The sequence below is a fragment of the Microbacterium sp. NPDC089186 genome, assembly GCF_040685115.1.
GTDB lineage: Bacteria > Actinomycetota > Actinomycetes > Actinomycetales > Microbacteriaceae > Microbacterium > Microbacterium galbum.
The window spans coordinates 341015-395239 of sequence record NZ_JBFBHJ010000002.1; the positions used below are offsets into that span (position 1 = coordinate 341015).

Sequence of the window (54225 nt, forward strand, 5' to 3'; positions counted from 1 at the left end):
CGCAGGAGGCATCGGCGACCGCGAAGACGGCGGGGCACGCCGCCCAGGAGGTCGCGCAGTCCGGCGCCCACGAAGCGGCCGCCGTCGCCGGCGAGGCAAAGGCGCGCATCGGCGACCTCGTGTCGCAGTCGGGCCGTGAGCTGTCGGACCAGGCCGCGACCCAGCAGAAACGCCTCGCGGACGGGCTCGGCTCCCTGGGCGAGGATTTCACCCGCATGGCCGACGCCGACGAGGGCGGCGGGATCGCGGGTGAGGTGGTGCGCCGCGCAGCGGAGCACGCGTCGACCGTGGGCTCGTGGCTCGCGGATCGCGACCCTCAGCAGCTCGTGAAAGACGTCACCGCGTTCGCACGTCGTCGCCCCGGCACCTTCATCGCCGTCGCGGCCATCGCGGGGGTCGTGGTCGGCCGGCTCAGTCGCGCGATCGCCGCCGGAGCCGCGTCGGACGACTCGGGTGCGTCCGCTCCCGCGACGCTCGGCGGTCCGCGCTATGCGGATGCGGACGCCGCGGTCCGGGCCAGCGACGACGGCGCGGACCGGCTCGAGGGGAACGTCCCCCCGGTCGGCGTCGTCGACGCGACGCCCATCGTCCCGGTCGTGGACGGCACGCGGCCGACAGAGCCTGTCGGCGACGGCACGGGCCTGACGGCCGACGTCGACGACCCGCCGCTGTACACCGAGTCGGCGGCACGCCTCGACGGCGCACGCGAGGGAGGTTCTGATGACCGACCCGACACCCTCTGAGCAGAAGGCTGCGACGACGTCGCTGGGCGAACTCGTCGGCGAGGTCACTCGCGACATGTCGACGCTCATGCGGCAGGAACTGGCTCTCGCCAAGGCCGAGGTGAAGGAGTCGGCGACGAAGTCGGCGAAGGGCGCCGGGCTGCTCGGTGGCGCGGGATACGCGGCCGGCATGGTCGTGCTCTTCCTCTCGATCGCGCTCTGGGAGGCGCTCGCGCTGCTGATCGGGCACGCCTGGTCGGCCGTGGTGGTGGCCGTGATCTGGGCGGTGGTCGCGGGGATCCTCTTCGCCATCGGCCGGAGCCGCCTCAAGACCGTGGAAGGGATGCCGCAGACCGCGGCCACCCTTCAGGAGATACCGGAAGCATTCGCAAGGAATGAGGAGAACCGATGACCGATTCACCGGAAGCCATCCGCGCCGAGATCGAGCGCACCCGTGCCGACCTGGGCTCCGACGTCGATGCCCTCGCCGACAAGGTGACGCCCTCGAAGATCGTCGATCGGCAGAAGAGCAAGCTGCACGGCGCCGTCCGCAGCGTCCGCGATCGCGTGATGGGGGTCGCCGACGATGCCGGGAGCACGGCATCCGGCCTCGCCCACCGGGCGGGGGACGCCGCGCACGACGCAGGCCACGCGGTGAAGGGGAACCCGCTCGCCGTCGGGCTCGTCGCCTTCGGCGCGGGCCTCGTGCTCGCCTCGCTCATCCCGCCCTCGCGCGCCGAACGCGACGCGGCCGCGAAGGCGAAGGACAAGGCGGCTCCGCTGATCGACGAGGCGAAGGACGTCGCGCACGACATCGTCGCCGACCTGAAGGAACCCGCGGGCGAGGCCGTCGACGCCGTCAAGGATCGTGCCGCCGAAGCGGTGCAGCACGTCAAGGACGACTCCGCCGACGCGGTCTCCACCGTGCGGGACCGCGCGCAGGATGCCGGAGAGACCGTTCGCGGCGCGTGAGGACACCGCGGGGTGGGGCACCGGGCTCGCTCCACCCCGCGGCCGGCGGCGCCGCCGGGATGCGCATCATGTCACCGTTGTCAAGCGGGCACCGCCGCGACCCGCGTCGGGTTATGACGGAGGTCGAGACGCCCGTCGGGAGACGGGGCATCCCGTCGGGAGACGGGAGTGAGGAGCACATCATGATCTACGGACAGCAGAGCGGACAGCAGGCGGGCTCGGTGTGGAGCATCGCCATGTCGACCGCCATGGGCAACGGCATCGTGCCGCGATCGACCGACGAACCGCGCGAGCGCACGGCGCCGCGCTGGCCTTGGTCGCGCACACGCGACGCCGGCGAGGCGATGGTGGTCGCGCCCCGCGCCTGACCCACCGCCCCTTCACCCGACGCGTCGGTCCCTCCCCCGGGGGCCGGCGCGTCGGCTCGTGTCCGGGCGTTCACACGATGGTCTCCCGGGCGTAACCCAGCCCACGGGGTCCACGCCTCAGCATGGGACGACCGCATCCGCGGTGCCTCTCCCCGGCTGAAACGAGACCCCGATGACGCGATCCATCCGTGTGCTCTCCCTCTACGAGGGCTTCTTCGCCGGTGGAGCCCGCATCCTGCATTCCGACGTCGTCGCGGGACTCGCGCGCGACGGCTCGCAGGAGCACCGGGTGCTCTCGCTCACCGCGTCCGCGCGCCGCGACGCGTCGCTGCAGCTCGCGCGCGATGACACGCGCTACCGGCGCCTTCGCGAGGCGGGCGTGGAGATCACGGCGTTCGACCGCATCGCCGGCGACCGCCCGATCGCCCCGGAGGATTACACCGCGGCCGAGCTCGACCACGCCGCCGCTCTCTTCTCCGACGCCGACGTCGTGCTCTCGCTGAAGGAGCAGCCGCTGAGCCTCGTCGTCGCGCTGGACCGGGCAGGTCTGCTCCCCGACGTCCCCGTCGCGGCGTGCCTGCACCGGTCCGACCCGACACACTCGGGCCCCGCCCTGGGATGGCTGACGGATGCCGCCGCCTCCGGCGCCGTGACGGCCACCATCTCGTGCGCCCTGTCGACCTCCGACGCCTATGCGCGGGCCGGGGTGGCGGCGCACGAGGCGTGGGTCATCGACAACGGCATCGACACACGCCGCTTCCGCCCGGGCACGCGGGCGGAGCGCCGTCGCATCCGCTCGGCCCTCGGCATCCCGGAGTCGGCACCCGTGGTGCTGCTGGCCGCTCGCTTCGACGCGATGAAGGATCCGGGGCTCTTCCTCCGCGCCGTCGCCGCGCACGCGCGCCGCGCGCCCGCCACGCACTACCTCATGTGCGGCTCCGGGATGACGGCCGACAACCCCGCGTTCCGCGCGCTGCGCGCCGAGAGCGGGGTCGGTGTCGAGGTCGCCCTGCACGCGTTGGGCCTGCGCGAGGACATGCCCGAGCTGTACCGCATCGCCGACGTCGTGGCCCTCACGAGCGCCTTCGGCGAGGCGTCTCCGCTTTGCCTGGTCGAGGGCGCGGCCTCCGGGGCCGTACCCGTGACGACCGACGTCGGCGACGCCGCGCGCATGGTGGAGGGGTTCGGTCTCGTCACCGCGCGCGACGTCGCCGCCATCGCCGAGGCGTGGGGCGACGCCCTCGCCCTGCGTCCGGCCCTGCGCGGGGCCGCTCTCGCGGCCCGCGGACGATTGGACCGCCGCCGCATGATCGACGAGTACCGGGGCGCCATCGCCGGACTGCTGCTGCGCGACGCGATCGCGGCCTGAGCGCAGGGCGCGGGCGCGCGGCCCGAGCACACCGGAAGTCCCTGAGCCCAACAGAGGGACCGCGCGGTTGCCCGAGCCCGTCAGCGGTACCGGGCGCAGAACCCCCGGGTCGCCGAGCCCGTCGGCGGTAACGGGCGCAGAACCCCCAGGTCGCCGAGCCCGTCGACGGGGCCGGGCGCACGGCCCCGCAGGCGTCGACGGGCTCAGCCGCCTCGGCATCCCCTCCCCGACGACACCGGAGCACTGTCAACCCTCGTGCGCGATCGCCGTGCGGCGCGTGAGGTGGGTCCTCCGATCCCCAGGAGGCAGACATGTCGCAACCCGCCCAGCAGCAGAGCGTCCCCGGCACCGACCGGGCGATGGATCCGACCCCCGACTACGGCGAGGACAGCTACCGCGGCTCCGGCCGACTCGAGGGCAAGGTGGCCCTCATCACCGGAGGCGACAGCGGCATCGGCAAGGCCGTCGCCCTCGCCTTCGCCCGCGAGGGGGCCGACGTCGCGATCGCCTATCTGAACGAGCACGAGGATGCCGAGCAGGCCCGCCGCTTCGTCGAAGACGCCGGCCGTCGCGCCGTCCTCCTCCCGGGAGACGTCTCCGACCCGCAGCACTGCCGCGACCTCGTCGCCCGCACGGTGGAGCACCTCGGCAAACTCGACGTCCTGGTGATCAACGCCGCGTTCCAGATGAGCCACGACACGCTTGAGGAGATCGACGACAGCGAGTGGGACCACACCTGGGCGACGAACGTCAGCGCGTACTTCCACACCGTAAAGGCCGCTCTGCCGCACCTGACGGAGGGGGCGTCGATCATCGCGTCGAGTTCGGTCAACTCCGACATGCCGTCGCCGCAGCTGCTCCCCTACGCCGCGACGAAGGCCGCGATCGCCAACATGACCGCCTCTCTCGCCCAGCTGCTCGGCGAGCGCGGCATCCGGGCGAACAGCGTGGCGCCGGGACCGGTGTGGACACCGCTCATCCCGGCGACGATGCCCGCGGAGAAGGTCGAGAGCTTCGGCGAGCAGGTTCCGCTCGGACGCCCGGGGCAACCCGCCGAGCTCGCACCGGTGTACGTCCTGCTCGCCTCAGACGAGGCCAGCTACGTCTCCGGCGCCCGCGTCGCGGTGACCGGCGGCAAGCCCATTCTGTGACCGCACCCCCACGAAGAAGGAGAGCACCATGGCGGATCTGCCCGATGCGATCGAGATGCAGAAATACCTCGCCGGAGTCGACTACCCCGTCGGCCGGCACGAGCTGATCGGGATCGCCGAAGACAACGGCGCCCCCGAGGAGCTGCTGGAGAGACTGCGATCCGTCGACGTCGACGAGTTCGACAGCCCGACCGACGTGAGCAGCGTCCTCGGCGGCTGACTGCACGACGACGCCCCGTCCGGCATCCCCGGACGGGGCGTCGTCGTGCGAGCGGGGGCAGGTCCCTGAGCCCGTCGGAGGGACGGTGACGCACGGGCTCCGACGAGCGCGACACAGGCCCTCGACCCCGTCGTCGGCACCCGGAGTCACGCGCCCCGGTGGCTTCGACCGGCTCGGCCGCCTCGCGCCACCCGCGCGCATGGGCCGACACGAGCGGAGCGTCAGACCGGCGGCATCCACGCGGCGATCGCGACGATGACGATCACGAGCAGCGCCACCGCCGCCTGCACGCACATCAGCACCGCGAAGATGTAGCCCTGATAGGCGGTGCGGCGTCCGCCGAGGCCGTTCGCGAGCAGGGCGGCGAAGATCGCGACCTGGAAGGCGATGCCGATCCACGCCCACGCGGCGACGATCGGGATCGAGAAGGCGAACAACACGATCGCGATGACGGCGAGGACGCCGGATGCCACGAGCCACACGCGGACGTTCGGTTCGCGCACCGCCTTCTGGGCGGTCACGCGGGTGGGGTCGAGCGGGCGGGGACCGGTCATGGCGCACTCCTTGATCGTGAACGAGGGGCCACGGTAGGTCGGGGTCGGCAGATCGCCGCGGGGATTGACAGGGTCGCGGACGTCTCCGGCGGTGCCCGCACCATAGACGCCGTGCGACACCCGCACCATCCCCGCGCCGGGGCCCGCGAAGCGTGTCTACAGTGAGGCATGACCGCCCGAATCGTGTCGATCGGCACGGCCCTGCCCGACACCCGCGTCACCCAGTCGACGCTGCGCGACCTCTTCGCCGCGCAGCCGGGCTTCGACCGCAAGGCCCAGCGCCTGGTCGGGGCCGCCTTCGACGCCGCCGCGATCGACACCCGTCACGTCGTGCTGCCGCAGCTCGCGGGTGCCGCCGGAGACGGCCTCCCCGTGCGCGACGGCGACACCCTGCTCATGCCGCCGACGGGGGCCCGCAACGACGAATACCGCCGCACCGCCCCGGGGCTCTTCGCCGCGGCCTCGCGCGCCGCGATCGACGGGTCCGGATACGGCACGGATGCCGTGACGCACGTCGTCACGGTCTCGTGCACGGGGATGTTCGCCCCCGGGCCCGACTACCACCTCGTGCGCGACCTCGGGCTCTCGCCCACCGTCGAGCGGTACCACCTCGGATTCATCGGCTGCGCGGCCGCGATCCCGGCGCTGCGCCTCGCGGCGCGGATCGTCGGCGACGACCCCGCCGCGGTCGTGCTCGTCGCCTGCACCGAGCTGTGCTCGCTGCACTGGCAGACCTCGTCGCACCCCGACCAGATCGTCGCCGCCTCGGTGTTCGCCGACGGCGCGGGCGCCGCGGTCGTGGCATCCGGGGATGCCTCGCGCGACGGACTCGACCTCGACGGCTTCGCCACCCACGTCACTGACGACGGCGAGAAGGACATGGCGTGGACCGTCGGCGACTCGGGCTTCGAGATGACGCTCACGCCCGAAGTTCCGCGAATCATCGGTCGCGAGATCTCGGCGATCGCCGCCGACGTGCTCGGCGACCTCGCCGACGTCGACGCATGGGCGGTGCATCCGGGCGGGCGCAGCATCCTCGACCGCGTCGAGAGCGCCCTCGGACTGGATGCCACTGCCCTGGCTGCCTCGCGCGAGGTGCTGCGCCGGCACGGCAACATGTCGAGCGCCACGCTGCTGTTCATCCTGCGCGACCTGCTCGCCGACTCCGCCCTGAAGGACGGCGACCGGGTGGCGGCGATGGCCTTCGGTCCGGGACTGACCGTGGAGGCGGCGACCATCACCGCGCGCCGCGCCTCGGCGTGAGCGCGCTCTCCGGTCTCGCGCGGCGCGACACCGCGCTGACCGAGCTGATGGACGATCCCGATTGCGATCCGCGGGCGCTCTCGGCGACCTACCGCCGGTTCGACGTCGTGAACCGCCTCGTCTCGGCCTGGGGCCGGGTGTACCGCACGCGCGTGCGGCCCGAGCTCTCGGCTCTCGGTCGCCCCGCCCGCGTGCTCGACCTCGGGTCGGGCGGCGGCGACGTGGTCGCGCGTCTGGCCGCCCTCGCTGCGCGCGACGGCCTCGAGGTCGAGTGGGTGGGGGCCGATCCCGACCCCCGCGCGCACGAGGCCGCCCGGCTGCGGGAGCGTCCCGGGGTGCGGTTCGTCTCCCAGGGCTCGCGAGAGCTGATCGCGGCCGGCGAGACGTTCGACCTCGTGCTGTCGAACCACGTGCTGCACCATCTCGACGACGCGTCGCTCGCGGCCTTCGCCGACGACAGCCTCGCCCTCTCGCGCGGTGCGGTGCTGCACGCCGACATCGCGCGCGGGCGCCTCGCCTACGGCCTGTACGCGGTGGGCATCGCGCCACTCTCGGTCGGCACCTTCCTGCGCGTGGACGGGCTGCGCTCGATCCGGCGCAGCTACCGCGCGCCGGAGCTGGCCGCCGCCTTGGGCGCCCCGTGGGCCGTCGAGACGCCGGCGCCGTTCCGTGTCCTCGCGACGGCGAGAGGACGCGCGTGACCGATGTGCTCGTGGTGGGCGCCGGTCCCGTCGGGCTCGCCCTCGCGGCGGATCTGCGCACGCGCGGTGTCGAGGTCGACGTCGTCGAGCGGCGCACCGACCCCGGTGCGGGCACGCGGGCGATCGGCATCCACTCCCCCGCCCTGGCCCTGCTCGAGGCCTCGGGGGCGACGGACGGCATCCGGGAACGGGCGGTGCGCATCGCGCGCGGCGAGGCTCGCGCCGACGGTCGCGTGCTGGCCGAGATCCGATTCGACCGGCTGCGGGCCCGGCATCCGTACGTGGCAGCCCTGCCGCAGTCCGACACGATCGAGGTGCTCACGGCGCTCGCCCCGACGGTGCGGCGGGGCGTGGGGGTGACCTCGCTGCGCCAGGAGAGCGGTGGCGTGCGCGCACAGCTCGACGACGGAGGCGAGATCCGCGCGCGGGTGGTCGTCGTCGCCACCGGGTGGTCGGGGCGCGACCTCGTCTACCGCCCGGGAGCGGTGCGCACGCACCACTACCCCGACCGGTACGTCATGGCGGACGTCGTGGCATCCGGCGGGCCGGTCGCACGCGTGCACCTCGAGCGCGACGGTGTGGTGGAGTCGTTCCCGCTGCCGGACGGACGACGCCGTCTCGTCGCGTGGGCGGGGACGGGCGAGGTGACGGATGCCGATGGCTTCCTCCGCGACGCCGTCGCCGCTCGCACGGCGACCGACGTGGAGATCACGGGAGCGTCGACGTTCGGGGTGCGGCGGGCCGTGGCTCCGGCCCTGCGGCGCGGACGGGTGATCGTCGTGGGCGACGCGGCGCACGAGGTGAGCCCGATCGGCGGTCAGGGGATGAACCTGGGCCTGCTCGACGCGCTAACGCTCGCGCCCCTGTTGGAACCGTGGGTACGGCGCGGGGACGACACGGATCTCGCTCGGTGGGAGCGCGACCGCCTGGCCTCGGCGCGGCACGCGGCGCGTCTCGCCTTCCTGAACACGCTGCTCGGGCGCGCGGCCGGCGCCCCCGCGCACGCGGCACGAACGGCCGCGCTGCGCACCGTGCTGCGCGGGCCGGGCGGCGCCGTGTTCACTCGGGCGTACGCGATGCGGTTCGACCGGGCGGCGCGGGGCTGACGCGCGGCGTCGCGGCGGGCGTGCGGCGGACCGGGAGTGCGCCGGGGCGTGCACGACCGCGCATGCCGAGGGCGACACGCCGACGCCGGGGCCTCGCCAGGCGGCGTGTCGGCGCGGGCACCCGCCGTTGTGCGCACCGACCCGCGAGACGCGCCGAGCGCGACCTCAGGTCGCGACGAGCTGGGCGGCGAGCAGCAGAGCGGCGAGCATCGTGAGCTGGAACACCGCCCGCCCCGGTGTCCGCACGAACACCAGCACCGCGGCGGCGAGCGCGACCACCAGCACGGCGACGAAGAAGATGACGCCGACCGGGGTGGCATCCGTGCCGAGGAGCACCGCGACCGCGCCGACGACGATCCCGAACGCGGCGAGCACGACCGAGGCGCGCGCGCCGAGACGGTGCGGCAGGCCGCGCACCCCCGTGCGGCGATCGTCGTCGAGGTCGCGGACGACGTTGGTGAGGTGCACGGCGGCGCCGAGGGCGGCGCCGGCGAGGGAGGCCCACGGGGCGGCGAGGCCCGGATCGGACTGCGACAGCGTCGCGAACGAGGGGAAGAGCCCGAAGCTCAGCAGGAACGGGACGATCGAGAACGGCGTGGACTTGAGCCCGGCGTTGTAGGCCCACGCCGAGGCGAGGGCGATCGCGTGTGCGGCGAGCAGCCCCGGCCCGAGCGGTACCGACAGCGCGACCGCGACGACGAGGGCTGCCACGGCCACCGCGAGCGCGCGCTCCGGGGTAACCGCTCCCCCGGCGATGGGCTTGTCGGTGCGGCCGACCGCCGCGTCGCGGGCGCCGTCGATCGCGTCGTTGGACAGGCCGACCGAGACCTGCCCGGCGAAGACGGCCGCGACCAGCAGCACGAGACGCGCGGGCTCCACTCCGGCCGCGATGCCCAGCGCGAGCGACAGGGCCGTGACCACGAGCGTCGGCCCGGGGTGAGTGGCGCCCCACAGCGCCCGCACGAGGGGCGGCTTCGCCGCGGCATCCGTCACCTCGACGACGCTACCGTGGCGAGGCGCGTTCGCGGCACCGCGCGATGACGAGCGCGCGAGGTCGTCCCGCGGGGCGACACCGGCCGCACGAAAGGCCATGTGGGGGGGCTCGGGGCGATCAGTGGGCCCCGGTGGCGTGCGCGTCCCGCACCGCGTGTTCGGCCCCGGCCGTCCACGGGTCGCCGTGGCCCGGGAGCATCGTGCCGGCCCGGGTCTCGGCGAGGGCGCCGAGCACCGCGAGCGCCGCGGTGCTGTCGGCGGTCGCCGCGCGGGCGACGATCTGCGGCCCCACCCGCCCGGTGTACGGATCGAGGGTGACCAGCGCGTCGCCGGTGAACAGCAGGTCGCGGTCGGGGAGGTGAAACGCTGTGTGACCGTAGGTATGACCCGGGGTCGCGATCGGGACGAGGCCGCCCAGCAGCGGCTCGCCCGGGCGGATGTCGCCGAGCGCGGCCGCACCGCGGACGGAGAGTGCCCCGGCTCGGGCCATCTTCGCGAGAGCCGGGATGCCTCCGGGGTGACGGAGCGGATACAGGGCGCGAGACGCCTCGCGGTCGTAGCGGTAGGGATGCCGCACGAGCGGCACGTCGGCTTCGTGCACGTGGATCGGGACGTGGTGTTCGCGCTGCAGGCGGTCGACGGTGCCGACGTGGTCGAAGTGGCCGTGTGTGAGGGCGACCGACACCACGTCGTCGGGACCGGAGCGATGCGCGGCCAGGGCGGCGACGAGGTACGGCCACGACCGTGGCAATCCCGTGTCGACGAGGATCAGGCCGTCATCGGTGGCGATGAGGTAGCTGTTGGTGAGGGCGCGCGTGATCATCAGCACGCCGTCGGCGACCTCTCTTACCCCGTCGGGCGTGCGCCCGGGTCCTGCGTGTTCTTTCGACATGTCGCACACCCTCGTGCAGGGACGGGCGGACCGCACACGGGGTTGCGGGTGCGCCGAGGCGCTGTTAGCGCGTCGGGCCGGCGTCAACCCCCTCGGGGTGCCCGGTCCCGCCGCTTAGCGTCGCCCCGCGAGGAGCCGCCGAGGCCTCACGCGGAGGGGACAGCATGGGTCAGGTCGTCGTCGTCACCGGCGGTTCGCGCGGAATCGGACGGGCGGCGGCCCTGCGCTTCGCCCGCCGGGGTGCCCGGCTCGCGCTCGTCGCGCGCGACGAGATCGCCCTCGCCGCGGCCGCCGAGGAATGCCGCCGCCGCGGGGCCGAGGTGCTCACCCTCTCGATCGACCTCGCCACCCCCGACGGACCGGCACGGGCGGCGGATGCCACGGTCGCCCGCTTCGGACGGATCGACGTGTGGGTGGGGTCGGCGTCGGTCTTCTCCTACGGTTCGGTCGAGGACACCCCCGACGAGGTGCGCGATCGGGTGATCGAGACGAACCTCCTCGGACACATGCGCGCCGCCCGCGCCGTGCTGCCGTACTTGCGCGCGGGCGGGGGCGGCACGATCGTCTTCGTCGGCTCGCTCTACTCGCAGGTGGCCGGGCCCTACGTCTCGTCGTACGTCGCCGCGAAGCACGGTCTGCTCGGCTTCGCGCGCTCGCTGCGGCAGGAGATGCTCGCGCACCGCGGCATCCGGGTGAAGGTCGTGCTGCCGGCCAGCATCGACACCCCGATCTACCAGCGCGCAGCGAACTACACCGGGCGCACCGCCTTCCCGCTCCCGCCGGTGGTCGCCGCCGACCGCGTGGCCCGCGCCATCGTGCGTGTGACGCGCGGACGCCGGCACGAGGTGGGCGTGGGGGCCGCGCAGTTCGTCACCCGTCCGCTGCAGTTCCTCGCGCCGCGCGTCTACGACCGCTTCATCCGCGCGCTGCAGCACGCGCTCGGCCTGCGCCGCCGGCCCGCGACACCGACCAGCGGCGCGGTGCTGGAGGCGCAGCACGACCCCGGCGCGGTGAGCGGCGGCTGGGCGCGCGTGCCGCTGCGGCGCCCGCGTTCTTCCACGGGAGGCTGAGCCGGTCGAAGCCCCCGGAGGCGCAGAATCACCGGTCCCTTCGACAGGCTCAGGAACCTCCGCCGCAGGAGGCTGAGCCTGTCGAAGCCTCCGGTTGCTCCGACGGCAGGAGGCTGAGCCCGTCGAAGCCTCCGCGGTCGAGAGGACGGATCGGTCAGGCGGCCGTCTCGAAGCCCTCGCGCTGGGTGTTCTCGTCGGCGACCCGCACGCCCCAGCGGTAGGCGAGCTTTCCGCCGAGCCAGCCCGAGACGCTCAGCCCGGCGGAGGCCATGACGCTGAGCCCGAAGGCCACGACCGGGACCCGCGCGAGATCCAGCGCCCGCACGACGAGGCTGGTCGAGAACAGCGCCATCGCGGTGACGTTGATCACCAGATGAGTGACGGCCGTCCGCCGAGCCGGCGTTCCGCGCGGAATGCGCGACATATCGAGCAGACCGAGCACCGACGCGCCCACCGCCCCGCCGAGACCGATCGCGATGAGCCAGCGCGAACCCTTCGCGAACGCCCGGGGATCGTCGGCGGCGAGACCCAGCAGGTCGAAAACGAGGCTCGACGACCACGCCCCGATCGGCACGGTCACCGCGACCGGATGGAACGGGTGTCCGTACGGCCCCGCCACGATCGAGCGCGGCACCTTGGCCGCGCGCATCGCGGGGAAACTCGCTCCGCTCCGCGGCGCCGAGACCGTCGAGGGCCCCGGCGCCGCGGCATCCATCCCGTTCATTCCTTGTGCAGCGCGTCCTGCGCGCGCCCGGCGAGCTTCTCGACGGTGTTCGGCAGCTCGGTCGTGCCGTAGAACCGCACGTCGGGCTTGGTGGGCGGGGGCATCGGCACGCCCGCGGGGGGCTCGGGGAGGTAGGTGAACTCTCCCTTGCCGTCGGGCGTCGGCCCCGAGGCCCAGGTGCCGTCACCGGCCTGCGCACCGTTGCTGAAGTTGATGTATTGGTACGACACGTCGCGGTCCTCCTTGTCGAGGGGGAAGTTGCTCGGCACGGGCATCTGCTCGTAGCCCTCGGCCTGCAGTTCGGCGGCCGCGGCGGCCCACTGGTTCTGATGCATCGTGTCGCGGGCGAGGAGGAACGCGAGCAGGTCCTTCACGCCGTGGTCATCGGTCTGGTGATACAGCCGCGCGACCTGGACGCGCCCCTGCATCTCGGCGTTCGCGTTGGCGGTGAAGTCGGCGAGCAGATTGCCGCTCGCGGTGATGAAGCTGCCCTGCCACGGGTTGCCGTTCGCATCGACGGGGCGGGCACCAGCGCCCGCGACGATCCCGTGCTGGATGTCGGTGCCGCCGATCACGGCGGCGACGGTCGGGTCGTCCTGCACGGCCTCCTCGGTGATGCCGAGCGGCGACTTCTCCAGCAGCTGCGCGATCATGATCGCGAGCATCTCGACGTGACCCATCTCTTCGGCACCGATACCGAACACGAGGTCGCGGTACTTGCCGGGCATGTGCATGTTCCACGCCTGGAACTGGTACTGCATCGCGACCGAGATCTCGCCGTACTGGCCGCCGAGCACCTCCTGGAGCTTGCGGGCGTAGACGGCGTCGGGCTTGTCGGGGGTGGCGCTGTGCTGGAGTTCTTGTCGGTGGAAGTACATGTCTCTCCTCGTCGTCGGGACGCCGACCGGGGGGCTCGGCATCGACGGCCACGAAACGCTTCCTCGCAGGGGTCCGGCACGGGGGTTGCGGGCGCGGTCGACGCGGGCCACAATCGCGCGCCCGACCTCTTGGCACTCTCGACCCGAGAGTGCTAATCTTCTGCCGAGTTGAGCGAACATGACTCAACTTCTAGAGCCCCGGATGCCACGTCCGGACTGATCGAAAAGGAGAACGACCATGGCCACCTACGACCCCTTCCGCGACCTCGACCGCCTCGCGTCGACGCTCCTCGACGCCCGCCGCGGCGGTGGTCCGCGCCGGATGCCGATGGACCTGTACCGCGACGGCGATCACTACGTCCTCGCGGCCGACCTGCCCGGTGTCGACCCCGGGTCGGTCGACATCGACGTCGACGGCCAGCTGCTGACGATCCGCGCCGAGCGCACCCTCGGTTCGGGCGAGGGCGTGAAGTGGATCACCCGCGAACGCGAGACGGCATCCTTCGTCCGACAGCTCAACCTCGGGCAGGGCATCGACACCGAGCGCATCAGCGCCGCCTACCGCAACGGCGTGCTCTCGGTCACGATCCCCGTCAGCGAGAAGGCGAAGCCGCGGCGCATCGCCGTGTCGACCGACGACGGCGAGGGCGTGATCGAAGCGCACGAGAGCACGCCGCAGCCCATCGAGCAGTGATCACCACCGGGCGAGGGAGCGGTCCCATCCACCCGCTCCCTCGCCCGGGCGCCTCCGCTTGTCAAGGGTCTCGAACAACCGCCGCTCCCTGACGCACAGTGCCTGGGTGCCGCCGACTCTGTCCTCGCCCCCGCCCGCTGCGCCCGTCGACGACGTCGAGGCCCGGCTGGTGCCGTTCGACGCCCGCGGACCCGTGAGCGCCGCGGTTCTGCGTCACCTCGTGGACGGTGTCGCCACCGGGCACACGGCACTCGCCGACGCGGCGGTCTCCACGACCGCCGACATCGCGTGCGACGACGATCTCCAGCTCGCGCTCTTCGCGCTGTACGCCTCGTCGTACGGATCGATCGCGGCGTTTCGTGCCGAGCTCGAGTGGGATCCCGCGCTCGTCGCCACCCGACGCGTCATCGAGACGGCCTTCGAGGCCTCGCTGCGCGAGAGCATCGCCGTCCCGCAACCACCCGCGCCCACCGCGGATGCCGTGGCCCGCGACCTCTTCGCCCTGACCGGCGCCGAGGGCGGCCCCAGCCTCTCGCGTCACCTGGCGCGCAAGGCCACGCTCGAGCAGGCGCACGAGTTCCTCGTGCACCGCACGGTGTACACGCTGCGCGAGGCCGACCCCCATTCCTGGGCCATCCCCCGCCTGACCGGCCGCCCCAAGGCCGCCCTCGTCGAGATCCAGTCCGACGAGTACGGCGCCGGTCGCCCCGACCGCGTTCACGCGACCCTGTTCGCACGGGCGGTCCGCGGCGCCGGACTCACCGACGCGTACGGCGCCTATGTCGATGACGTTCCCGCCGTCACCCTCGCGTCGCACAACACGATGTCGATGTTCGGACTCAACCGCCGCTTGCTCGGCGCGATCGTCGGTCACCTCGCCGCGTTCGAGATGACCTCCTCGATCCCCAACCGTCTCTATTCCGAGGGGCTGCGCCGGCTCGGCTTCGGCGACGATGTGTGCGGGTACTTCGACGAGCACGTCGAGGCCGACGCCGTGCACGAGCAGATCGCCGGACGCGACCTCGCCGGCGCCTTGGCCGAGGACCGGCCCGACCTGCTCCCCGACATCCTGTTCGGCGCGGCCGCGTGCCTCGAGGTCGACGACCGCGTCGGCCGACACATGCTGGACGCGTGGTCGCGGGGTGCGTCGTCGCTGCGCACGGAGGACGACCGATGACCGACGACCGCGTCACGATCACGGCCTACCCCGACGGTCCCCTCCTCGTCCGCGGTGACGCCCACCTCCTGACCAGCGAGGGGGCGGAGGTGCCCCGTACCCGCCGCACCGTCGCCCTGTGCCGCTGCGGACTGTCGACCATCAAGCCGCTCTGCGACGGAACCCACAAGGCGTCGGGTTTCCGCACCGAGGAGTGAGGCTCTCGCCCCGATGCGTCTCGACGCCGACGACGCGCTGCCGCTGCGACAGAGGGACGACGCCGGTCTCGACGAGCTCGCGGACGACCCTCACGACCTCGTGCGTCGGTCGGCCACGCCCTCACGCGCGCTGCGACGCCGGGTCGCGGACGCCCGCGACCATGCGTAGGCGGCCCGGCAGGAGAGGGGCCCACGCGCACGACGACGCCCCGACCACCGGGAGCGGTGACCGGGGCGTCGGAAGTGCGTCAGAGGTCTTCCGGAGCGAGATCGCCCTGACCCTCTTCGCCCAGTTCGACGACGCCCGGGTCCTCGCCCTGCGAGTCGGTACCGGTGGACTCGGGGTGGATGTCCTCGAGGGGGATGTCACTGTCGTCTGCCGGGATCTCGGCAGGGTCGGCGCCGGTCGCGGTGGCCGGGTTGATGTCGTCGGGATCGGCGCCCTCGTCGAGAGCGGTGGTGGCGTCCCACTCCGCCTGCGCCGGGTCGAGCGCGGGATCCGGCTCGATGGACGTGTCGCCGTCGCGCAGGGGCTGCACACCCGCGATCCCCACGTCCGCGGCCGGCATGGTCGCGTCGGGGGTCGGGTCGATCGAAGCGTCGCTCATGAGGGGTCCTTCCGTCGGACGCGGGGGGCCGCCGGAATCAGCGGTGAACCCATCCAACGCGGGCCCCGCGCAACCGGCCCGCCCCTTGACAGCCTCTCAGCGCGCCCGTACCGGACGTCACGTCCGGCCCGCGCTCCGCTCCACCACCCCACCCCGGGCCGCGCCACGACGCGGCGGAAGGAAAGCCATGGGAGAGTTCCTCTCGGTGCGCTCACGCGGAATCGACGACGTCGAACGCGTGTGGCGCCAGTTCGTCCCCAGTGCCCGTCTCGAGCGGGTCGACCCCCGTACCGTGTCGTTCTCGTGGACCTCGGTCGAGCTCGCGCACTTCTCGGCGGTGTCGTATGAACTCGCGGCATCCGTCCATTCCTCGGTGCGCATGACCGACCAGATCATGGCGTGCCGCATGATCGCGGACGACGTGCGCATCGAGTCGGAGGGGCGCCCCGTCGACCCGCGGCGACCATGGGTGACCTCGGACGCCGGGGCGGACGCGCAATGGACGGGTTCGGCGCGGGTGCGTGCCTTCGTGTTCGACCGCAGCGACGCCGAGCGCGTCGCACGCATCGCCTCGGGCGACGATCGACTCGTGCTGCGTCGGATCGATCCACAGGCGCGGGATCGCGACGCCGCGACCCAGTGGGAACGCTCGTTCGCACACGTGTCGTCGTCGCTGGTCGCCGTCCACGACGACGGCATCCTGGCCGCGGAGCTGCACCGGCACGCGCTCCTGTCGACCCTGTCGGCGTTCTCGACCTCCTATGCCGAGGCCGTGCAGCGGGCCCACCAGCGCTCGTCGGCGCCGCGCGCCGTGCGCCGCGCCGTCGCGCACATCGAGGCGCACGCGCACGAGCCGCTCACCCTCGAGGACATCGCCGCGGCAGCGGGGATGTCGGGGCGCGGGCTGCAGCACGCCTTCCGCCGCACTCTCGACATGACGCCGATGGAATATGTGCGCCGCGTGCGGCTCAGTGCCGCCCACGAGGAGTTGCGCTCGGGCACCGCGGTGTCGGTCTCCGACGTTGCGAAGCGCTGGGGTTTCTCCAGCGCCTCGCGCTTCGCCCGGTACCACCGGGAGCACTACGGACAGAACCCGGCGCAGGTGGCCCGCATGTTCTGAGGCGTCGCGTTCGGTCTCGCCGTTGCGCACGGGGTGTCGGCGAGACCTTCCGAACACACAGCGATTGCACAGTGAAGACGGCGGGGCACGACAGCCCGCGAAAGGACAGATGTGGGCAAGTTCATCTACGAGGGCGGCGTTCGCAACGAGTTCGAGGACCGCCTCCTCGCGCACCTCCAGGTGGTCGTCGGCAACAAGCTGCGCCGCGGGGAGCCGTTCTACTTCGTGTGGAAAGACGACATCAGCACGGGAGGCGGCCGCACGTCGGTCTGGGTGCACCCCCGCGCCAACATCGTCTTCAAGTTCAACGGCGGACGCCCGCCCGCGCTGAACCGCGCGTGGCTCGAGGCGCTGATGTCGACGGCCAACTCCCCCACGGGTCTGTACGTCGTCCCCGAACCCGCCGACGAGACGGTGGCGCCCGAGTCGTACGCCTGACGCGGCTGTCAAGGCGCTGGCATCCCGGCCCCCGGCGGCGGAGCGTGGAGGGATGACCCCCTCTTCCTCCGCCGCGCCCGTGCGCGTCGTCGTGATCGGCGGCGGCAATGCCGGACTCTCCGTCGCCGGGCGGCTGCATCGCGCCCGCGTCGGCGAGATCACCGTCATCGAGCCGCGCGAGCAGCACGTCTTCGCCCCCCTGCAATCCCACATCGCGGGAGGGGCCGCGCGGGCGTCCGAGGCCGTGCGACGTCAAGCCGACGTCATCCCGCCGGGGGTGCGGTGGTTGCGCGACGAGGCCTTCACCGTGGATGCCGAGACCCGGCGCGTGCACCTCGTCTCGGGCGGAAGGATCGACTACGACCAGCTCGTCGTCTGCGCCGGTATGCGGATGGCGTGGGAGCAGATCCCGGGCCTGACCGAGGCGATGGCGACCCCCGAGGGCGTGTCGAACTACGACTACGACCTCGCCGCGAAGGCCTCCCCGGTGCTGCGCGATCTGCGTCGGGGCACGGTGGTGTTCACCCAGCCGCCCGAGCCGGCATCCTGCGGGGCCGCCGCGCAGAAGCCGATGTATCTCGCGTGCGACTGGTGGCGAGCGATCGGCGTCCGTGACGACATCCGCGTCGTGTTCGTCTGCCCCGATCCCGTGCCCCTCGGCATCCCGGCCATCGATCGCGAACTTCGTCGCAAGCTCGACGAGTACGGCATCGAGGTGCGGTACCAGCGCGAACTCACGAACGTGGATGCCGACAGCCGCACGATCGAGATCGGACACGGCGAGGCGCGCGAAACCATCGCGTACGACGTGCTGCACGCCGTTCCGCCCCAGCGGGCGCCGGAGTGGATCGCCGGCAGCGGGCTGTCGGCATCCGATGATCCGCACGGGTTCGTCGACGTCGACCCCGAGACGTTCCAGCACGTGCGCCACCCCGAGATCTGGGCCGTCGGAGACGCCGCGACCGTCGCCACTCGCCGCTCGGGCGGGGCGATCCGGCAGCAGGCGAAAGCGCTCGTGAAGAACATGACGGCGGTCCTGGCCGGCCGCACCCCGACCGCGAGGTACAACGGCTACAGCGTGGTTCCGTTCACGGTGTCGCGGGGCACCGTCGTGTTCGCCGAGTTCGACCGCGCGGGTCGGTTGCAGCCCACCATCCCCTTCTGGCGGTCGCTCTACCGCGAGCGCCGCCTGTCGTGGATCGCCGATCGCCGTGTGCTGCCGTGGGTGTACTGGCACCTGATCCTGCGCGGGCGCGCCTGACGGCACCGGCCCGCGGCCACGGGGCGCGCGCCCGGTCGCTCGCGCCCGGCGTCGGGTCGCGATAAACGCCATTCGTGCGCAGAAACGCCCTGACACCGCGTTTCCGCGCACGGATGGCGTTTATGCGGGTGGGAAGCGAGCGACGGGACCCGCTCGCGCCTATAGGGCACGAACGCCGATCCCTCAACCCCGGGGGCGGGCCGTCGGGATCGCGCGAAGACTGGGGGCACCCCGGAAACCCACGAGAAGAGGACATGCACCATGGCACAGGTCATCGAAACCATCGACGTCGACGTTCCCGTCCGCGTCGCCTACAACCAGTGGACCCAGTTCGAGGAGTTCCCGCACTTCATGAGCTTCGTGGAGTCCATCACGCAGAAGTCCGACACGCTCACGCACTGGAAGGTGAAGATCGCCGGTGCCGAGCGCGAGTTCGACGCCGAGATCACCGAGCAGCACCCCGATGAGCGCGTCGCGTGGAACAGCGTCGGCGGCGACGAGAACCACGCGGGTGTCGTGACCTTCCACCGCCTGTCCGACACCGAGACGCGCGTGACCGTGCAGATCGACTGGGAGCCCGCGGGCGCCCTCGAGAAGCTCGGCGCCGTCTTCGGCGCCGACGACCACTCGGTGAAGAAGGACCTCGCGAACTTCAAGGAGTACATCGAGTCGCGCGGCGCCGAGTCCGGCGCCTGGCGCGGCGACGTCAGCTGACGTCTCCCCCTTCGATGAGAAGCCGGGCCCGCCTTCAAGGCGGGCCCGGCTTCTCGTCATGGCGGCGTCACCACTGCGGGTGGATCTCCGCGCGCAGACGACGGTCGTACACGTCGCGCACGAGGGCGTCGAACGCGTCGAGGTCGAAGCCGCCGTCGAGCAGGCCGCCCGCCTCGGCGTTCGCGCGGGCCTGCTGCACCGAACGCGCTCCCGGGATGACCGCCGTGACACCCTCGCGCGACGCGATCCACGCGAGCGTCGCGGCCGGCAGCGTCACACCCTCGGGGAGCGAGGCCTTGAGTTCGTCGGCCGCGGCCACGCCCTCCTCGAACGGCACTCCCGAGAACGTCTCGCCCTTGTCGAAGGCTTCGCCGTTGCGGTTGTAGGTGCGGTGATCGTTCTCGTCGAAAGTGGTGTTCGTCGTGTACTTCCCCGACAGCAGGCCGCTCGCGAGCGGCACGCGCGCGAACACCGCGACGTTCTTCTCGGCCGCGAGGGGCAGCACCTCGTCGAGGGGCTTGAGGCGGAACGGGTTGAAGATGATCTGCAGGTTGGTCAGGTTCGGCCGCAGCAGCGCCGACAGCGCCTGATCCATGGTCTCGACCGACGCCCCGTAGGCGGCGATCACGCCCTCCGACACGAGCTGGTCGAGGGCGTCCCACGTGGCGTCGCCGTCAATGACGGCCGACGGCGGGCAGTGCAGCTGCACGAGATCGAGCGTCTCGGTGTCGAGCAGACGACGCGAGCGATCGAGCCAGCCGCGGAAGTTCTCCATCACGTAGTTCTCGGGCACCTGGTCTTCCCGGCGCCCCATCTTGGTGGCGACGGTGATGCCGGCATCCGGCCTGCTCTTCAGGAACGCCCCGATGATCTGCTCGGACCGGCCGTCTCCGTAGACGTCGGCGGTGTCGAAGAGGGTGACGCCGGAATCGGCCGAGGCCTCGAGCACGGCACGGGCATCGCCCTCGCTGACATCACCCCAGTCGGCGCCGAGCTGCCAGGTGCCGAGGCCGATCGCCGAGACCTCACGGCCGGTACGGGAGAGGGGACGCTGCTGCATTGCGGTTCCTTTCGAAGCTTCTCCGAGCCTATCCAGCCCCTCCGACACCGGGGCCGATCGACGACGGATGCCGGTGACCCGGCGAGCGCAACCCCGGATGCGCTCGCGCACCCGACGCCTAGCGTGGCGACACACCCACGGAAGGAACAGCATGGACACCCCCGCCGAGCGGCTCCCCGGAGCCGACGAAGAGAACATCGTCCCCGACTCCGACGGTCTCGCCGCCGATGTGCCCGCGGGCGCCGCGGGCGCCGATTCGGGAGCCGTCGGCACGGCTCGCATCGACCCCGACGACGAAGCGCGCCTGCAGGGCATCTCGAGCCAGAACGACCTGCCCGGCGTCGGCACGCGCGCCGCCGACGGACTCACCGAGCGCGGCACGGACGACGCGCGCGGCGAGGGCGGGTCGACATCGCGCCACACCGAGGACACCGGGGGCGCCGACCACGACGACCTCCCCACGGAGAAGAGCGAGGACGTGCGGACCCCGGCCTCTCCCCCGCGCAGCGACGACGGCGGCGAACCGCACGTCGACGCCGACGACCCCATCGCGGCCTTCCAGCCGGGCGTCGGTCGCGACTCCGCGGCATCCAGCAAGATCGCCCAGGGCCTCCCCGACCCCGACGAGGCCTGACCGGCCGACGCGGGAGGTCCGGTCGTCCGGACCTCCCGCGCCCGGTCCCTTCGACAGGCTCAGGAACCTCCCCACGTAGAAGGAAGGCTGACCCCGTCGGAGCCTCCGCAACCCGCGACCCGGGCCGGTCCCGATCGTCAGTGCGTCAGGCGCAGGGCGTCCTCGGCGAGGTGGAAGAAGCTCGGCATCGCCTCCGACACCGCGGCGACGTCGGTGTCGGCCATCAGCAGCACCACCGTCGCGTCCCCCGCGTCGTCGCGCACGAACCAGCTGCCGGTCAGCACACCGCGGCTTGAACCGCCCTTGAACGCCACGTACGGCCAGGTTCCGACGTCGAGTCCCTGGCCCGGGTTCTCGCTCAGGATGCCGAGCACCTCGGCATCCTGAGTCCGCTGCAGCGCGTGGTGCACGGCGGCGACGTCGGCCGCCGACGCGAACCAGTCGAACCCGTTCTGCCACTGCGACGTGGTCACCGCCTCGCCCTCCACGGCGAGGGGCGCCGCGGCGATGCGGTCCAGCACCGCGCGCCTGCCCGCTTCGTCGGCGGCTTGCCATTCCGACCGCAACGCGGGGTCTCCCCACCCGAGGGTGAAGATCTCCTTCGTGGAGGGGAAGGGCGTCAGCGCCGCGGGGTCGGCGTGGCCGCTGCGCGCGACCGCCGCTTCGACGCGCTCCCGACCGAGCCGCGCGATGAGCAGATCGGTCGCCGTGTTGTCGCTGATGCGGATCATGGCCGACGCGGCATCCCGCACCGACACCTCGGTGCCCGCGGGGGCATCCTGCAACTCGCCCGAGGGCAGACTGCGGTCGGTGTCGGCGAGCACGAGGGTGTCGCCCCACGACACCTCCCCGGATGCCACGGCCTCCGCCGTCGCGAGCAACACGTACAGCTTGAACGCCGACGCCAGCGGGGCGGAGCGGTCGGCGTCGAGGGAGATCACGGTCTCGTCGCCCCGCTGCACGAGGGCGCTCACCTCGCCGGGCAGTTCGCGCAGCCGCTGCTCGACCTCGTCGAGCGAGGTCGACGGCTCCCAGGCCGGGGCGACGGGGCTCAGCAGCATCGTGGTGATCCGCCCCGCGGAGTCGATCGCGAGGGTGAGGTCGAACGGGTCGCCGAGGGCGCCGGCGACCGTGGCGCGCGCTTGCGTCTCGGTGCCGGTGTAGGCGGTGACGGTGAACGGCGCCGCCGGGCGGATCTGGCGGTTCACCATCTCGGCGACCTGCTCCGCCGGCACCTGCTTCTGGAAGTTCTCGTCCAGCACCCGAGCCCACTCCCCGGCCGTGGTGTCGTTTTCGGCCTCGAACAGGTCGAGGACCCACGTCACCCGATCCCCGACGGGGGTGGAGGGGATCTCGACGGATGCCGCGGCGCTCGCGGTCGGGACGGGTTTCGCGCTCGTGCATGCGGTGAGGGCGGCGACGGCGACGAGCGAGACGAGGGCGGTCAGGCGACGGGCGAGGGTCACGAGGTTCCTTCCGGTGGGGTCCTCCCACGCTACGAGCGGGCGGCGTCGCGCACCTCCCCCTCTCGACGGAGGTGCGCGAAGCGGCCGGTGCGCGGGACGACATCCGCCGGACCCCCGTCCGCGGCATACCGTCCCCCGGGCCTCAGCGCGCTGCCGTGCCGCGCGTCCCCGACGGGGCAGCGCGCCGCGCCCGCCCCCCGACGAGCACGTCGATCACGACGAACGCGGCGAGCGTGTAGCCCACGAGCGGCAGGAACAGCCCGATCGCGATCGCGACGACGAGCACCGCCGCGATCCCCCACCACGGCGCGCGCCCCAGAGCCCCTCGGGCCGGTGCGGCCGCGAGACCGCGGGTCGGTCGACGCCTCCACCACATCGCGTACCCGAGCACGACGAGAGCGGCGATGCCGAGGGCGAGCGCAAACAGCACGAGCTGGTTGGCGAGGCCGAACATCGTCCCCGAGTGCAGATCGATGCCCCACCGCGAGAGTTTCGCGAGCAGGGGGTAGTCGGCGAAGTCGACGCGATCGGTCACCTGCATCCGCGATCCATCGATCGCGACGGCATCCACCTCGGTCGGGAAGCTGCGATGGATCTCCTGCACCACCCACGCCTTCCCGGCGGCGGCGGGCGGCTTGATCTCGACGTCGCCGCTGTCGACGTTGATGCGCTGCGCGATCGCGAGGACCGCGTCGAAGGTCGCGGAGTCGGCGGGGCCGGTCGCTGCCGCCGCGCTGTGCCCCGCGTGCCCGGCATGCTCTCCACCCGCTGCCGCGCCGTCGAGCGAGGTCGTCAGCGTCGGAGTGCCCTCCCCCACCGCGGCTCGGAGGTCGGACACGTGGGCTCCGGCGAACGTCGACCACGTGATGCCGGTCGCCGAGAGGAAGACCGCGCCGAGCACGACCCAGATCCCGACGGCGGAGTGCCACCCCGACAACCGGCGGTAACCGGTGTGACGGCGGTTCGGACGCACGAGGTCGCGGCGGCCCCGGCGCGAGCGCACGAAGCGTCCGATCCACAGTCCGAGCCCCGCAAGCGCGACGATCCCGAGCCAGGATGCCGCGAGCTCGCTGTACCAGCGACCCGCATCCCCGAGGTGCAGCGACCGGTGCAGGTCGCTGATCCAGTGCCGCAGCGGCAGCGCTCCGCTCGTGCCGTAAGCGGGGAGATCGCCGCGGATCTCGGTCGTGGCCGGATCGACGAAGATCGCTCGCGTCGTGCTCTCGGGCAGCGTCTCGTCGGCGAACATGACGCGCGTCGTCGTGCCGGCCTCGGGCGCGGGGCGCACCGCGACGGGCGTCGATCCGTCGCCGAGGTGGGCCCGCGCCGCCTCGATCTGGGCGGCGAGAGAGACCCCCGGGGCGTCCGAGGCCGCGGTCAGCTCGTGCGCGTACATGACCTTCTCGAGGGTCGGTGCGACCGCGTACAGGGCCCCGCTCACCGCCGCGACGAGGATGAACGGCCCCACGAGGAGACCGGCGAAGAAGTGCAGGCGCCGCAGCAGCGGGGTGAACCACCCTGCGCTGCCGGGCGGGCGGACGGCTGCGGAGGGGGCCGCGGCCGCAGGAGGGGAGTCGGTGGCGGTCATGCGACGACCACCGGACGAAGACGGGAAGAGGGCATGGGGATGTCGCTTTCCGGGCGCGAACGCCCGTCATCCGGCGCGCACAGCGGCACCGGTGCCGCGCCCTCCGACGGGCGGCCCGCGGGCCGGCGCGTGCGGAGGAGCGCGGAGAGGAAGGGGGCGCATCCGGGAGGGATGCGGGAGGAACCGGCGCGCGAATCGCGCGCGGCCGGATCCCCACCCGGAAGAGGGCGGGGAGAAGCTCAGGATGCCGCGAGCGGCGGACCGCGACGGCGAGCCGACGCGACGATGACGGTCGAGATCGGCACGACATCGGCGACGATCATCGCGTGCACGCGACGACTCGGCGCCGGGCCGACGGAGACGGCGGCGACGCGCGCCCGCGCGCGAACCCACGCGACGCAGCGACCGGCGAGCGCCCCGAGGACGGCGACCGTGCGCTCACCGCGATGCAGCATCGCCGTGGTCGCGACGGCCGCGACGAGGTGACCGGCCCACATCGTGGCATCCACCGAGACGACCGGTGCCGCGGCGTCACCCGTCAGCAGGAGCGGCGCGCCGTGGACGTGACCCGCGACCCCGGGCTGGAAGCTGCCCAGCACGAAGAGCAAGTGGAAGAGCAGCTGGCTGAGGGCGACCGCGAGCCCGAGACGCGCCGGCGAGAGCCGTCGTCCGGCGAGGACGGTGCACACGACGAACGACAGGGCGAGGGGCACGACGACCCCGAAGAGCCCGGGCACCTCCCCGCCGCCGGAGACGTGGGAGAGCAGGGCGACGAAGGTGGCGACGGATGCCGCCACCGCGCCGCGCGCGACGCGCGGGGCCCGGCTCTGTCGTCGCATGGACTCATTGTGGCAGCACGCGAGGACCCCCTCCGCGCCCGACGAACAGGCTGTGCGACGAGGATCGGCGGTTCGCACGACTCGGTCGGTAGCATCGACCGACGACAGGAGCCCCCGTGACCGATCACCCCGCAGACCGCGACGGCGACCCGCGACCCGCTTCGCGCCCGCGCGCCGTCATCGCCGGCGCGAGCGGCTTCGTCGGGCGGGCACTGACCCGCGCGTTCGAGGACGACGGCTACGACGTCTACACCGTCGGCCGCACGGGGTCCGCGGTATGGGGGGATGCACCGGCGATCGCGCGCCTGGTCGACGGCGCCGACGTGCTGATCAACCTCGCCGGGAAGATCGTGTCGTGCCGGTACACCGACGCGAATCGCGACGAGATCCTCCGCTCCCGCGTCGAGACCACGCGTGCGCTGCACACCGCCGTCGCTGCGGCCGACACGCCGCCACGCGTTTGGATGAACGCCTCCACCGCCACGATCTACCGGCACGAGACCGAGCGTGGCAACGACGAGGTCGAGGGCGTGCTCGGTGAGGGGTTCTCGGTCGACGTCGCCACGAGGTGGGAGCGTGCGTTCTTCGCCGGCGAGCTGCCCGCGACGCGCCGCGTCGCGCTGCGTATGGCGATCGTCCTCGGCGACGGCCCCGCCACGCGCATGCTGTTCGCCCTCGCGAAACTCGGAGTCGGCGGGCCCCAGATCGACAGCTGGTGGTTCCCGCACCGGCGCTACCGCGGCATCGGCGCCCGTCCGACCGGACCCGTGTGGTCGTCGTGGCACCGGACGCGCGGACACCAGCGCTTCAGCTGGATCCACATCGACGACGTCGTGGCATCCGTCCGCTTTTTGCGCGACCACGACACGCTCTCGGGGCCGGTCAACCTCTCCGCTCCGGGCGTCAGCGACAACCGCACCCTCATGCGGGAGCTTCGGAGGGTGGCCCGGATGCCGTGGGGCCTGCCCGCGTGGAGATGGATGCTCGACCCGGCGATGGCGGTCTTGCGCAACGAGCCCGAGCTGGTGCTCAGGAGCCGGTGGGCGCTCCCCCGCCGACTGACCGAGGCGGGGTTCACCTTCCGGTTCGCCGAGCTCGGCGGCGCCCTCGACGACGTCGCTGCATCGCGTCGGCCCCGAGCGCGCGATATTCTCGCCGCCTGAACGACGACGCCGCCCCGGCGCGGCCTCCCGGGGGCGGCACGCGCGGAGCGGCGTCGGTGAGACCGGTGGTCAGACCTGTCGACGGATGAAGCGCATGAGCGCGGCGATGATGCCGATGATCAGGATGATGATCCCGATCCACAGCAGGAACTTCACGGCCTCGACGAAGACGCCGAGGAACAGGAGCACGAGGCCCACGATGACGAGGATGATGGCGAGAGCTGGCATAACTCCACCCTGCACCTCCGGGCGGGCCCGCGCCGCGGCCTTGACACGCGCCGAGCCGGCCGACAAGGACGTGTCAAGACGGTCGCCGACTCGGCATCCGGCGGCTAGCGTCGAGCACACCACGACCCCGAGGAGGCGGCTATGGCCGATCGCGACGTCACCGAACACGCAGGCGGACACGGCACCGGACCCGGCGAGGGGGAGTACACCGACGTCCAACTGCCCGACGGCGAGATGGACCGCGGTAGCGCGGACCAGCCCGGGGAGTACGTCGACCGCGAGAACGCCGACGGCAGCGAGAGCCGCCCGCGCGCCGACGAGGCCGGCGCCTACACCGACGTCGAGCAGCCGAGCGGCCACGAGTCGCGCGAGGACCTCGACGACCCGGGCGAGTACACCGACCGCGATCGCTGAGTCAGCGATCCAGCGTCCGCCGCGGCGTCGTGCGATACGCGTCGCGGTAGGCCTGGACGAAGGCCGCGAGATCGACGAAGCCCCAGCGCGCCGCGATATCGGCCACGTTCGTCGCCGTCGGGTCGGCAGCGAGCAGGTCCGCATGCGCGGCGCTCAGCCGCGCGTGCGCCAAGTGGTCTTCGGGAGTGGATGCCAGATGCCCATTGGCCAGGAATGCCCGACGCAGGCCCTGCGTCGAGGTCCCGATCGCCCGGGCGGCGTCGTCGATCGTGACGGGCAGCGACGCGTGATCGTCGATCCACGAGACCGCCGCGGCATAAACCGCCGCCTGCTCGATCGCCGATGCCCGCCGCTCGCGCGGATCGCCGAGGAGGGGGAACGCTTCGAGCGTCGCAGCGACGAGCGCACGGCGCACGTGGGCGCGAACGAGCGGCTCGGCGAGCAGAGGCGTCTGTGTGAGGGACCAGCGCACCGTCGCCAGCCAGTAATCGCGCAGCCGCCTCGACACGGGACCGGTGTCGCCGAAGCGGATCTCCAGCGCCTCGTCGCCGTAGATCGTCCGAGCCGCCTCGCGGAGCCACTGCGCATCGAACGACAGCAGCTGCACCTCGGTCTCGTCCGGGCGGCCGATCAGCTCGTGCCCGGGCTCGACGATGCCCGGCTCCACGCTGTAGTCACCCTCGCGCGATCCGATGCTCCACGCGTATCCGGGGCCCGAGGTGGCGAAGAAGAAGCGGTCGGCCTCGTAGACGATCTCGGCTCGGCACTCCCAGGCGAGGCGTCGCAGTGCGAAGGACTCGTCGCCGACGGCGTGCTCGGAGATCGACGCGTGGTCGGCCAAGACGTCGACGCGCCCATACTGCGCCTGGAGCCAGGCCTGCGTGTCGGCGACGCCGTCTGTGCGGACGCGCGAGTCGAAGAAGTCGTTCATAACGAGATGCGCGAGACCCCTGAAAGACGTCGCAGCACGCCCCATGATAGTTAACCTCCGCTTCGAAACCGCCGGGAGAGAACCCCATGACCGATGAGCCCGTCATCCGCTCCATCCACCCCGACGACGCCGGCGAGGTGCTGACGATCCAGCGCGCCGCCTTCGCCAGCGAGGCGCTCATCTACGGCGACCCCGACATGCCGCCGCTCACCCAGACCCTCGAGGAGCTCGCCGCCGAGCTCGTCGAGAACCTCGGCTGCGTCGCGGTGAGCGGGACCCGCATCGTCGGCGCCGTGAGGGCCCGCCGCGACGGGGATCTGCTGTTGATCGGCCGGCTGGCGATCGCGCCGGACCAGCAGGGCGAGGGCCTGGGAACGCTCCTGCTCGCGGCGGTGGAGGAGCGCGGACGAGAGGCCGGGGCGACCGAGGCCGAGCTGTTCACGGGCGGGCTGAGCGAGGCGAACCAGCGCCTGTACGAGCGCGAGGGCTATCACCGGTCCGAGACCACCGCCGACGGCGAGATCTTCTACCGCAAACGCCTCGACGCCTGACCCGCTTCGGGTGGCTTCGACAGGCTCAGCCACCTTTCGCCTGCGTGCCGCGCGCGAGCGCCCCGAGCCGCCCGCAAGGCCCGCGAGCCGCACGCGAGGTCCCTGAGCCTGTCGAAGGGACCGCAACCCCGCACACGCCGAAGGGCCGCCGTCCGAACCCGGACGACGGCCCCTCGCGGCGCAGCGCTTACGGCGTGGGCATGCCGCCGTTGACGTTCAGCGTCTCGCCGATGACGTAGCTCGACTCGGCCGACGCGAGGTACACGTACGCCGGGGCGAGCTCGGCGGGCTGACCCATTCGTCCGAGCGGCGTCTCCTCGCCGAACTCGTCGACCTTCTCGTCGGGCTGTCCGTCGGTGACCTGCAGCGGCGTCCAGATGGGTCCCGGTGCCACCGCGTTGACGCGGATGCCCTTGGGCGCCAGCTGCTGGCCGAGAGCCTTGGTGAAGGTGTTGATCGTCGCCTTCGTCGAGGCGTAGTCGACGAGGATCGGCGCCGGCGAGTACGCCTGGATCGACGTCGTGTTGATGATCGTCGAGCCGGGCTGCAGGTGCGGCACGGCCTCCTTGCAGATCCAGAACATCGCGTAGACGTTCGTCTTGAAGGTGTCGTCGAACTGCTCGTCGGTCAGCGTGGTGACGTCCTCGTTGAAGATCTGCTTGCCGCCGTTGTTGACGACGATGTCGAGCCCGCCGAGGCCCTCGACCGCTTCCTTCACGAGCGTGCGCGCGTACTCGCGCTCGCGCAGATCGCCGGGGATCTGCACCACGGTCGCGCCGGCCTCGCGCAGGATGCCGGCGATGCGATCGGCATCCACCTGCTCCTGCGGCAGGTACGACATCGCGACCGAGGCCCCCTCGCGGGCGAACGCGATGGCGGTGGCCGCGCCGATGCCGGAGTCGGCGCCGGTGATGAGCGCCTTGCGCCCCGTGAGTCGGTCGCTGCCGACGTAGGTGTCCTCGCCGAGGGCGGCCTTCGGCGTCAGCTCGGCATCGAGGCCGGGCTCCTTCTGGTCCTGCGACTGCGGGTCGATGTCGGCGTAGAGCTTCGCCGGGTCGGTGAAGGTGTACTGCGTGCTCATGGCGAGTCCTTTCATGGGGGATGCCGGGGCGGGGCCGCCTCGACGGGGAGGGTCAGCGGTTCTTCAGCGCGACGTCGTCCACGAGGTCGCGGATGACGAGGGCGGCGTTGATGAGGGCGAGATGGCTGAGCGCCTGCGGCAGGTTGCCCCAGAACGCGCCGTCGGACTCCGCGATCATCTCGGAGTAGATCCCGACGTCGTTGCCCTGGGCGACGAGGGCGTCCATCGCCTCGAGGGCCTCGTCGTGCCGACCGACGCACGCCAGGGCGGTGGCTCGCCAGAAGGCGCAGGCGACGAACGTCTGCTCCTCCTGGTCCATGCCGGTGTAGCGATAGACGAGGTGGTTCTCGGTCGTGAGACGCTCCGTGATGGCATCCAGGGTCTTCGACATGCGCTCGCCCCGGTCGAATCCCGTCGGCGCGTGCAGCAGCACGGAGGCGTCGAGGTCTTCGCTGCCGGGCGCGATCGTGTAGGCCTGCAACTCGTCCGACCAGCAGCGCTCCTCGACCCAGCGGTGGATGCGGTCGCGCTCGGCGCGCCAGCGGTCGCCGTTGTCGGGGATGTGATCGCCGTCCGCCAGCCACTGGGCGTCGTCGAGGGCCTTCCAGCACCCCATCTTCGACGAGGTGTAATGGCGGAGCTCCGGGAGTTCCCACATGCCCGAGTCCTCGCGGCGCCAGAGGTCGCACGTGCGATCGGCGACGTCGGCGAGGAGCCGCCCGGTCTGGGTGTCGAGGCGGTTGCCGGCCTCGACGTAGGTGCGGCACAGCGCGATGAGGTCGCCGTAGACGCCGAGTTGCAGCTGCCCCTGCGCGGGGTTGCCCGTGACGACCGGCTGATTGCCGTTCCACCCCGGGACCTCGTGCTTCTCGAGCCCGATCTCGGCGTCCCCGTCGAGCGTGTACATCACCTGGACCTCGGGACCGTTCTTGCGGATCGTCCGCAGCAGCCACGAGATCGCCGCGTGCGTCTCCTCGCGCAGACCGAACCCCACCCACGCGTGCGCGGTATAAGCGAGGTCGCGGACCCATGCGAAGCGGTAGTCCCAGTTCTTGCCGCCGCGGGGGTTCTCGGGCAGCGATGTCGTCGCCGCCGCGGCGATCGCCCCGGTCGGGCTGAACAGCAGCAGCTTCAACGCGAGGGCACTGCGTTGCACGTCGTCGGCCCACGGACCCTCGTACGAGAACTCGTCCGACCACATCTGCCAGCCGCCGATCGTGCGGTCGATGCCCCGGTCCACGTTCTTCGCGTCGGGGATGCGCAGCGGCTCGCCCTCGGTGGCGGCGATGACGAGGAGGTGCCGCGATCCCTTCGTGGTCGTGAACCCTCCGTCGATGCTCTCGTCGCCGGCATCCGGGTCTCCGTGGACTCCGTGCTCGTGGCCCGTCACCGCGAGCGAGACATGGCCGATGCGCATGATCGAGAAGCCGTCGATGCGCTCGGTCCACGGCGCCGCGGAGCGGAGCATGGTGCCCGGTTGCACGCACCACGCGAACTCCACTTCGCCCTTCACCCCGTCGACGCGGCGGGCGAGCTCGGCCCACGGCAGGCGCCCGGCGATGCCCGTGACCATGGCGTCGGTGAGGGTGGCCACCCCGGAGGCGGTCGTGAACGTGGTCTCGAGGACGTTCGTGCGCGGGATGTACCGCCGAGAGACCTCGTACTCCTCCACGGGTGCCAGTTCGATGCAGCCTCCCGCCGACTCGTCGACGAGACGCGCGAAGACCGGGCGGGAATGGATATTGGGCAGCGGAAGCCAGTCCACCGAGCCGTCGAGGCCGATGAGCGCGACCGTTCGGCCGTCGCCGATCGCGGCGTAGTCGCGAAGCGGCCGAGACGGTGCGGGAGGAGTGGGAGGCACGTCTTCACGCTAGGAATCGCGCGCCGAGGCTCCCCCGGGGTTGTCGTATGGCGTCCGAGCGGCTACGGACGCGGCTCCGGTACCTCTCCTCCGACGCGCTCGCAACCCCCGCCGCCCGCTCGAGCCTGCGGCCTAACGTCGCTACCGACCGTGAGCGAAAGGAACGCGCATGTCCGCCACCACCACCAAGGACGCCGCCCCCACCAAGAACCGTCGCCGCCCCGCGCGCGGAGGCAGCGGTCCGGAGACCACCGACGAGCAGAACGCCGAGAAGGGCTTCCAGGCGTCGGAGCAGTTGACCGACGCCCTCCAGGCCGTGCTGGTCGACCTCATCGAGCTGTCGATCCAGGGCAAGCAGGCCCACTGGAACGTCGTCGGCAAGAACTTCCGCGACACCCACCTGCAGCTCGACGAGATCATCGACGCCGCCCGCGAGTTCGGTGACGAGATCGCCGAGCGCATGCGCGCGCTGCACGCCCTCCCCGACGGACGCAGCGACACCGTCGCCGAGACCACCACCCTCCCCGAGTTCCCGCAGGGCGAGGTCGACACGGCCGAGGTCATCGACCTCATCACCGAGCGTCTGGATGCCGTCGTCGGCACCGTCCGCGACGTGCACGACGACGTCGACGAGGAAGACCCCACGAGCGCCGACATCCTGCACGGTGTGCTCGAGCGCCTCGAGCAGCTGTCGTGGATGGTCAGCGCCGAGAACCGCGTCGCCCGCAAGTCCTGAGCGGAATCGATCACGACGGATGCCGGGGCCTCAGGGCCTCGGCATCCGTCGTTCGTGCGAGGGCCCGGGCGCCGCACCGATGATCGGCGCGGACAGGAATCGTCAGCCGCGCGCGATCAGCAGGGGCGGGTGCGGGCCCTCAAGCCGCGCGAGCGAGGCCTTCATCTCGACGATGCTGTCGGTCATGCCGGCGATTCTCGCGGTGATGTCGAGAATGTTCGCGTCGATCTTGAGCAGCCGGTCGTCGATCTGCCGTTCGCGGGCGTCGATACGCGCCATGCGCTCGTCGAGCCGTGCGTCAGCGCGGTCCATGCGGGCATCCGCCCGCTCCATGCGGGCCTCGAGGCGGTCGAACCGGTGATCGATCTGTTCGAACCGCTGATCGACCTGTTCGAACCTCCGGTCGACTTGCGCGAAACGCTGATCGACCTGCGCGAAGTTGCGGTCGGTCCGACGCTCGACCCGATCGAGCATCCATTTCACGCCGCCCAGGATCGCCGCAGAGAACGTGAGGAACAACGCGGCGAGGGCGATGAACACCTGTGCGATGTCGAGAGTCACGGCCGATCCTTCCTGTGCGCGGCGTGCGTTCACTGTACGACGCCGCTCACCGGGAATCACATGCGCACGTGCGATCGGTGGAGAACTTCACCCATCGCAGGATCGGGGAGGAGGCGTCAGAGCCGCAGCACCTCGGTGACCCGGACGACCGCGGTGCCTTCCTCCTCGGATGCCGCGAGGTCGACCTCCGCGCGGATGCGCCAGTCGTGGTCGCCCGCGGGGTCGTCGATGGTCTGCTCGACGCGCCACACTCCGTCGGAGGCCGACGACTCGTCGATGTCGACCAGAGCGGACGAGCGTGCCGCTCCGCCCGTGCCGATCGCGTCGTGCTCATCGAAGTAGCGGTCGAGAACCTCGGGCCAACCGGCATCCGGATCCAGCTCGACGAGCTCCTCGTCGCGCTGCAGAGCAGCGAGTTGCACGCGCCGGAACATCTCGTTGCGCACGAGCACGACGAACGCGCGGCGGTTGGTGAGGATCGACGGCGGCGCCGGAGGCACCACGGGGGCATCCGGGTCGTCGGCCGGGTTGATGAGCTGCTCCCACTCGTCGACCAGGCTGGAGTCCACCTGCCGCACCAGTTCGCCGAGCCACGCGATGAGGTCGAGCAGGTCGGGCGTCTGCGCGTCGACCGGCACCGTCTGCCGGATCGCGCGATATGCGTCACTGAGGTAGCGCAGCACCAGACCCTCGCTGCGCGCGAGCTGGTACAGCGAGACGTACTCGCCGAACGAGCAGGCCCGCTCGAACATGTCGCGCACGACCGACTTGGGCGACAGCTCGAAGTCGCGGATCCACGGCTGACTCGACGCGAACACCTCGTACGCCTGCGCGAGCAGTTCCTCCAGGGGCTTCGGCCAGGTGATCTCCTCGAGCAGCTCCATCCGCTCGTCATATTCGATGCCCTCGCGCTTCATCGCGGCGACCGCCTCGCCCCGCGCCCGGAACTGCTGCTGCGACAAGATCGGGCGCGGGTCGTCGAGCGTCGCCTCGATGACGCTGACGACGTCGAGCGCGTAGTGCCCCGTGCCGACCGATGACGCCGGGGCGACGGCATCCGGCCCCCGACCGAGTTCGACCTCGGGGTCGAGCATCTCGATCGCGGCGAGCGCGAACGGCGACAGCGGCTGGTTGAGTGCGAAATTCGGCTGCAGATCGACGGTCAACCGGATGCCGTCGGCCCCCGCCTCCACCACTCCCGCCTGCACGAGCGTGCGGAAGATCGCGATCGCCCGCCGCGCGAGCTCGTACTGGCGGGGGCGGGGCTCGTGGTTGTCGAACACGAGCGCGCGGACGTTGCCGAACACGTCACCGCCGCGCGCGATGACGTTGATCAACATGGCGGCCGACAGCTTCATCTGCGGCTGGAGCGGCTCGGGCTCGGCCGCGACGAGACGGTCGTAGCTCTGCTCGGTCCAGTTGACGAAGCCCTGCGGCGCCTTCTTGCGCACGATCTTCTTCTGCTTCTTGAGGTCGTCGCCGGCCTTGAGGATCTGCGCGGCGTTCTCGATCTCGTGATCGGGCGCCATGACGACGACGGTGCCCGCGGTGTCGTAGCCGGCCCGGCCCGCGCGCCCCGCGATCTGATGGAACTCGCGCGCCGAGAGCTGGCGCATACGGGTGCCGTCGTACTTGGTCAGTGCCGTCATGAGCACGGTGCGGATCGGCACGTTGATGCCGACGCCCAGGGTGTCGGTGCCGCAGATGACACGCAGCAGCCCCCGCTGCGCGAGGGTCTCGACGAGCCGGCGATACCTCGGCAGCATGCCGGCGTGGTGCACGCCGATGCCGGCGCGCACGTAGCGCGAGAGCGTCTTGCCGAAGCCGGTGGTGAAGCGGAAGCCGCCGATCGCCTCGGCGATCTCGTCGCGCTGCTCGCGGCCGATGATGCGGATCGACGACAGCGCCTGCGCGCGCTCCATGGCCGCGGCCTGCGAGAAGTGCACGACGTAGATCGGCGCCTGCTTCGTGTCGAGCAGCTCCTGCACGGTCTCGTGCACGGGCGTGCGGGCGTACTCGAAGTGCAGCGGCACCGGGCGCTCGACGCCGGTGACTCTCGCCGTGGGCCGACCGGTGCGGCGCGAGAGGTCGTCGGCGATCTCCTCGACGTCACCGAGAGTGGCCGACATGAGGATGAACTGCGCGCGATTCAGCAGCAGCAACGGCACCTGCCACGCCCAGCCGCGGTCGGCCTCGCCGTAGTAGTGGAACTCGTCCATCACGACCTGGTCGACGTCCGCGTCGGCGCCCTGGCGGAGGGCCAGGTTCGCGAGGATCTCCGCGGTGCAGCAGATGATCGGGGCGTCGGAGTTCACCGACGAGTCGCCCGTGACCATCCCGACGTTCTCCGCCCCGAAGATGTCGACGAGCGCGAAGAACTTCTCGCTCACGAGCGCCTTGATGGGCGCCGTGTAATAGGTGCGGCCGCCTCGGGAGAGGGATGCCGCGTGCGCGGCGACCGCGACCAGGGACTTCCCCGTGCCGGTCGGGGTCGACAGGATCACGTTCGCCCCCGACACGATCTCGATGATCGCTTCGTCCTGCGCCGGGTACAGCGTCAGCCCGCGCGAGGCCGCCCACTCGACGAAGCCGAGGTACACGGCATCCGGATCGCTGCCGGTCGGCACGTGCTCGAGGAGGGTGGTCACTCCCCCACCCTCTCATCCACCGGGCGGGCGGACCCTTCGACAGGCTCGGGGCCGCCAGGGCGGAGCCCGAGCCGAGGCGCCCGGACCCGACCAGGGCGGCTGCGCGCGACCGAGGCGGCTGCGCCGAACCGAGGCGGCTGAGCCCGCACCCGAGGTGGCTGAGCCCGTCGAAGCCACCGGCTCCACCGCTCGCGCCTGGCGCCCCCGTGCCTCACCCCGCGTCGCTGAAGACGCCCACGTTCTCGCCGTCGTACACGAACTGCACGCTCGTGCCGACCGGGAAGCGCTCGATGAAGGCGTCCGGCATGCCGTCGGCGACGACGAACTGCACGGTGGCCGGGAAGATCCCCGCCCCGCATCCGCCGTAGACGAAGTTGCCGCGGAAGCCGGTGGTGCCGTCCTGCCCGACCTCGTCGGTGTCGAGCAAATACAGGCACGAGCTGCGATTCTCGCTCGCATCGACCTGGGCCGTGCCGACGAAGGCGCTCACTCCGTAGAAGTCCGCGAAACCCCGTTCGTCCCCCGTGCGCTGTCCGAAGATGGTGGGGCTCTGCGCGCCCGGATCCTCGACGAGGGTCGCCACCTGCGGCGCTCCCACGGACGCGGCGACCGGCACGAACCCGACTCCCACGGTGGTCGCCGCGCTCGCGAGCGCCGCGACGAGCGCGAGGGACAGTGCCCACGCCCACACGGTGCGCTTGGAGCGCAGGAGCGGGGCGCGCTCGCGCTCGACCTCCTCCTCGGGCTCGGGTTCTTCGTCGCCGTCGACGGGCGCCGCGGCGCCGACCGCCGGGGCCGAGGGAGGCGGGACCGTCGGAGCCGAGGCTGACGGAACCGGGGCCGTCGCGGCTGCCGGAGCTGCCCGCTCGGACCGCTCGAGGTCTTCCAGCGCGAGCAGCCGCTCGTACGCGGCCGGGTCGGCGGAGATGTCGGCGCTCGGTCCGTACGCCCGCGCGCGCAGTCGCCGCAGCTCCTCCCGCACGCCATCGTCCATTCTCGAAATGCTTCCACACCTCGCGGGCGTCCGGGCCATCTCGCGTTACATGCGTGGGAATAGATCAGGATGCCGTGCGTTGCACCGCGTATGCGCTCCTTCGGCACACTCTCCTTCGGCCACTACGGCCCCCTCGGCGGGGGACACCATCTCTCCGCGGGCGACTCGATGCTCCAGGCGATCGACCTCGCCCAGGGCATGGACGACCTCGGCGTGAACGGCATCTCGTTCCGGGTGCACCACTTCGCCCGTCAGCAGGCGGCGCCCATGCCGCTGCTCGCGGCGATCGCCGCGCGCACCTCCCGCATCGAGGTCGGCACCGGCGTCATCGACATGCGGTACGAGAACCCGCTCATGCTCGCGGAGGAAGCGGCATCCCTCGACCTCATCAGCGGCAACCGCCTGGCCCTCGGCGTGAGCCGCGGGTCACCCGAGACCGTGCAGCGCGGCTACGAGGCGTTCGGGTACACGGGGTCGCAGGACCCGCGCGGCGCCGACATCGCCCGCGACCACTTCGACCTCTTCCTGCGCGCGATCGAGGGCGAGGGTCTCGCCGAGCGCGACCCGATGAGCCCCTTCGGCGGCGGAACGGGTCTGCAGCGCATCGAGCCCCACTCCCCCGGCCTGAAGAAGCGCATCTGGTGGGGCGCCGGCACCACCGCAACCGCGGAGTGGGCGGGGCGCACGGGGGTGAACCTCATGTCGTCGACGCTGCTCACCGAGGCCGACGGCACGCCGTTCGACATCCTGCAAGCCCAGCAGCTCGACGCCTTCCGCGCCGCGTGGCGCGAGGCGGGGCACGCCGGTGAGCCGCGCACCTCGGTCAGCCGCAGCATCTTCCCGATCGTCACCGCCGAAGACGAGATGTACTTCGGCGGGTCCGCGGGCAGCGACCAGATCGGCGTGATCGACGGCATGCGCTCGACGTTCGGCAAGACCTACGCCGCGCCGCCCGAGGTGCTCGTGGAGCAGCTGCAGAACGACGCGGCCGTGATGAGCGCCGACACCCTCATGCTGACCATCCCGAGCCAGATGGGCGTGGAGTTCAACCTCCGCCTCGTCGAGAACTTCGCGAAGCACGTCGCGCCCGCCCTCGGCTGGCAGCCGACGCTCGCGACGGTCTGACCACCCCGGATGGACCCGGATGCCGCCCCCTCGGCATCCGGGTCCATTCGTCGTCTCGGAAGCAGTCGTACGGTGGAGGAATGACCGTCGTTCGGACCGCCGTCTTCCCCCGAGACGCCGCCGCGGTCTCGGGACTGCTCGGCGATTACCTGCGCCGGACGGAGTCGGAGAAGGCCGAGCGCGGGCTCGCGACGCCGGGGGCGGCGCTGGCCGCTCGCTACGCCCGTGAGATCGACGACCCCGCGGCGGCCTTCGCGGGGAATCGCGTGCTCGTCGCCACGGTCGACGACGTCGACTGCGGCATCGTCGTCGTGCGCATCTCGCCCGTCGTCGTGGAGCTCTCGCGATTGTGGACCACGCCGCCGGCACGGGGTCGAGGAGTCGGGTCCGCCCTGCTCGACACGGCCCTCGCGGATGCCGTCACACCCGTGCGCCTCTCGGTCTGGCGCTGGCGGGATGACGCCGTCCGCCTCTACCGACGGCGGGGCTTCACGGTCGTCGCCTCGTGGGACGACCGCCCCGACCTCATCTGTCTGGAGCGGCCGGCGCCGGTCAGCGCCAGGCCGTGACGCCGCGCGAGCGGGCGACCGTCTGCGACAGCAGGTATTCGCCCCAGGCCACCGCGTACGCGCCCAGCGCCGCCCACGCCCATCCCGTCGGCAGCACACCGGCGATGCCGAGGAGACCCGCCACGGTGAGAGCACTGACGACGACCAGCACGGGGATGACGGCGCGAGGGGCGGCGAGCGCGCTGTCGGACTTCCAGATCACCAGGACGGCGCCGGCCGTGGCGAGGAGCAGGATGAGCGGCGCCCACCACGACCCCAGGACCGCCATCGCGATCGACGCTCCGACACCCGCGACGGCGAGCGATGCGGTGCGGAGGATGCGGATGCGCCGGGCGCGCTCGTCGGATGACACGGTGACTCCTCAAGTGACGGGTCTTCCAGCGTAACCGGCGTGATCCGGGCGCCGTCCGCCCGGGAGAAGACCCAGAATCGTTGCGGATTCCGGCGCTGAGGCGTCGCGCCGCCCGCCGCGCGCCCTAGCCTGGGACGGCGGGCCCCGAGGCCCTCACCGGTCGACGTCGACACCGCGCATCACACGGCATCGCGCATCTCACGGCATCGCATCGGGAAGGGGCCGACATGGACGTCTCACGACGCGGCCTTCTCCTGGGCGGTCTCGGAGTGGTGGCCCTGGGCGCCGCCAGCGCCGCGGCGGCAACGGTCATCACCAACGGCGCTCCGGCAGAGCCCGTCATGTCTGCGTCGAACAGCGCCTCCGGCGCATCCCCCTCTCCGAGCGCGAGCACGCCCGCCGACCTCGACCTCCACGTGTGGGACACCGTCCGCCGCCCGCTGTCGAAAGCCGACGACGCGACGCTGGCGCTCGTCGACGGTGAACTCCCCGCGGGCCTCGCGATCGTCGGTGCGACCCTCGCCGGACGACCGACGACCCAGGGCCCGTACGCCTTCACGATCGAGGTGCGCCGGGACGACGACCGTCGGCGGCGCCGATTCGCCGGCACGGTCGGCGACATCAGGCGCGACCTGAGCATCTCGCTCAGCCTCGACGAGAAGACCCCCCTCTCCGCGACGGCGCGCGAACTCGACCGCATCGCCCTCCTCGGCGCGCACGCGACCCTCGTCGTGCTCTGCTACATCCCGGATGCCACCTCGACGACGTTCACCCGCGTGTCCGACGATCGCATCCGCAAGGTGTTCGCCCTCGCGAAGGATCGCGGCGTCCGCATCACTCTGCTGAAGCCCCACATCGCCACCGAGAAGGACGGCGACGGCTTCTATCGCGCGAACTACGCCCCGGCATCCGTCGACGGCTTCTTCTCGCGGTGGACCGAGCAGATGGTGCATTTCGCGGGCCTCTGCGCCGACAACGGGATCGAGTACCTCTCCCTCGCGTGCGAGCAGCCGGGCCAGACGGACGCGGCGCAGTACGCGAAATGGGTCGATCTCGTGAAGACGGTGCGAACGGCCGAGCCCGGGGTGAAGCTCACCGCCGCCTTCACCACGCTGGAGCTGTATCTGCTGCACACGTACTGGCTGCCGCAGGGCACCCCGCACATGGCCCAGCTGCTCGACGTGTTCGGCATCAACTCGTGGATCCGCCTGACCGACAAGGTCTACACCCCGTCCGCGCCGAATATCACCGTCGACGAGCTCGCCGGCGGCTGGCGCGGAGCCGACGGTCGCACCGACGACCACCTCGGAAAGCTCGAGGACGTGTGCGCGCAGCTGCGCATCCCCTTCCTCATCACCGAGGTCGGCGTGCAGCCGCGGGTCGACGGTCTCGCCCAGCAGGAGGGCAGTACCCCGCCCACGGGCGCCCCGAACCACGACGTGCAAGCGCTGCTCTACCGCTCGGTCCTGAAGGCCCCGCTGCGGTCGTCGTGGTGCACGGGCGTCTCGATCTGGCACATGCGCGCCCCCTTCGCCTTCGGCGACGTGTACCACGACGCCCTCTTCCCGGGCGAGAAGGTGCTGAGGGATGCCATCGCGAAGACCCCGTCGCTGGCATCCCCCGCCACCTGACCCCGTAGCGTGAGCGGATGACGTCTGCCTCGACTCCCCACCGCGGCCGCGAGGTCACGCTGTCGGGCTCGCTCCGCTGCGCCGACGAGACCGAAGCCGCGCGGGTGCGCGCACACCTCCCTGCGCACCTCGCCCTCACCCGGGCCGAACCGGGCTGCGTCTCCTTCGACGTCGACCCCACCGACGACCCCCTCGTGTGGCGCGTCGAGGAGCGTTTCGTCGATGAGGCCGCGTTCGACGCCCATCAGCGCCGCGTCGCGGCGAGCGCGTGGGGCGCAGCGACCGTCGGCATCGAGCGCCGGTATGAGATCCGCGGACGAGACCGGGATGCCGCGACCCTCGTCGCCGCGGCGTGGGCGGCCGAGGAGCGTCTGCTGGACCCGCGGGTGCGCCACGACCCCGCCCGGGTCGAGCCACTGCTGGACGACGACTTCGTGGAGATCGGGCAATCGGGGCGCCGCTTCACGCGGGAGGCCATCGTCGCCGCCCTGCGGGCCGAGCCCGGCACGTCGACGGCCGAGATCGCTGAGCGGTCGAGCCGCGTCATCGCCCCCGGCACGGTGCTCCTGGACTACCTGCTCACGGTCGAGGAGCGCGTCAGTCGCCGTTCGTCGGTGTGGCAGGGCTCGCCCCCGCGCCTGACGTTTCACCAGGGGACGCCCGCGCCGTCGGACAGCGCGAACTGAGCCGACTCAGCCGCCGACGGCCGGTGGCTCCCGCGAGGGGTTGCGTCCGCCGAGCGCGAACCCGCTCGCCGCACGGGCCGGCGGCTGCTTGGCTGGCCGCATGCGACGCATCCTCATCCTCGGCGGAACCGCCTGGCTCGGCCGGGCCATCGCCACGGCGGCGCTGGCCACCGGCGCCGATGTCACCTGTCTCGCCCGGGGAGAGTCGGGAGCCGTCCCCGCCGGAGCACGGCTGGTGCGCGCCGACCGGAACGACCCCGACGCCTACGCCGACCTCGACGGCGAGTGGGACGAGGTCGTCGAGCTCTCGTGGGACCCCGGCTTCGTGGCATCCGGTCTCGACGCCCTCGCCCACCGGGCGGCGCACTGGACGCTCGTGTCGAGCGTGTCGGTGTACGCGGACTCCGCCGCGCCGTTCGCCGACGAGTCCGCGGACCTCGTCGAGCCCGTCGACCTCGAGCAGTACGCGGATGCCAAGGTGCACGCCGAGCGACTGACCACCGCGCGCGTGGGCGAGCGGGCGCTGCGGGCTCGCGCCGGGCTCATCGTGGGACCGGGCGACCCGACCGATCGCTTCGGCTACTGGCCGGCCCGTTTCGCGCGGGGAGGCCGGGCGGTCGTGCCCGAGCCGAGCGGCCGGCACGCGCAGGGCATCGACGTCGACGATCTCGCGGAATGGATCGTGCGCGCGGGGTCGGCAGGGGTGACCGGTCCGGTCAACGCCGTCGGTGAGGAGTTCCCGCTCGCCGCGGTCTTCGCGGCCGCCCGTGAGGCCGCCGGTGCGAGCGTCGAGACCGTCCCGCTCGACGACGAGACCCTCCTGTCCCGCGGTGTGCAGTACTGGGCGGGCCCGCGGTCGCTCCCGCTCTGGTTGCCCGCCGAGGCGCGGGGCTTCTCCCGTCGCAGCGACGCCGCGTTCCTGTCATCCGATGGTCGGCGCCGCCCTCTGGCCGAGACGATGCGACGCGTCCTCGACGACGAACGGGCGCGCGGGATCGACCGGCCCCGTCGCGCCGGACTCGCCCCGGCGGAGGAGGCCGAGGTGCTGGCCGGCTGACCGGGCGGTCTCAGCGGCCGTTGCGGTCCGCCGCGGAACGGGGCGGTGCCTTCTGCACCTCGAGGCGATCGAGACCGCGCAGCGAGGTCCAGATGAGTTCCTCGCCCTTCGCCGCATGCTGCGAGGCGCGCACCGCGCGTTCGTCGGCCCACGAGTTCAGCACGTGGCCGGAGTGTCCGCGCACGTGCTCGAGCACGACGTCGGGGAGCCCCGCCTCGCGTCGCGCATCGCGAGCGGCGATGAGCGCCTCGAGGATCCCGCGGTTGGCCACCGGCTTCTTGGCGCTCGTCACCCACCCGCGACGGCGGTGGCCGTCCATCCACGACGAATACGTGTCGATCGCGTACTTCGAGTCGGCCTGCACGACGAGCTCGCGCACGTCGGCGTGGTCGGTGATCGCGTGCAGGAGCCCGAGCAGCTCTCCGATGTTGTTCGTCCCCGAGGGGATCGAGCCCGCGGCCCAGTGGCCGTCTTCGCCGACCCACGCCCAGCCCGCGGGGCCGGGGTTGCCCTTGCAGGCGCCGTCGGTGGCGACGACGTAACGGTCGGAGGGGGTGGATGCCGAACTGCTCATCCCCCTAGTCTCCCCCGCCCGCCCGGGGCGATCCGACGCGGGGACCCGGGCGGGCGAGCACGCGGGTGAACCTTCGACGCTTCCCCGCGGGAGGGACGGTGAGCGCGCGCGGAGACCGACACCGCGGATGCGAGTCTGGCGCGATCCGTCATCGCGTCGCCCGCGTCCCGCCCCCTCGAGAAAGCCCGCCATGTCGTCCACGTCTCGCGCCCGCCTCCACCCCGCCGCTCTCACCGCCCTCATCGTCGGCGGGGTCGTCATCCTCGGGGCTCTCGGATTCCTCGCCTGGCTGCTCACCTCGACGCAGTCCACCCCGAATCAGCAGGCCACCCAGAAGCTCGTGCAGTGGCAGGAGATCTTCGAGAAGTACCGCAGCGCTCACGGCACGCTCCCCGACATGCCCGCGGGCGGCTACTGCCTGGGCACGGGCTTCCCTCTCGGATCAGGGGGGACGGCCAACTGCCGCGACTACGCCGCGGCGACGTACTACACCGAGGAGGCCGGTGCTCCGCTGCGCGAGGCGCTCGCCTCGGTGGGCGAGCTCCCGCAGGGCGTCTCGGCCGCCGTCCGCGGCACCGTGGGCCCCTACGCGCTCTACGACGACGCTGGAGTCCGACTGCTCACCGCCGAGGACGGCGCATGCGAAACCCCCGCCGTCGAGGTGTGGAACGACGGCGGGGGCCTCTTCATCTGTCAGATCCTGCTGACGCGCTGAACGCGCGCGCGGGCCGTCAGCTCCGGCCGCTCTCGGCCTTCTTCTGACCGGCTTCCAGCACGTCGCCGGCGGGCAGCTCCTGGTGACCGCCGAACTGCAGACGCATCGCCGACAGCACCTGGTTGGCGAAGTGGTCCTCGCCCCGCGAGGCGAAGCGCTCGAACAGCGAGGCGGCCAGCACCGGCACGGGCACCCCGGTGTCCACGGCGGCCTTGACGGTCCAGCGCCCCTCGCCTGAGTCCGAGACGCGACCGGCGAGTCCGTCGAGCGTGGGGTTCTGCGCGAGAGCCGCCGCGGTCAGGTCGAGCAGCCATGACGAGATGACCGATCCCCGGCGCCACAGCTCCGTCACCCGCGCCGTGTCGATGTCGAACTGGTAGTACTCGGGCTCCTCCAGCGGGGCGACCTCGGCCGAGTGCTCGCCCTGGTGCAGGCCCGCGTCGGCGTTGTTCAAGACGTTGAGCCCCTCGGCGAGCGCGGCCATGATGCCGTACTCGATGCCGTTGTGCACCATCTTCACGAAGTGCCCGGCCCCCGAGGGACCGCAGTGCAGGTACCCGCGCTCCTCGGTCGTGTAGTCGCCCGTGCGTCCGGGCGTGCGCTCGACCTCTCCCGGTCCCGGCGCGATCGTGCGCAGCACGGGCTCGAGGTGCGCGACGGCTTCGTCGTGACCGCCGACCATCAGGCAGTAACCGCGCTCGAGGCCGAACACGCCGCCGCTGGTCCCCACGTCGACGTAGTGGATGCCGCTGTCGTCGAGCTTCTTCGCGCGACGCACGTCGTCACGGTAGTTCGAGTTGCCGCCGTCGATGATGATGTCGCCCGGCTCGAGCACCTCGGCGACCTGGTCGACCACCGACCCGGTGAGTCCGGCGGGGATCATGAGCCACACGGCGCGGGGCTTCTGCAGCTTCGAAGCGAGGTCGGCGATGCTCGTCGCCCCGGTCGCCCCCTCCTCGACGAGGGACGCCACGGCATCCTGATTCACGTCGAAGACGACGCAATCGTGACCGTCCCTCATGAGTCGGCGCACGATGTTGGCGCCCATCCGTCCGAGTCCGACCATGGCGAGTTGCATTCGTACCCCGTTCGTCGTGATGAGGCCGCGGCGCGCGGCCCCTCCGCGAGTCTAGGAGCGTCGAGGGGGCGGCGGACCGTCAGCCCTGGAAGTCCTCGGGGTCGACGTCGTCGAGGAACCGGCGGAACTCCTCCACCCGCTCCTCCTCGGGCGACGGGTCGAGCTCGACCGCGTCGTCGGGCACTCCCGCCTCGGCGAAGACGCTGTCGGCGACCCAGATCGGCGCATCGACACGGGCTCCCAGGGCGATCGCGTCGGAGGGGCGGGCGTCGAAGGAGCGCTGTCCCCGCGGGGTGTCGACCACGAGGCGGGCGTAGAACGTGCCGTCCTCGAGATGGGTGATCTCGACCCGGTCGACGGTCGCCGACAACTCCCCCAACATCGCCGTCATGAGGTCGTGCGCGAGCGGGCGGGGCGAGGCGGTGCCCTCGATCGCGACGAGGATCGACATCGCCTCCTGCGGACCGATCCACACCGGGAGCACGCGCTCACCGTCGGCCTCGGCGTCGAACGGCGAGAGCAGGATGACGTGCTGCTGGGCCGGGTCGAGGGCCACGCCGACCACTCGCACCCGGATCATGACGCCCATCGTACGTCGTCGCCTGCGCCGTCGGCCTCGGCGTCCGAACCGTCAGCGCAGGATGCCGAGGGCCCGCGCCGCGGAGACGGCGCCGGTGCGCGAGGTGACGCCGAGCTTCGAGAAGACGTGTGCGAGGTGCGACTTCACCGTCGCGTCGGTGATGTGCAGGAGCGCCGCGACGTCGGCGTTCGACGCGCCGCGGGCGACGAGATGCAGCACCTCGATCTCGCGCGCCGACAGGGTGACGCGGGGTTCGCGCATCCGCGCGAGCAGTCGACCCGCGATCGCCGGTGCGAGCGCGCTCTGCCCCGCCGCAGCGGCGCGGACACCGGCCAGCAGCTCGTGGGGAGGCGCATCCTTCAGCAGGTACCCGCTGGCCCCCGCCTCGACGGCACCGAGGATGTCGCCGTCGGTGTCGTAGTTCGTGAGCACGAGAACGTAGGGCGGGGCGGCGAGCGCGCGGACGCGCCTGGTCGCCTCGGCACCGGCGGCACGGTCGCCGAACTGCAGGTCCATCAGCACGAGCTCCGGCGCGAGACGCTCGGACAGGGCGACCGCCTCGTCGGGGGTCGCGGCCTCGCCCGCCACCTCGATGTCGGCCTCCGCATCGAGCAGGGCGCGCACCCCCGCGCGGACGACGGGGTGGTCGTCGGCGATGACGACGCGGATCACGACGCACCCCCCGGGAGCGTCACCGTGATGGCGGTGCCCCGCCCCGGCGCGCTGTCGACCTCGAGGGCGCCGTCGAGCTGGCCGACCCGCTCCCGCATGGCCCGCAATCCGAACGAATCGGTCTCGGCGGCGACCGCCTCCGCCCGCTCGGGATCGAACCCGACGCCGTCGTCGGCGATCCGCAGCCGCACCGCGTCGTCGAGCCGGGCGAGACGGATGCCGACGCGCGCCGCGCCGGCGTGCTGGGCGACGTTGGCGAGGGCTCCCTGGGCGATGCGCAGCAGCGCCGTCTGCGCGTCCATCGGCAGCGACGCGTCGTCGTCCACCTCGACGTCGATCGCGACCTTCTCGCGTGCTCCCCAGTCGCGCGCGAGGCGCTCGAGTGCGGGGCCGAGACCGCTGTCGAGGCGGGGCGGGGACAGTTCCCGGATGAAGCGCCGGGTCTCGGCGAGTCCGTCGGCGGCGGTCTCCCGGGCCAGACGCACGTGCGCGAGGCCCGGGCTCGTGGCATCCGCCCGCTCGGCCGCGTGCAGCAGCATCTGGATGCTCGAGAGCCCCTGCGCGACGGTGTCGTGGATCTCGCGCGCGAGCCGCGCCCGCTCGGCGAGGATGCCCTGCTCGCGCTCGGCGGCCGCGAGACGGTCGCGCGTGGCCAGCAGCTCGGCCATGAGCGCCTCGCGCTCGGCGGCCCGCCGGTCGAGCGCGGCATAGCCGAGGCCGATGAGCAGTGCGACGCCCGCGCCGACGAGGGGGCCTACGACGCCGCCCACCGTCAGGCCCCCGTGCACCGCGAAGGCGGCGATCGTGAGCGCTGTCGTCCCGAGCACGACGAGGGGCCCGGCGGCCCCGGGCAGCACGTGCAGGTAGAGGAAGAACAGCGGGAAGACGAGGTAGGCGGCCTCCGGCACCAGCCAGACCAGCGCCGCCCAGACGAGGGTCAGCACCGCCACCCACACCACGGCCGCCGCCCGGCGGCGTGCGCGGGCGACCGCCAGCCCGCCGAGGTAGACCCCGCCGAGCAGCCCCGCCAGCACGAGAGCCGTCACGGAGCCGTCGGTCACCAGCACGCGCACCACGACGAGCGCGAGGAGGGCCCCGAACAGGACGTGGAGCCCGGCGCGCAGGCCCGCGAAGACGGGAGCGAGGGTGCGGTGCGGCATGACGATCTCCAGGCTACGGATGCGGGGCCCGCGGCGGATCATCCGAAAGGTGGAGAGCAGGAACGCCCCTTGCGCCGATGACCGCGGAGGGCCGGGTGACGACGCTGGAGGGGTGCCGGTGAGATCCGCCGGCGGAAGGAGGCGACGTGTACGTCGCATGGCGCGATCTGCGGTTCGCCCGCGGGCGATTCGCCCTCATCGGGGCGGTCGTCGCCCTCATCACCCTGCTCGTGGGTTTCCTCGCGGGCCTGACCGGCGGCCTCGCCGCCCAGAACGTCTCGGCCGTGCTGGCCCTCCCCGGCGACCGGCTCGTGCTGCAGCCGGTCGGAGACGCGGCGGCGACCTTCGGAGAGTCGGCGATCGGCGACGCCACCGTCGCCGCGTGGCGCGACGCTGCGGGTGTCACCGGCGTCGTGCCGATCGGCATCCTGCAGTCCCGCGCCGAGGGCCCCTCCGCGTCGGGGGCTGTGGCCCTCTTCGGTCTCGACTCCCCCGCCTTCGCGCTGAACGTCTCGTCCGACACCGACGCCGCGCTGTCCGCGGGCGCGGCGAAGACCCTGGGCGCGTCCGTGGGGAGCGAGGTGACGATCGCTGGCGAGGGCTTCCGCGTCGCCTCCGTCGGCGACGACCTCTCCTACAGCCACACCCCCGTCGTCGCCCTCACCTCGACGGCGTGGAAGACGCTCGCCCAACGCCTGGGCGGGACGGGCGCGGCGACCGTGCTCGCCGTCTCCGGCGACCCCGCGTGGGACGCGGTGGCCACCGACACCGGGACCACGGCATCCACTCCCCTGGCGAGCCTGCCGGCGCTGCCGACGTTCCGCTCCGAGATCGGATCGCTCGGTCTCATGATCGCGATGCTGTTCGGTGTCTCGGCGCTGGTCGTCGGCGCGTTCTTCACCGTGTGGACCATGCAACGAGCCGGAGACGTCGCCGTGCTCAAGGCCCTCGGCGCCAGCACCCCCGCCCTCGTGCGCGACGCCCTGGGCCAGGCCCTCGTCGTGCTCATCGTCGGAGTGGGGGTCGGCATCGCCTTGACGGCCGCCCTGGGCGCGCTCGCCGGCGGCGCCCTGCCGTTCGTGCTGAGCCCCCTCACGACCCTCGCCCCGGCGCTCGTCATGATCGCCCTGGGCGTGCTGGGAGCCGCCGTGTCACTGCGCACCGTCACGAAGTCCGACCCTCTCACCGCCCTGGGGAGCACCCGATGATCCTTCTCGACGACGTCACCCTCACCTACCCCGACGGCGACGCCCGCGTCACCGCCGTCGACCGCGTCACGCTCGAGGGCCGCCCCGGCCTCGTCACGGGCATCACCGGACCGTCGGGGTCGGGCAAATCGAGCCTGCTGGCTCTGGCGGCCACCCTCGTCCGTCCCGACTCCGGTCGCGTCGTCGTCGACGGGGTGGATGCCACTCGGCTCGACGCCGCGGGTCGCACCGCGCTCCGGCGGGAGCGGATCGGCATCGTGTTCCAGCAGCCGCAGCTTCTGCCCGCCCTCACCGCGCGCGAGCAGCTGCGCGTGATGGCCGAGCTCGGAGGACGGGGCCGCCGGGAGCGGCGCGCCGCCGTGCGGGGTCGCGTCGACGGGCTGCTGGATGCCGTGGGCCTCGGCGACCACGCCGATCGCCGCCCCGCTCAGTTGTCGGGCGGTCAGCGCCAGAGGGTCGCGATCGCCCGCGCGCTCGTGCACGAGCCCCGCGTGCTGCTGGTGGACGAGCCGACGAGCGCGCTCGACAGCGCCCGCGGCGCGGAGATCATGGCGCTGCTCTCACGGCTCACGCACGACCGCGGTACCGCCACCCTCCTCGTGACGCACGACCTCGCGCACGCGGGTGCCCTGGATGAGACGGTCGAGGTCGTCGACGGCCGAGCGACCCGCGTCGTCGCGGTGTGACCCCCGGCCCGCGCGGGAACGTCGGGCGCGGCGGGCCCACCGCATCGCGCGCGCCGCGACCACGAGCCAGCCCACCGCCGCCGGGGCGAGGACGGCGAGCCACCAGGGCGGAGGCAGGGTGGTCCGCTCCGGAGCCCCCGTCTCCGGAGCGTCCTCGTCGGCGATGCGCTCCGCGTGCACGACGAGGCGATGGGTGTTGATGCCGATGGGCGTGCAGGTCACGAGGGAGACGAGGTCGCGACCGTCTTGTACCGCGAGGCGCGAGATGTCGGTCGGCAGCACCACGTCGGAATCTGTCACCCGATACCGCAGGGTGCGCCCGAGGACGTCGACGTCGACCTCGTCACTCGGGTGGAGCTTGTCGAGGTCGGAGAGGAGCGTGGCGTCGGGGAGGCCCGAGTGGCCGGTCAGGACCGCGTGCGTCCCCGGCCCGCCGACCGGCAACGACGAGCCGTAGAGGTGACCGAGCCCGCGGTCGAGGACGTCGGGAGTCGATCCGTGGAAGACGGGCAGATCCACGGCGATGGCGGGGATGCGCACGCGGGCGATCACGCCGTTCGGGTCGAGGGAGAGCTGCGAGAGGTAGCGCGCGGCGGCGGCGTCGACGCCCGGCTTCCCGGCGTCGTCGCCGAAGGGGTCGATGAGCAGGCCCGTGGCCTCGCGGAGGTTGTACTCCCGCGCCGCGGAGAGCGACTGGTCCACGACCTGTCGATCGGCGGCATCGACCACCTGGGCGTATCCCTCGACGACCGTGTTGGTGCGGATGAGGTCGAACCAGCTCGCGGTGGGGGGATACATCATCACCGCCACCCCGATGAGGGCGGCTGTGGCGAGCAGCAGATCGTGGCGGGCGCGTCGCGCGCGGGTGCGCAGGGTGCGCGCCGTCCGAGACGGCACCGAGGAGGGCCCCGGCCGCCGACCGGCGTCCGAGACCCTCCCGGTCTTCATGCGAGGGCCGCTCAGGCCCGGCGACGCGCCCGGCGCACCAGCACGACACCGAGGGCGAGCACCACCAGTGCGCCTCCAGCCGCGGTAAACGCCGCGCCCGTCGATCCACCGGTGAGCGGGAGGGTGAACGGCGGGATGGGCGAGTCCGCGATGTCGGCGACGTTCGGCGACGTGGTCGATCCGACGGCCACGGTGATCTTCACCGGCTGAGCGAGCTTCTGATACCCGGTGGGGGCCGTGGTCTCGACGAGCCAGTAGTCTCCCGTGCGCAGCCCGGCGACCTGGACGGAACCGTTCGCGCCGGTGGTCGCGCCCGTCACGACGGCCGTCGCGCCCGCGGTGCTCGGGTCGACGGCGTAGACGTCGAAGACGGCGCCGGCCAGCGTCTTGGTGCTGTCGCCGGTCACGTGCTTGACGACGCGCAGGGCACCCCACGTGGAGGGAGTCGGCGTGGAGCTGGTCCCGTGCGTGTGCTGAGGATCGTTGATGTACGCGGTGGCCGTGTTGCTGATGGTGCCGTCACCGATCGAGAGCACGGTGGTGTCGATCTCGACGATCACTTTCGCCGTGCTCGCCACGCCGTTGAGCGTGGCGAGCCCCGAGGCGGTGAGCGAGACGACGACATCGCCGGAGGTTCCGACGGTGGGCGCCGTCAGCGTGTAGTCGCGCGGCGTCGCGAGCGTCGAGGTCGTCGACCCGTCGACGAGCGAGACGGTGGTGCTCGAATAGCCGAGACGACTCTCGAGCGTGTCGCTGATCTCGTAGGACGAGATCGAGGTGCCCGCCGGCGCCTTGGAGACGTCGTTGGTGATGGTCCACGGGAGCGTGTCGCCGATCACGTGCGCTTTGCTCTCGTCGACGGTCTTCGTGAGGCGCGAGACCGCGTTCTTCGGGTAGACGTGCACGTCGTAGTTCCACGCGCCGTTGGCCGGCTGCGGGAGCGCGACCAGGAAGGGGACGGCGGGCGAGACCACCGACGACGTTCCGGGGGCGGTCTCGCGCACGAGGTACAGGCCGATCCCCACGGCGGGGGACGTCAGCGTGATCTCACCCGCGCTGTCGGTGGTGCGGACGATACCCGTGCCGAGCGTGTGCGTGGCCGTCGAGCCGTACACGTCGGCGACGGTCAGCGCGCTCGCGGTCGCCCAGCCCGTGTCGGTCGTGAGGTCGACGTCGGTGACCTTCTGCACGGTGAACTCGACATCCGCGAGCGGGGTACCACCGGGGTTGGCGATCTTCGTTCCGTCGTTCGTGCCGAGGGTGCCGGTCGCGGGCTGCTCGAACTTGTGGATCGTCAGCGAGACCGAGGCGGAGGTGTCGATATCGGCCGACGAGGCATGAGCCGGTGCGGCCGCGGCCAGGAGTGCGGCCGCCACCCCCGCCGAGGCGAGGAGTCGGAGCCGGCGCGAGAACCGGGTGGTGGTCATAGTCCTTCTGCTTTCTGAGTATCGATGGATGTCGGTGTCGGAGGAGAGGATTCGGAAGCGGATGCCGCCCCGCGGCGACGCCGCGCGCGCACCCACAAGAGGGCGGCCGACGCCATCAGGACGGCCCCGGCGCTCGTGAAGGCGATCGTGCCCGGGCCTCCCGCCGACGGCAGTGCCACGACGCGGGCGTCCCAGATGCGCAGCGTGCGCGAGGCGGTGTCGTAGGAGACGAGCGGGTCGCTGGTGGAGCCGAGGTCGATCGCGCCGTCGGGGTGGGCGGCATCGTGACGCACGGCGAAGGCGATGGGGGCGACGAGAGGCGCGTACCCGCTCGGTGCCGCCGTCTCGACGAGCCAGTACGACCCCGGCGCGATGTCGACGAGGGAGAACCGGCCGGGCTGAGCCCCCGCCCGCAGCACTCCCGCGACGGCGGCTCCGGGATGCCCGTGATCGTCCGCGCGGAGGTCGAACGCCGCGCCGTCGAGCAGTGCCGGCGCCGCCTGTGCGCGGTCGCTGTAGGAGTGCTTCTCGATGTCGAACGTCAGGATGCGCTCGTCGGTGACGTCGGCCATTGTGACGTCGAGGCGGGAGGCACCGATCGTGAACGAGGTCGACGCGGTGGCGAGGTGGTACCCGTCGGGAGGCGACTTCTCGGTCAGCGTGTACGTGCCCCAGGACAGACCCGTGACGCGGAACACGCCGGGACGCGCGTCGGTGTCGGCACCGGAGTACCCGGTCTGACCCCGGTTGTCGTCGATGACGGTGGTGACCCCACCGGGGGCCGTGAGAGTGAAAGCCGCACCCCCGATCAGCGCTGCGCTCACGCTGTCGGTCTTGCGCCAGGTCACCGATCCCGCTTGGTCGGCGTTCGTGAGGGTGCACGTCATGCGCTGGCCGTCGGCGAGCGCCACCGTGCGTCCGGATCCCAGCGCCACGCTGGTGCCCGCGGCATCCTTGCAGAAGGTGGCCGTCAGCGTGTACCCGGGTCGGCCGACCTCTCCGAGCGTGTAGGTACCGGGCTCGAGCGGTTTCGCCTGGCCGGAGGTGAACGTCGTGGCGCTGGATCCGCGAGTGGCCGTGAGCTGCCACGCGGAGGCGTCGGCCGGCGCACCGTGCTGGATGTCGAACACCTTGACCATCGTGAGCTTGGGCTTCAACACGTTCGTGAAGCGGCAGGTCACCTTGGACCCGCGGTCGTCAGTCGAGCCGGAGGTGGACGGGATGGTCGCGGTGGCCGTCGTCCCCGCCCCGGAGGACAGTGGCACCGTGCCAGATGACCCGGGAATGCTGGAGGTACACGCCCAGCTGGTGCGGTAGTCGGTCAGGTCGGTAGTACCCGCGGCCGTTTCGACGACCGTGTAGGTCTCGTTCGCGAGGACCGGGAGCGGGCCCACCTGCTCCTGCTGCACGCCGGAGGCGGATCCCGTTGTCGTCGTCTGCAGCACCGTCGACGCCCCGCTCGAGAGCGTCAGGCCGAACTGGTCACCGGGCGCATTGCGGGCATCCACACTCGTCGTGGTGGTCAGGGTGGGCGGCGCGAGACAGCTCGCGAGGTCGACGCTGTTGGACAGGCTGGTCGTCACGGTCGACTTCTTCGCCCAGGTGGTGGGGTCGAACTTCGCGATCGTGGTCAGATTCCCGAGATAGGCATAGCCGGCGCTGTCGAAATCGAGACCGTTCGTCCCCGCCAAGCCGCTCTGAAAGGTCGTGGCTCGCTGGGAGGGGATCTCGCCCGCCGAACCCGATGCGGCGGCGGTAGCGAGGGCAGAGGCGGTGACGACGACCAGGTTCGTCTCGTTGGTTCCACCGCGGACGATGAAGAGATCTCCGTCGTTGTCGAAACTGAGGTCGCCGTTCGCCGTCCCCGTCGAGGACGAGACGCCGGTCCACACGTATCCGAGAGCGGCGAAACCGTTCGTCGCCGCTCGATAGACATAGAGCTGGAAGCGAAACTCGTCCACTCCCGCATGCGGCGCCGCCTCGAAGCCCCCGAAATAGAGGTCGCCGGTCGGGAGATCGATCGAGGCGCCGAGGACGTTGCCGTTGAGGCTCGCTTTGTACCTGTAGGCGGTGCGTGCGAAGCGGCCGGACGGCGGGTCGTAGGTGAGGACGGTGACGTCGTTCAGCGACCCGTTTCCCCCTGCGCGGTCGAGTGCCAGCACCCGCGTGCCGCCCACCGTGACGCCCAGCCCGTTGACCGAGTTGCTCTGAGGCCACGTGCCGAGGGAGCGGGTCGAACCGTCGGGCGCCACCTCGACGAGCTCGCCCCCGAGGGTCACCGCGTACTCGTAGCCCGGGGTGCAATGCAGCGACGATGATGCCGCCGTCGCCGGACTCGCGGATGCCCCTGCCGCGGCGGCCCCGAGCACCAGCAGCAGGGCCAGCAGGCACGCGATCGCCCTCCACAGGCGTCGTTCGGGCGTGACGGACGGGATGGACATGGTCTCCTCGGGCGATGGAGGGTCCGATGGATGCCGGAGCAGCCGCCCGACGGAGCGCTACGGCGCGGGACCCCGTGGGGAGTCTGCCCAATGCATGCGTGCTCTCCGCCTCATCGAGACTTTTTCTCGCCTCCTCCCCGCCCGATTAGGGAGGTCGACATCACCCGGCGTCAGCTACCACCCGTACGTGTTGAACCACTGACGCCGCCGATCCGCCTCGGCCCGCGTCTCATCGCCCCGCCAGCTGTCGTGCCGAGCGAGTCGACCGTCGATCGAGGCGACGAACGCCCAGCACACGGGACACAGTGCCCGCCCGCCCGGAAAGCCGTCGGGCAGGGCGGGCGCGGGTTCGGCCGGTGAGCCCGCACCGGGGCACTCGGGCGGATCGGCCTGCAGGTCGCTCCAGAGCAGACGCCCACCGGTGCGGTGGTGAAGGCCCCGGTGCCCGTCCTCACGAGTGCAGATCTCGCCGTTTCGTCGGCTGAGGCACAGCCTCCGGGCGGCGCCCGGGAGCGCTGCCAGTGTTCGCGTCATCCTTCGATTCTCGCCGCTGCGAGCGCAGCGGGGGCAGGTGCGGGATGCGCACGGGGCGGTGGGGTCCGGTGGGGAAAGGTTCGGTGGTCATCGCCGACCACCACCGGTCTGACGAAAAAGCATGTCGACCTCCTGATGCTTCGACTGTCCGCCAATGGGAGCCGTGCGCCGAGGGGGTTGACACCGCACGAGACGGTGCTAGGCATACCCCACGGGGGTATCATCGAGGCATGCACGGATACGAGGGCAACAAGGACGACCTCCTCAAGCGCCTGCGTCGGGCGGAGGGGCAGGTGCGCGGCATCGCCCGCATGGTCGACGATGACCAGTACTGCATCGACATCCTCACGCAGGTGTCGGCGGTCACGAAGGCCCTCGAGAACGTCGCCCTCTCACTCCTCGACGATCATCTCTCGCACTGCGTCGCCGAGGCGGCCGCGCAGGGCGGGCCGGTCGCCGAAGAGAAGTTGAAAGAAGCAAACCAGGCCATCGCGCGCCTGGTCCGTTCCTGAGGAGGACACCATGTCGGAACAGCGCATCGAGCTCGGCCTCACGGCCGCCGCCCCCGCCGGTGGGGGCTGCGGCGACGCCTGCGGCTGCGGCCACGCGGCAGCGGCATCCGCTCCCGCCGCCGCGGCGGCGACGGACGAGTTGCGCGTCGAGGGCATGACCTGCGAGCACTGCGTGCGCGCCGTCACCGAGGAGCTCTCCTCGCTCGTGGGCGTCGGCGTCGTCGACATCGCCCTGCAAGCGGGCGGTACGTCGGTGGTGCGCATCACGCGCACGGAAGACGTCACCGACGACGACCTCGCCGCCGCGATCGACGAAGCGGGTT

At 72.1% G+C, this 54225-nt stretch carries 60 protein-coding genes and 1 pseudogene (2 of these 61 only partly in view); 34 read left to right on the forward strand and 27 right to left on the reverse strand.

The window, feature by feature from the left end:
* The 7 genes from AB0N82_RS07840 to AB0N82_RS07870 form a co-directional block, all read left to right on the forward strand.
* Positions 1-743 carry the 3' portion of a hypothetical protein gene (locus AB0N82_RS07840; protein ID WP_315994921.1) on the forward strand. Its footprint begins 64 nt before the window's first position, so the window shows 743 of its 807 coding nt (coding positions 65-807); the start codon falls outside the window, past its left edge; the stop codon is at positions 741-743.
* Positions 721-1134 (forward strand): phage holin family protein, encoded by a 414-nt coding sequence (locus tag AB0N82_RS07845; RefSeq protein ID WP_315994922.1) that lies wholly within the window; start codon positions 721-723, stop codon positions 1132-1134. Before AB0N82_RS07840 ends, AB0N82_RS07845 begins: the two co-directional genes overlap by 23 nt.
* Positions 1131-1694: a DUF3618 domain-containing protein gene (locus tag AB0N82_RS07850; protein WP_315994923.1), complete on the forward strand. Its 564-nt coding sequence runs from the start codon at positions 1131-1133 to the stop codon at positions 1692-1694. The genes AB0N82_RS07845 and AB0N82_RS07850 overlap by 4 nt, the downstream gene beginning before the upstream one ends.
* Before the next feature lie 182 nt (positions 1695-1876).
* On the forward strand, positions 1877-2062 hold the full coding sequence (locus AB0N82_RS07855; RefSeq protein WP_363390106.1) for a hypothetical protein: 186 nt from the start codon (positions 1877-1879) through the stop codon (positions 2060-2062).
* A 172-nt stretch (positions 2063-2234) separates the two neighbouring features.
* Positions 2235-3431 carry a glycosyltransferase gene (locus AB0N82_RS07860; RefSeq protein WP_315994925.1) on the forward strand — a complete coding sequence of 399 codons (1197 nt, stop codon included), beginning with the start codon at positions 2235-2237 and terminating at the stop codon, positions 3429-3431.
* 311 nt (positions 3432-3742) lie between these two features.
* Positions 3743-4582, forward strand: a complete 840-nt coding sequence (locus tag AB0N82_RS07865) for an SDR family oxidoreductase (protein ID WP_363390109.1) — start codon at positions 3743-3745, stop codon at positions 4580-4582.
* A 28-nt stretch (positions 4583-4610) separates the two neighbouring features.
* The gene (locus tag AB0N82_RS07870) at positions 4611-4802 is read left to right on the forward strand and encodes a DUF2795 domain-containing protein (protein WP_363390112.1); all 192 of its coding nucleotides are present in this window, start codon (positions 4611-4613) and stop codon (positions 4800-4802) included.
* A gap of 221 nt (positions 4803-5023) precedes the next feature.
* On the opposite strand, the gene AB0N82_RS07875 is transcribed toward AB0N82_RS07870, so the two are convergent.
* Positions 5024-5356 (reverse strand): hypothetical protein, encoded by a 333-nt coding sequence (locus AB0N82_RS07875; protein ID WP_363390115.1) that lies wholly within the window; start codon positions 5354-5356, stop codon positions 5024-5026.
* Between the two features lie 168 nt (positions 5357-5524).
* Between AB0N82_RS07875 and AB0N82_RS07880 the strand changes: the two genes are divergently transcribed.
* From AB0N82_RS07880 to AB0N82_RS07890, 3 genes are read left to right on the forward strand one after another with little or no spacing between them, the layout of a single operon-like run.
* Entirely contained in the window at positions 5525-6619 is a 1095-nt protein-coding gene (locus AB0N82_RS07880) for a type III polyketide synthase (RefSeq protein ID WP_363390118.1), read from the forward strand.
* Entirely contained in the window at positions 6616-7320 is a 705-nt protein-coding gene (locus AB0N82_RS07885; protein WP_363390121.1) for a methyltransferase domain-containing protein, read from the forward strand. The genes AB0N82_RS07880 and AB0N82_RS07885 overlap by 4 nt, the downstream gene beginning before the upstream one ends.
* Positions 7317-8426 carry an NAD(P)/FAD-dependent oxidoreductase gene (locus tag AB0N82_RS07890; RefSeq protein ID WP_363390124.1) on the forward strand — a complete coding sequence of 370 codons (1110 nt, stop codon included), beginning with the start codon at positions 7317-7319 and terminating at the stop codon, positions 8424-8426. The genes AB0N82_RS07885 and AB0N82_RS07890 overlap by 4 nt, the downstream gene beginning before the upstream one ends.
* Positions 8427-8591: 165 nt before the next feature.
* Here AB0N82_RS07890 and AB0N82_RS07895 read toward each other — a convergent pair whose 3' ends face one another.
* Entirely contained in the window at positions 8592-9419 is an 828-nt protein-coding gene (locus AB0N82_RS07895; protein ID WP_363390127.1) for a UbiA family prenyltransferase, read from the reverse strand.
* 118 nt (positions 9420-9537) lie between these two features.
* Positions 9538-10311, reverse strand: coding sequence for an MBL fold metallo-hydrolase (locus AB0N82_RS07900; protein ID WP_363390130.1), 774 nt, complete (start codon positions 10309-10311; stop codon positions 9538-9540).
* Positions 10312-10475: 164 nt separating this feature from the next.
* On the opposite strand from AB0N82_RS07900, the gene AB0N82_RS07905 reads away from it, so the two are divergent.
* Entirely contained in the window at positions 10476-11381 is a 906-nt protein-coding gene (locus AB0N82_RS07905) for an SDR family NAD(P)-dependent oxidoreductase (protein WP_315994932.1), read from the forward strand.
* A gap of 154 nt (positions 11382-11535) precedes the next feature.
* On the opposite strand, the gene AB0N82_RS07910 is transcribed toward AB0N82_RS07905, so the two are convergent.
* Entirely contained in the window at positions 11536-12096 is a 561-nt protein-coding gene (locus AB0N82_RS07910; RefSeq protein ID WP_363390134.1) for a DUF2231 domain-containing protein, read from the reverse strand.
* Positions 12097-12101: 5 nt separating this feature from the next.
* The gene (locus AB0N82_RS07915) at positions 12102-12983 is read right to left on the reverse strand and encodes a manganese catalase family protein (protein ID WP_315994934.1); all 882 of its coding nucleotides are present in this window, start codon (positions 12981-12983) and stop codon (positions 12102-12104) included.
* Between the two features lie 238 nt (positions 12984-13221).
* Here AB0N82_RS07915 and AB0N82_RS07920 point away from each other — a divergent pair, with 238 nt between their 5' ends.
* From AB0N82_RS07920 to AB0N82_RS07935, 4 genes are all read left to right on the forward strand, one after another.
* A complete protein-coding gene (locus AB0N82_RS07920; RefSeq protein ID WP_315994935.1) occupies positions 13222-13677 on the forward strand; it encodes an Hsp20/alpha crystallin family protein in 456 nt (151 codons plus the stop codon).
* A gap of 208 nt (positions 13678-13885) precedes the next feature.
* Positions 13886-14854, forward strand: coding sequence for an iron-containing redox enzyme family protein (locus AB0N82_RS07925; protein ID WP_363391190.1), 969 nt, complete (start codon positions 13886-13888; stop codon positions 14852-14854).
* Entirely contained in the window at positions 14851-15051 is a 201-nt protein-coding gene (locus AB0N82_RS07930) for a CDGSH iron-sulfur domain-containing protein (protein ID WP_315994936.1), read from the forward strand. Before AB0N82_RS07925 ends, AB0N82_RS07930 begins: the two co-directional genes overlap by 4 nt.
* Before the next feature lie 13 nt (positions 15052-15064).
* Positions 15065-15220 carry a hypothetical protein gene (locus AB0N82_RS07935; protein WP_363390139.1) on the forward strand — a complete coding sequence of 52 codons (156 nt, stop codon included), beginning with the start codon at positions 15065-15067 and terminating at the stop codon, positions 15218-15220.
* Between the two features lie 79 nt (positions 15221-15299).
* Here the strand turns inward: AB0N82_RS07935 and AB0N82_RS07940 are convergent, their stop codons facing one another.
* Positions 15300-15659: a sugar ABC transporter ATPase gene (locus AB0N82_RS07940; protein ID WP_363390142.1), complete on the reverse strand. Its 360-nt coding sequence runs from the start codon at positions 15657-15659 to the stop codon at positions 15300-15302.
* Positions 15660-15846: 187 nt separating this feature from the next.
* Between AB0N82_RS07940 and AB0N82_RS07945 the strand changes: the two genes are divergently transcribed.
* From AB0N82_RS07945 to AB0N82_RS07960, 4 genes are all read left to right on the forward strand, one after another.
* A complete protein-coding gene (locus AB0N82_RS07945) occupies positions 15847-16779 on the forward strand; it encodes a helix-turn-helix transcriptional regulator (RefSeq protein WP_315994939.1) in 933 nt (310 codons plus the stop codon).
* Between the two features lie 111 nt (positions 16780-16890).
* Positions 16891-17217: an ATP-dependent DNA ligase gene (locus tag AB0N82_RS07950; protein WP_315994940.1), complete on the forward strand. Its 327-nt coding sequence runs from the start codon at positions 16891-16893 to the stop codon at positions 17215-17217.
* A gap of 52 nt (positions 17218-17269) precedes the next feature.
* Entirely contained in the window at positions 17270-18478 is a 1209-nt protein-coding gene (locus AB0N82_RS07955; protein WP_363390146.1) for an FAD/NAD(P)-binding oxidoreductase, read from the forward strand.
* Positions 18479-18739: 261 nt separating this feature from the next.
* Positions 18740-19192 carry an SRPBCC family protein gene (locus AB0N82_RS07960; RefSeq protein ID WP_076677050.1) on the forward strand — a complete coding sequence of 151 codons (453 nt, stop codon included), beginning with the start codon at positions 18740-18742 and terminating at the stop codon, positions 19190-19192.
* A 67-nt stretch (positions 19193-19259) separates the two neighbouring features.
* Here AB0N82_RS07960 and AB0N82_RS07965 read toward each other — a convergent pair whose 3' ends face one another.
* Positions 19260-20252, reverse strand: coding sequence for an aldo/keto reductase (locus AB0N82_RS07965; protein ID WP_363390150.1), 993 nt, complete (start codon positions 20250-20252; stop codon positions 19260-19262).
* Between the two features lie 151 nt (positions 20253-20403).
* Here AB0N82_RS07965 and AB0N82_RS07970 point away from each other — a divergent pair, with 151 nt between their 5' ends.
* Positions 20404-20886, forward strand: a complete 483-nt coding sequence (locus tag AB0N82_RS07970) for a hypothetical protein (protein WP_315994943.1) — start codon at positions 20404-20406, stop codon at positions 20884-20886.
* A 137-nt stretch (positions 20887-21023) separates the two neighbouring features.
* Here AB0N82_RS07970 and AB0N82_RS07975 read toward each other — a convergent pair whose 3' ends face one another.
* The 3 genes from AB0N82_RS07975 to AB0N82_RS07985 all read right to left on the reverse strand — a co-directional run bounded on the left by AB0N82_RS07975 (position 21024) and on the right by AB0N82_RS07985 (position 24779).
* Positions 21024-22352 (reverse strand): Cpe/LpqF family protein, encoded by a 1329-nt coding sequence (locus tag AB0N82_RS07975; protein WP_363390153.1) that lies wholly within the window; start codon positions 22350-22352, stop codon positions 21024-21026.
* A gap of 142 nt (positions 22353-22494) precedes the next feature.
* Positions 22495-23940 (reverse strand): PepSY-associated TM helix domain-containing protein, encoded by a 1446-nt coding sequence (locus AB0N82_RS07980; RefSeq protein WP_363390156.1) that lies wholly within the window; start codon positions 23938-23940, stop codon positions 22495-22497.
* A 239-nt stretch (positions 23941-24179) separates the two neighbouring features.
* Complete coding sequence (locus AB0N82_RS07985) at positions 24180-24779, reverse strand: hypothetical protein (protein WP_363390159.1); 600 nt, start codon at positions 24777-24779, stop codon at positions 24180-24182.
* A gap of 116 nt (positions 24780-24895) precedes the next feature.
* Here AB0N82_RS07985 and AB0N82_RS07990 point away from each other — a divergent pair, with 116 nt between their 5' ends.
* Entirely contained in the window at positions 24896-25942 is a 1047-nt protein-coding gene (locus AB0N82_RS07990) for a DUF1731 domain-containing protein (RefSeq protein ID WP_363390162.1), read from the forward strand.
* A 69-nt stretch (positions 25943-26011) separates the two neighbouring features.
* Here AB0N82_RS07990 and AB0N82_RS07995 read toward each other — a convergent pair whose 3' ends face one another.
* On the reverse strand, positions 26012-26170 hold the full coding sequence (locus AB0N82_RS07995; RefSeq protein ID WP_298873663.1) for a hypothetical protein: 159 nt from the start codon (positions 26168-26170) through the stop codon (positions 26012-26014).
* 141 nt (positions 26171-26311) lie between these two features.
* Between AB0N82_RS07995 and AB0N82_RS08000 the strand changes: the two genes are divergently transcribed.
* Positions 26312-26584, forward strand: coding sequence for a hypothetical protein (locus tag AB0N82_RS08000; protein WP_315994948.1), 273 nt, complete (start codon positions 26312-26314; stop codon positions 26582-26584).
* Position 26585: 1 nt separating this feature from the next.
* Here AB0N82_RS08000 and AB0N82_RS08005 read toward each other — a convergent pair whose 3' ends face one another.
* Positions 26586-27515: an AraC family transcriptional regulator gene (locus tag AB0N82_RS08005; RefSeq protein WP_363390166.1), complete on the reverse strand. Its 930-nt coding sequence runs from the start codon at positions 27513-27515 to the stop codon at positions 26586-26588.
* 86 nt (positions 27516-27601) lie between these two features.
* Between AB0N82_RS08005 and AB0N82_RS08010 the strand changes: the two genes are divergently transcribed.
* Complete coding sequence (locus tag AB0N82_RS08010) at positions 27602-28066, forward strand: GNAT family N-acetyltransferase (protein ID WP_315994950.1); 465 nt, start codon at positions 27602-27604, stop codon at positions 28064-28066.
* Positions 28067-28253: 187 nt separating this feature from the next.
* On the opposite strand, the gene AB0N82_RS08015 is transcribed toward AB0N82_RS08010, so the two are convergent.
* The gene (locus AB0N82_RS08015; protein WP_363390170.1) at positions 28254-29147 is read right to left on the reverse strand and encodes an SDR family oxidoreductase; all 894 of its coding nucleotides are present in this window, start codon (positions 29145-29147) and stop codon (positions 28254-28256) included.
* 52 nt (positions 29148-29199) lie between these two features.
* Positions 29200-31008, reverse strand: a complete 1809-nt coding sequence (locus AB0N82_RS08020) for a glycoside hydrolase family 15 protein (protein WP_363390173.1) — start codon at positions 31006-31008, stop codon at positions 29200-29202.
* A gap of 169 nt (positions 31009-31177) precedes the next feature.
* Here AB0N82_RS08020 and AB0N82_RS08025 point away from each other — a divergent pair, with 169 nt between their 5' ends.
* A complete protein-coding gene (locus tag AB0N82_RS08025; RefSeq protein WP_315994953.1) occupies positions 31178-31744 on the forward strand; it encodes a DNA starvation/stationary phase protection protein in 567 nt (188 codons plus the stop codon).
* A gap of 102 nt (positions 31745-31846) precedes the next feature.
* Here the strand turns inward: AB0N82_RS08025 and AB0N82_RS08030 are convergent, their stop codons facing one another.
* The 3 genes from AB0N82_RS08030 to AB0N82_RS08040 form a co-directional block, all read right to left on the reverse strand.
* On the reverse strand, positions 31847-32284 hold the full coding sequence (locus AB0N82_RS08030) for a hypothetical protein (RefSeq protein ID WP_315994954.1): 438 nt from the start codon (positions 32282-32284) through the stop codon (positions 31847-31849).
* A 137-nt stretch (positions 32285-32421) separates the two neighbouring features.
* Positions 32422-34953 (reverse strand): DUF3516 domain-containing protein, encoded by a 2532-nt coding sequence (locus tag AB0N82_RS08035; RefSeq protein WP_363390176.1) that lies wholly within the window; start codon positions 34951-34953, stop codon positions 32422-32424.
* Positions 34954-35164: 211 nt separating this feature from the next.
* Positions 35165-35947 (reverse strand): hypothetical protein, encoded by a 783-nt coding sequence (locus AB0N82_RS08040; RefSeq protein WP_315994956.1) that lies wholly within the window; start codon positions 35945-35947, stop codon positions 35165-35167.
* A gap of 90 nt (positions 35948-36037) precedes the next feature.
* Here AB0N82_RS08040 and AB0N82_RS08045 point away from each other — a divergent pair, with 90 nt between their 5' ends.
* Together AB0N82_RS08045 and AB0N82_RS08050 are read left to right on the forward strand one after the other, a co-directional pair.
* Positions 36038-37072 carry an LLM class flavin-dependent oxidoreductase gene (locus AB0N82_RS08045; protein WP_363390179.1) on the forward strand — a complete coding sequence of 345 codons (1035 nt, stop codon included), beginning with the start codon at positions 36038-36040 and terminating at the stop codon, positions 37070-37072.
* 80 nt (positions 37073-37152) lie between these two features.
* Positions 37153-37641, forward strand: coding sequence for a GNAT family N-acetyltransferase (locus tag AB0N82_RS08050; protein ID WP_363390182.1), 489 nt, complete (start codon positions 37153-37155; stop codon positions 37639-37641).
* Here the strand turns inward: AB0N82_RS08050 and AB0N82_RS08055 are convergent.
* Complete coding sequence (locus tag AB0N82_RS08055; RefSeq protein WP_315994959.1) at positions 37625-37993, reverse strand: hypothetical protein; 369 nt, start codon at positions 37991-37993, stop codon at positions 37625-37627. The genes AB0N82_RS08050 and AB0N82_RS08055 overlap by 17 nt on opposite strands.
* 227 nt (positions 37994-38220) lie before the next feature.
* Between AB0N82_RS08055 and AB0N82_RS08060 the strand changes: the two genes are divergently transcribed.
* The 3 genes from AB0N82_RS08060 to AB0N82_RS08070 all read left to right on the forward strand — a co-directional run bounded on the left by AB0N82_RS08060 (position 38221) and on the right by AB0N82_RS08070 (position 41367).
* On the forward strand, positions 38221-39624 hold the full coding sequence (locus AB0N82_RS08060; RefSeq protein WP_363390185.1) for a hypothetical protein: 1404 nt from the start codon (positions 38221-38223) through the stop codon (positions 39622-39624).
* Positions 39625-39641: 17 nt separating this feature from the next.
* Positions 39642-40310, forward strand: coding sequence for a DUF4440 domain-containing protein (locus AB0N82_RS08065; RefSeq protein ID WP_363390188.1), 669 nt, complete (start codon positions 39642-39644; stop codon positions 40308-40310).
* Positions 40311-40410: 100 nt separating this feature from the next.
* Positions 40411-41367: an NAD-dependent epimerase/dehydratase family protein gene (locus AB0N82_RS08070; protein WP_363390191.1), complete on the forward strand. Its 957-nt coding sequence runs from the start codon at positions 40411-40413 to the stop codon at positions 41365-41367.
* Positions 41368-41377: 10 nt separating this feature from the next.
* On the opposite strand, the gene AB0N82_RS08075 is transcribed toward AB0N82_RS08070, so the two are convergent.
* Positions 41378-41941 carry a ribonuclease H gene (locus tag AB0N82_RS08075; protein ID WP_136586766.1) on the reverse strand — a complete coding sequence of 188 codons (564 nt, stop codon included), beginning with the start codon at positions 41939-41941 and terminating at the stop codon, positions 41378-41380.
* A 190-nt stretch (positions 41942-42131) separates the two neighbouring features.
* Between AB0N82_RS08075 and AB0N82_RS08080 the strand changes: the two genes are divergently transcribed.
* Positions 42132-42656: a hypothetical protein gene (locus tag AB0N82_RS08080; RefSeq protein ID WP_315994964.1), complete on the forward strand. Its 525-nt coding sequence runs from the start codon at positions 42132-42134 to the stop codon at positions 42654-42656.
* Positions 42657-42672: 16 nt separating this feature from the next.
* Here the strand turns inward: AB0N82_RS08080 and gnd are convergent, their stop codons facing one another.
* The 4 genes from gnd to AB0N82_RS08100 form a co-directional block, all read right to left on the reverse strand.
* Positions 42673-43734: a phosphogluconate dehydrogenase (NAD(+)-dependent, decarboxylating) gene (gnd, locus tag AB0N82_RS08085; protein WP_315994965.1), complete on the reverse strand. Its 1062-nt coding sequence runs from the start codon at positions 43732-43734 to the stop codon at positions 42673-42675.
* Between the two features lie 79 nt (positions 43735-43813).
* On the reverse strand, positions 43814-44314 hold the full coding sequence (locus AB0N82_RS08090) for a bifunctional nuclease family protein (RefSeq protein ID WP_363390196.1): 501 nt from the start codon (positions 44312-44314) through the stop codon (positions 43814-43816).
* Positions 44315-44365: 51 nt separating this feature from the next.
* Positions 44366-44986 carry a response regulator transcription factor gene (locus tag AB0N82_RS08095; protein ID WP_363390199.1) on the reverse strand — a complete coding sequence of 207 codons (621 nt, stop codon included), beginning with the start codon at positions 44984-44986 and terminating at the stop codon, positions 44366-44368.
* A complete protein-coding gene (locus AB0N82_RS08100; RefSeq protein ID WP_363390202.1) occupies positions 44983-46146 on the reverse strand; it encodes a sensor histidine kinase in 1164 nt (387 codons plus the stop codon). The genes AB0N82_RS08095 and AB0N82_RS08100 overlap by 4 nt, the downstream gene beginning before the upstream one ends.
* 146 nt (positions 46147-46292) lie before the next feature.
* On the opposite strand from AB0N82_RS08100, the gene AB0N82_RS08105 reads away from it, so the two are divergent.
* Together AB0N82_RS08105 and AB0N82_RS08110 are read left to right on the forward strand one after the other, a co-directional pair.
* Complete coding sequence (locus AB0N82_RS08105; protein ID WP_363390205.1) at positions 46293-47354, forward strand: ABC transporter permease; 1062 nt, start codon at positions 46293-46295, stop codon at positions 47352-47354.
* Complete coding sequence (locus tag AB0N82_RS08110; RefSeq protein WP_363390207.1) at positions 47351-48040, forward strand: ABC transporter ATP-binding protein; 690 nt, start codon at positions 47351-47353, stop codon at positions 48038-48040. Before AB0N82_RS08105 ends, AB0N82_RS08110 begins: the two co-directional genes overlap by 4 nt.
* Positions 48041-48211: 171 nt before the next feature.
* On the opposite strand, the pseudogene AB0N82_RS08115 reads toward AB0N82_RS08110, so the two are convergent.
* The 4 genes and pseudogenes from AB0N82_RS08115 to AB0N82_RS08130 all read right to left on the reverse strand — a co-directional run.
* Positions 48212-48988: pseudogene (locus tag AB0N82_RS08115) on the reverse strand (class C sortase); the annotation flags it as partial.
* 11 nt (positions 48989-48999) lie between these two features.
* Positions 49000-50415 carry a SpaH/EbpB family LPXTG-anchored major pilin gene (locus AB0N82_RS08120; protein WP_363390210.1) on the reverse strand — a complete coding sequence of 472 codons (1416 nt, stop codon included), beginning with the start codon at positions 50413-50415 and terminating at the stop codon, positions 49000-49002.
* Positions 50412-52856, reverse strand: coding sequence for a SpaA isopeptide-forming pilin-related protein (locus AB0N82_RS08125; RefSeq protein ID WP_363390212.1), 2445 nt, complete (start codon positions 52854-52856; stop codon positions 50412-50414). Before AB0N82_RS08125 ends, AB0N82_RS08120 begins: the two co-directional genes overlap by 4 nt.
* 174 nt (positions 52857-53030) lie before the next feature.
* Positions 53031-53390, reverse strand: a complete 360-nt coding sequence (locus tag AB0N82_RS08130; protein ID WP_363390215.1) for a hypothetical protein — start codon at positions 53388-53390, stop codon at positions 53031-53033.
* Between the two features lie 230 nt (positions 53391-53620).
* On the opposite strand from AB0N82_RS08130, the gene AB0N82_RS08135 reads away from it, so the two are divergent.
* Both AB0N82_RS08135 and AB0N82_RS08140 read left to right on the forward strand, forming a co-directional pair.
* Positions 53621-53902, forward strand: coding sequence for a metal-sensitive transcriptional regulator (locus tag AB0N82_RS08135; protein ID WP_055956168.1), 282 nt, complete (start codon positions 53621-53623; stop codon positions 53900-53902).
* Positions 53903-53912: 10 nt separating this feature from the next.
* A protein-coding gene (locus AB0N82_RS08140; protein WP_363390219.1) for a heavy-metal-associated domain-containing protein crosses the window boundary here: on the forward strand, positions 53913-54225 show its 5' portion. Its footprint extends 17 nt past the window's final position; 313 of the gene's 330 nt are visible here — the first part of the coding sequence; its start codon is at positions 53913-53915; the stop codon falls past the right edge of the window.

Coding starts and splice junctions, on each gene's coding strand:
- AB0N82_RS08015 (WP_363390170.1), bottom strand. CDS start 29,147: ATGAGCACGCAGTACACCTTCACCGACCCGGCGAAGCTCTACGCCGAC.
- AB0N82_RS08040 (WP_315994956.1), bottom strand. CDS start 35,947: ATGGACGATGGCGTGCGGGAGGAGCTGCGGCGACTGCGCGCGCGGGCG.
- gnd (WP_315994965.1), bottom strand. CDS start 43,734: ATGCAACTCGCCATGGTCGGACTCGGACGGATGGGCGCCAACATCGTG.
- AB0N82_RS07970 (WP_315994943.1), top strand. CDS start 20,404: ATGGACACCCCCGCCGAGCGGCTCCCCGGAGCCGACGAAGAGAACATC.
- AB0N82_RS08080 (WP_315994964.1), top strand. CDS start 42,132: ATGTCGTCCACGTCTCGCGCCCGCCTCCACCCCGCCGCTCTCACCGCC.
- AB0N82_RS07910 (WP_363390134.1), bottom strand. CDS start 12,096: ATGGATGCCGCGGCGCCGGGGCCCTCGACGGTCTCGGCGCCGCGGAGC.
- AB0N82_RS08135 (WP_055956168.1), top strand. CDS start 53,621: ATGCACGGATACGAGGGCAACAAGGACGACCTCCTCAAGCGCCTGCGT.
- AB0N82_RS07985 (WP_363390159.1), bottom strand. CDS start 24,779: ATGCGACGACAGAGCCGGGCCCCGCGCGTCGCGCGCGGCGCGGTGGCG.
- AB0N82_RS07880 (WP_363390118.1), top strand. CDS start 5,525: ATGACCGCCCGAATCGTGTCGATCGGCACGGCCCTGCCCGACACCCGC.
- AB0N82_RS07995 (WP_298873663.1), bottom strand. CDS start 26,170: ATGCCAGCTCTCGCCATCATCCTCGTCATCGTGGGCCTCGTGCTCCTG.
- AB0N82_RS08125 (WP_363390212.1), bottom strand. CDS start 52,856: ATGTCCATCCCGTCCGTCACGCCCGAACGACGCCTGTGGAGGGCGATC.
- AB0N82_RS07905 (WP_315994932.1), top strand. CDS start 10,476: ATGGGTCAGGTCGTCGTCGTCACCGGCGGTTCGCGCGGAATCGGACGG.
- AB0N82_RS07940 (WP_363390142.1), bottom strand. CDS start 15,659: ATGAGCGACGCTTCGATCGACCCGACCCCCGACGCGACCATGCCGGCC.
- AB0N82_RS08010 (WP_315994950.1), top strand. CDS start 27,602: ATGACCGATGAGCCCGTCATCCGCTCCATCCACCCCGACGACGCCGGC.
- AB0N82_RS08000 (WP_315994948.1), top strand. CDS start 26,312: ATGGCCGATCGCGACGTCACCGAACACGCAGGCGGACACGGCACCGGA.
- AB0N82_RS07930 (WP_315994936.1), top strand. CDS start 14,851: ATGACCGACGACCGCGTCACGATCACGGCCTACCCCGACGGTCCCCTC.
- AB0N82_RS08005 (WP_363390166.1), bottom strand. CDS start 27,515: ATGAACGACTTCTTCGACTCGCGCGTCCGCACAGACGGCGTCGCCGAC.
- AB0N82_RS08050 (WP_363390182.1), top strand. CDS start 37,153: ATGACCGTCGTTCGGACCGCCGTCTTCCCCCGAGACGCCGCCGCGGTC.
- AB0N82_RS07935 (WP_363390139.1), top strand. CDS start 15,065: ATGCGTCTCGACGCCGACGACGCGCTGCCGCTGCGACAGAGGGACGAC.
- AB0N82_RS08065 (WP_363390188.1), top strand. CDS start 39,642: ATGACGTCTGCCTCGACTCCCCACCGCGGCCGCGAGGTCACGCTGTCG.
- AB0N82_RS07850 (WP_315994923.1), top strand. CDS start 1,131: ATGACCGATTCACCGGAAGCCATCCGCGCCGAGATCGAGCGCACCCGT.
- AB0N82_RS07900 (WP_363390130.1), bottom strand. CDS start 10,311: ATGTCGAAAGAACACGCAGGACCCGGGCGCACGCCCGACGGGGTAAGA.
- AB0N82_RS08025 (WP_315994953.1), top strand. CDS start 31,178: ATGTCCGCCACCACCACCAAGGACGCCGCCCCCACCAAGAACCGTCGC.
- AB0N82_RS08045 (WP_363390179.1), top strand. CDS start 36,038: ATGCGCTCCTTCGGCACACTCTCCTTCGGCCACTACGGCCCCCTCGGC.
- AB0N82_RS08070 (WP_363390191.1), top strand. CDS start 40,411: ATGCGACGCATCCTCATCCTCGGCGGAACCGCCTGGCTCGGCCGGGCC.
- AB0N82_RS08060 (WP_363390185.1), top strand. CDS start 38,221: ATGGACGTCTCACGACGCGGCCTTCTCCTGGGCGGTCTCGGAGTGGTG.
- AB0N82_RS07980 (WP_363390156.1), bottom strand. CDS start 23,940: ATGACCGCCACCGACTCCCCTCCTGCGGCCGCGGCCCCCTCCGCAGCC.
- AB0N82_RS07855 (WP_363390106.1), top strand. CDS start 1,877: ATGATCTACGGACAGCAGAGCGGACAGCAGGCGGGCTCGGTGTGGAGC.
- AB0N82_RS07955 (WP_363390146.1), top strand. CDS start 17,270: ATGACCCCCTCTTCCTCCGCCGCGCCCGTGCGCGTCGTCGTGATCGGC.
- AB0N82_RS07865 (WP_363390109.1), top strand. CDS start 3,743: ATGTCGCAACCCGCCCAGCAGCAGAGCGTCCCCGGCACCGACCGGGCG.
- AB0N82_RS07965 (WP_363390150.1), bottom strand. CDS start 20,252: ATGCAGCAGCGTCCCCTCTCCCGTACCGGCCGTGAGGTCTCGGCGATC.
- AB0N82_RS07960 (WP_076677050.1), top strand. CDS start 18,740: ATGGCACAGGTCATCGAAACCATCGACGTCGACGTTCCCGTCCGCGTC.
- AB0N82_RS07920 (WP_315994935.1), top strand. CDS start 13,222: ATGGCCACCTACGACCCCTTCCGCGACCTCGACCGCCTCGCGTCGACG.
- AB0N82_RS08120 (WP_363390210.1), bottom strand. CDS start 50,415: ATGACCACCACCCGGTTCTCGCGCCGGCTCCGACTCCTCGCCTCGGCG.
- AB0N82_RS07875 (WP_363390115.1), bottom strand. CDS start 5,356: ATGACCGGTCCCCGCCCGCTCGACCCCACCCGCGTGACCGCCCAGAAG.
- AB0N82_RS08130 (WP_363390215.1), bottom strand. CDS start 53,390: ATGACGCGAACACTGGCAGCGCTCCCGGGCGCCGCCCGGAGGCTGTGC.
- AB0N82_RS07870 (WP_363390112.1), top strand. CDS start 4,611: ATGGCGGATCTGCCCGATGCGATCGAGATGCAGAAATACCTCGCCGGA.
- AB0N82_RS07860 (WP_315994925.1), top strand. CDS start 2,235: ATGACGCGATCCATCCGTGTGCTCTCCCTCTACGAGGGCTTCTTCGCC.
- AB0N82_RS08110 (WP_363390207.1), top strand. CDS start 47,351: ATGATCCTTCTCGACGACGTCACCCTCACCTACCCCGACGGCGACGCC.
- AB0N82_RS07915 (WP_315994934.1), bottom strand. CDS start 12,983: ATGTACTTCCACCGACAAGAACTCCAGCACAGCGCCACCCCCGACAAG.
- AB0N82_RS08090 (WP_363390196.1), bottom strand. CDS start 44,314: ATGATCCGGGTGCGAGTGGTCGGCGTGGCCCTCGACCCGGCCCAGCAG.
- AB0N82_RS07845 (WP_315994922.1), top strand. CDS start 721: ATGACCGACCCGACACCCTCTGAGCAGAAGGCTGCGACGACGTCGCTG.
- AB0N82_RS07945 (WP_315994939.1), top strand. CDS start 15,847: ATGGGAGAGTTCCTCTCGGTGCGCTCACGCGGAATCGACGACGTCGAA.
- AB0N82_RS08100 (WP_363390202.1), bottom strand. CDS start 46,146: ATGCCGCACCGCACCCTCGCTCCCGTCTTCGCGGGCCTGCGCGCCGGG.
- AB0N82_RS08075 (WP_136586766.1), bottom strand. CDS start 41,941: ATGAGCAGTTCGGCATCCACCCCCTCCGACCGTTACGTCGTCGCCACC.